We start from the raw sequence: 57,671 nt of genomic DNA, 5'->3' as shown, positions 1-57,671 counted from the left end.
GAACCATCGCTTTTTATTAGGCGCATGCAATATAACATTTAATATATAACATTGATTTATAATAATTATTTAATATAATCCATAGATAACAGATGATCATTTCAATTATAAACTGGATACTTATAGATCTCACATTTTCTAAATTTGCACGCTCTAAATCCGCATTTATGTTAGCATTCGCGAAGCCTTGATTTACCTGATTTAGAATCACATGTCCCCAAGCTCACAATACAAATTTTTACGTCAAGCACCTCGTGATGGCTTAAGTACAGCTGCACAGCCCTCTCGTTGGCAACAATTGCATATCGACCCTTGGCTTTGTTCTTTTTTGGTTTTAAATGCCTTACTTGGACTCACAGTATTATATAGTGCTTCTGCGCAAGATGTCGGACTAGTCAGTAAGCAAGCAATGAGCTTTGGGATTGGCTTTATTGTTATGTTTAGTTTGGCTCAAATCCCCCCAAAGGTATATCAGGCATTTTCACCTTATTTTTATGTGTTTGGTGTACTTTCCTTAGTGGCAGTCGTCATTTTTGGCGAAGTCCGTATGGGAGCACAACGTTGGATTGATATCCCTGGCTTCGGCAGTGTGCAACCCAGTGAATTTATGAAGATTGGTATGCCAATGATGATTGCTTGGTTTCTATCACGAAAAGCATTACCTCCGAGCCTTTCACAAGTTGTACTGTCATTGATGTTGATTGTCGTACCTTTTCTACTTATTGCAGAACAGCCTGACTTAGGTACATCACTACTGGTTCTGGCCAGTGGTATTTTCGTACTATTTTTAAGTGGTTTATCTTGGCGACTCATCGCTGCAGCAGCAGGTCTAGCCGCAATTATTATTCCAATTGCTTGGGAATTTTTACTACATGATTATCAACGTCAGCGTGTTCTTACATTATTAGATCCTGAAGCAGATGCTCTTGGCACAGGTTGGAACATTATTCAGTCTAAAACTGCGATTGGCTCAGGAGGATTCTCAGGTAAAGGGTTCTTAGAAGGCACCCAATCTCATCTACATTTCTTACCTGAAGGCCATACCGACTTTATTATTGCCGCTTATTCTGAAGAATTTGGCTTAATTGGCGTGACACTGCTTATTATTCTTTATTGTGCAATTATCTTTAGAACATTCCAAATTGGATTGCAGTGCTTCCATAACTATGGTCGCTTGGTCGCAGGCGCATTTGGTTTGTCATTTTTTGTTTATGTATTTGTAAATGCAGGTATGGTCAGTGGTATTTTACCCGTAGTTGGTGTGCCTTTACCCTTCATGAGTTATGGTGGGACGGCAATTATTACCCTGATGTCTACTTTTGGACTGGTTATGTCTATTCATACACATCGATAATGAGGAATTTTATAAACATATGTTTCTTCCTAATTTAAATAAAACTTTTAAATTGCTTGGTTTGAGTGCCAGTTTATTTGTCAGCAGTAATTGGGCTCAAGCAAATGAATTTTATACACATCCGAATTACTTTGCTTTTAAGCAGAAAGCAATGTCAACTTATAATTTAACGAGTGAACAAATTGATGCAGCCATGAGTGGCGCTAAGGATTTACCTAATATTCTCAATATCATGACTCGCCCAGGCGAAAGTAAACCTTGGTATGAATATCGTTCAATGTTTCTTGTTGATGGCACTATTCAACGCGGGGCAAACTTTAAAAATCAATATCAAGATGCGTTGAATCGTGCTGAACAGCAGTTTGGCGTACCTAAAACAGTCATTCTGGGCATTTTAGGTGTAGAAACAGGTTATGGTGCGAATAAGGGCTCTTTCGTCACTAGAGATGCGCTTGCGACACTCGCTTTCGGTTATCCTCGTCGAGCAGACTATTTTAGTGAAGAATTAGCCGCCTTGATCGCTTGGACGTACAAAGAAGGTTATCCAACAAATAGTATCGTGGGTTCATATGCAGGTGCTATTGGTTATCCGCAATTCATGCCAAGCAATATTCAAAAGTTGGGCGTAGATTATGATGGAAATGGTCACATTGATTTAAGAAATTCAGCAACAGATGCTATTGGCTCTATTGCTAACTATTTAGCTCAACATGGTTGGCAGCGCGATCGACCAATTGGGTTTCCAGCCCGTTACTTAGGCAACAACCCAGATAGTATTATTTCCAAGGATTTAACCCAACCTATTCCCTATGGAGAATTGAAAAGACTAGGGGTTTCCCCTGTTGACCCTTTGGTAAAAATTGATGATTTAGACTTGGTCAATGTCATTCAATTACAAGACCAATTTGGTCCAATTTACTATATTACTTATCCAAATTTCCAAGTGATTACGACTTATAATAAAAGTCGTATGTATGCAACAGCAGTATGGTTATTGGGCACCGAAGTAGCTAGTCGATAGACTAGCTTTTTTATAACATTCTGAAAAGTCAATAAAAAAATAAAGCAAAAAGATCACATATTCAGCAAAAAATATATTTTGTTACAAAATTGATTATTTTTTAACCACAAACTGTAAGTTTTTGCCCTTTTTGTAACTATTTATCGTTAAAGACTAGACACACTTTGTAAGCGATGAATATTATCCACTCAAGTAAAGTAATTGCAAAAGTGAATAATTAGACATGTGCACTATGTTTCAAAGTTGTTTTTGAAATAGAAAAGCATGTTCTCTAGGAGTTTATACAATGCAGTTTTCGCTAAAATATATTCTAGCGCTGACAGCAGGCTTAAGTTTAAGCCCGTTACATGCGGAAATGGTACAATCGACATCAATGAATAATGATGTGGATGGTTCTAATTTAGCTGCCCGCGTACTAAGCAAAGATTCTCAAAATTTTAATTCACGTTTTTCAAACGTTAATAGTCTTTCAATCACTGAGCGTTCAGGTGACCAAATCCGTCGCCAAACGATTGCTGCAAAAATCGATATTCCTGAAGACGAGCCTTCAGTGATTGAAAAACTGAATACTGTTGCTTCGAACACAGTTCGTAAATTCAGCCAAAGTGGCGTTGCATCTTGGTATGGACGTCAGTTTCATGGTCGTAAAACAGCAAGCGGTGAAACATTCGATATGAATGGATTAACTGCAGCTCACCGTAGCCTTCCTTTAAACTGTTATATCCGTGTAACAAATAAAGACAACGGCAAGAGTGTTGTAGTAAAAGTAAATGATCGTGGTCCATTCCATGGTAACCGAGTACTAGATTTATCTTATGGTGCTGCAAAGCAACTTGGTATGTCTGGTTCTGGTACTAGTAATGTGAGCATCGAACGAGTTGATGGGCCAAGTTCTTAATAACTTAGTTTTACACTCTCCAAAAAAAGCCACCTAGTGTGGCTTTTTTTATTATGAGACTAAAGAATTTAGAAATTACAGTTATTTTTTGGAGCAACATCATATCCGCGAATGATTTTGACCCTTTTTATTTAATTCGTTATATTGAGCAAATAAAAATGAATAGAGTAAAGGAATTAACATGAAGTCAATTGATACGTGGTTTGATGAGTATAGTGACAGCCATCAAAATCAAACCAATAAAAAAATTCATTGGGTTTGTGTCCCAGCTATTCTTTTTTCAATTATTGGTATTTTGGCTCATTTTAGCACCCTACTCACCGCTTTGCTTCTTGTACTCACTTTAGTATTTTATGCTCGCTTAGATATTGTTTTGGCTGTTGCAATGGCTGCACTGTTAGCCGTTATGGCATGGCTCATTATTATTTTACCTGTAGGCGTAGGATTCTATATTGGTGTCTTTGTGATTGCTTGGATTGGCCAATTTTATGGTCACAAAGTTGAAGGGAAAAAGCCTTCTTTCTTTAAAGACTTACAATTCCTCCTCATTGGCCCTGTATGGTGCATGGACGCTTATTTAGCTAAAGTCCTACCTAAATGGAAATCTCGTCAGAAATTAGCGCTTACAAGCTGATTGAGAACATGCAAATAGAATAAGTGATAAAGGGAAAATATCATTGATATATTTTCCCTTTATATTTTAACCATCCGTCAATATGTTTTCTTTGTGGATCATGATGGGTCCAATGAATCACACCGCCTTTTGGGTTATATTCATATTCACCAAAAAACTCAAGTTGATCACCTTTTTTAAGCTCGTCTATTCTTGGGGCTAAATCAATATTATGTGCAATCAAAACCGTTAAACCATTCTCAAGTTTAAGAATAATTTTCTGATGTTTTGAACCTTGATTGTCATCTGGTAAAACTGCTTTCACAATACCCTGCGCTTGAACTTGAATATTGCTTCTTTGCTGTTGATAAGCCTGCATGATCTTGTTTTGATCATCAACAGAAATATTAGTATCTGAAACTGAAGTTTGTGTGGTGCTGCTAGTAATTCTAGTATTTTGCTTTTCTTTAAAATCGAAACTCAAATAAGCTGCAAACAACAAAATGATTACTACAAGAATTAGATTATTTATTTTAGTTTTCATCGCAAATTTCCTAACCAAATCCAGATAACAAAATGCCAATCAAGTTGATTGGCATTTTGTTGCTTATCGAACTAAATCCATCGCCATTTAAAATAAACGATTCATACCATTCAAAGCTGCTACACGATATGCTTCTGCCATCGTTGGATAGTTGAATGTCGTTTCAACGAAGTACTTCAACGTATTGTTTGGACTATGCATCACCACTTGCCCAATGTGAATAATCTCTGCCGCATTATTACCAAAGCAGTGAATACCTAGTACTTCTAAAGTATCGCGATGGAACAAGATTTTTAATTCACCGACAGTATCACCCGTAATTTGGGCACGAGCTAGATGACGGAATGAAGCCTGACCTACTTCATAAGGTACTTTTTCTTCAGTTAATTGCTGCTCGTTCTTACCAATTGAAGAAATTTCTGGGATTGTATAAATACCTGTTGGTACATCTTTAATTGGCTTAACATTTTTCTCACCAACCATATTTGCACCTGCACAACGCCCTTGGTCATAAGCAGCCGATGCAAGTGATGGCCAACCAATCACATCCCCTGCAGCATAGATGTTATCAACTTCAGTTTGGTATTGATCATTGACCATCAGCTGACCACGGTTATTCGGTGTTAGACCGACATTTTCCAAACCAAGACCATCTGTATTACCAGAACGACCGTTGCACCATAAGATGGCATCAGCTTTGATTTTCTTGCCGCTCAGCAAATGTAAAACCACATGATCATCAAAGGTTTCTAAGCGGTCAATTTGCTCATTATGTCGAATCAATACGCCTTGCTCACGTAAGTGATATGACAATGCATCTGCGATTTCATCATCAAGGTAGCTTAAAAGCTTTTGTTGAGTATTGATCAAATCAACTTTATGGTCTAAACCAATGAAAATCGAGGCATATTCGCAACCGATCACACCAGCACCATAAATAATGATTTTTTGAATTGAATAATCCAAATCAAGAATTTTATCTGAATCAAATACACGCGGATGATTGAAATCTAAACCTTGTGGTTGATAAGGACGACTACCTGTTGCAATCACGATTTGCTTACAAATGATCGTATCTTTGATTCCGTCCTGACCAAAAATCAAAACCGTATTTTTATCTTGGATATAAGCACGTCCATGAAACACATCAATTTTGTTGCGATCATAGAAACGTGTATGCGTATCAACTTGCTGTTGAATTACCTTATGTGCATTACGTAGCACTTGTTTCATGGTGAATTGTTTCCACTCACCGACCTTTTGAAACATTGGGTCACGTTGATATCGAATAATACTTGATACTGTTTGACGTAATGCTTTACTCGGAATTGTTCCTACGTGAGCACAATTACCACCAAGTTGATCACGTATATCAACGATCGCTACACGTCTACCTGCTTTAGCTAGCTTCATTGCCGCGCCTTCACCAGCTGGGCCAGAACCGAGAATTACTGCATCAAATTTTACAACATTCCCACCTACGACCTCTTTCTTACGTGGCATTCAAAGCTCCTTTGTCTCTTCGCTATTTACTTCTATATATATGATAACTAATATGCTATGGCTTGATGTATTTCTCAACCATATATTTTTATATATTCACATTTTCAAAATGAATACCTAATTCATCCTATAAACCAATAAATTTGACTATAATAATCGAATATCTCAAGCAATAGGTTGTAGAAAATAATATGTCTGAACACCGTAAACCTGAACAGGGCATAAAACTTCGTGGCGCAGAAAAAGTCGCAAGAATTCCTGTAAAAGTTATACCTACGGTTGAAGTGCCTCGTAAACCAGACTGGATTCGCGTCAAAATGACTGCACCTGAAGAGGTTCAGCGTATAAAAACAACTCTACGTTCGCAAAAACTCCATACTGTTTGTGAAGAAGCTGCCTGCCCTAACCTCCCTGAGTGTTTTGGTGGTGGCACTGCTACTTTTATGATCATGGGTGATATTTGTACTCGCCGTTGCCCGTTTTGTGACGTGGCGCATGGTCGGCCAAATGCATTAGACCCTGATGAACCACGCCACATGGCTGAAACCATTTCTAACTTAGGTCTTAAGTATGCAGTGATTACTTCTGTAGACCGTGATGATCTATTAGATGGTGGTGCTCAACACTTTGTGGATTGTATTAAAGAAGCTCGCGCACTCAGTCCAAAAACTTTATTAGAAATTTTAGTTCCAGATTTCCGTGGGCGTATGGATATTGCCTTACGCATCATGACCGAATGTCCACCCGATGTTTTCAATCATAATATCGAGACTGTTCCTCGCTTATACAAAGCAATGCGTCCAGGTTCTGACTATCAACATTCTTTAAATCTTTTAAAAATGTTTAAAGAATACTGTCCTGACGTACCAACGAAATGTGGTTTGATGGTGGGGATTGGTGAAACAGAAGAGGAAGTGATTGCTTTACTCGATGATCTTCGTGCGCACGACGTAGATTACGTGACTATTGGTCAATATCTACAACCTTCTAAACAGCATGCACCGATTGATCGTTTTGTTACACCAGAAGAGTTTGAGCGTTATGCTGAACATGGTCGTAAATTAGGTTTTAGAAATATTTGGTCAGCGCCAATGGTTCGTTCGAGCTATTTCGCAGATCGTCAATATCACGGCGAACCTGTTCCAGCAGTACGACGTAAAGTCGATCCTGCAAAAAAAATCACAGTACAAACTGTCGAAGCGTAAGCAATAAATATATCGAAATCGAGAGAGTTTTAAAATTCTCTCGATTTTTTATTTTTGAGTTTTAAAGATTATATTTTTTTCATAACAATTACTTTAATAATTTAGAGTTTCTTAGCTGCCGTGAAGTTGGTGTGAATAATTACAACTCAAAACTCAAATACGAAAAAATCACTTAAAAACACTAGTTTACTTTCAAGCTTGCCCCACTTAATCTAACAAAAGTAAATATAAGATTTTTAAATTATTCATTTAAAAATAAAAGTCGAAATCTTTTTCTAAGGCTAGACCCCTCATTACAGCAATCCAATAACAAGAAGCTCAGAGTGAATAAATAACAGGGAATCCTTCTCAAAAGCTTCTTATAACCAAAATATGTATCAGGATAAACGACTATGAATAAACGAGCATTAACTTTGACCGCAGCAACTCTGGGTAGCCTAATATTATTGGGTTGTAATAATGATTCTAACAACGATACAGAAACTACAAATACTAATACAGGTGACACATTAATCTTAACAAACAACGGTATGATCAGTTCAATAGACCGAATGATGCCAAATAAAATCGTGTCAAATCTTAAAATTACAGGTCTACAAACAGATGATGAACTCGTTGGAATCGATTATCGCCCGAAAGATGGGAAACTTTATGCGGTGGGATTATTAGGTAATATCTACACTTTGAATCCTGCAACTGGTTCAGCCACTTTTATAAAAAAATTAATGGCTGACCCTACTGATACGACTGATGGAAATGCAGCATTTACTAAGATTTTAGGGGATGCGAATCTTATTACTGTGAACTTCAATCCAGTTGCAGATCGTTTGAGGGTTATAACAAATACGGGACAAAACCTTCGAATTAATGTTGATACTGGCGCAACGATTACTGATGGCGCTATCAATTTGACAGAAAGCAACCCTACCATTGTCGCTGGTGCATATACCAATGCATTTGCAGGAACTGGATCAACCAAACTCTATAGTATTGATCAAAATAGTGATCGAATTTATATCCAAAATGCGAATGCTGGAACATTGGGTGTTTCAGCTGCGTTGGGAGCAGATATAAACATTAATGGCGGTGGTGGATTTGACATCGATCCTGTGAGTAACGTCGGCTTCGCAGCGCTAAAACTCAATACTGGTGGTTATAAATTCTTTCAACTTAATCTAGCAAACGTAGGAACAAGCAATGATGCCATTTTTGCATCTGGTGACCTAAATAGTAACTTTAATAGCATGGGAATTCGCGGTATCGCATTAAAAAGAGCAAGTGATGCCACCGCTCAAGCTTATGGATTGACGGCCAATAATAAATTATTGAACTTTGCTTTGAATAATCCAAATGCGGTTATGGAAAAAACCATCACAGGTTTACTCGTTGATGAGAAATTTATTGGAATTGATTACAGACTCAGAACCACTACGACCAATTCTGGAAAACTTTATGGTCTTACCAATAAAGCAAACTTGTATACTATAAATACAGATACGGGAATGGCTAACCTGATTACCTCACTCAAACCTGCGACGGGTAGTAGTTTCACAACATTAGATGGAACAAGTTTTGCCGTTGACTTTAACCCTACTGCAGACAGACTAAGAGTCATCAGTGATTCTGGACAAAATCTAAGAATTAACGTCGATACTGGTGATACTACAAAAGATGGCGATATTAACGGAATTTCTGAGGCTAAAGTTACGGCAGCTGCATATACCAATAGTTTCGCAACACCTATTGCGATGTTAGCTACTGAACTATTTGATCTTGATCAAACAGGCAAAACTCTCACTAAACAGAATCCACCAAACGAAGGTACATTAAACCTGATCGGTAATTTAGGAATCAACTTAGGTATAGACAATGGCTTTGATATTGCTGGTGGTGACAATGGCTTAGCTTTAGCGACTGTGGCAGGTGAAACTGGACCATCTGTACTTTATCGAGTCGACTTAAATAGCGATACAACAATTACAACACCTAGAGCACGTTTAGCTATCAGTGTAGATGGAACACCAAATTTAGCAGCTTCAACTATTGGTGGTAACACCACTCCACAAGTCATCGACCTAGCGATCTTACTTAAATAAGCTGAAATCAAAAAAACCGCATCATTGATGCGGTTTTTTATTTTTGCCTATAAAATTTAAGCAATATGTTTTTGTACGATAATCGAACCAACCGAATATCCTGCGCCAAATGATGAAATTACAGCATATTCACCATTATTTACCTGCTCGCCTGTACGGTGCATTGCAATAATTACGCCCGCAGAAGAAGTGTTAGCAAACTCATCCAAAATAATTGGTGCACGATCTAAATCAGCATCCTTACCAACAACGAGTTTTAAAATTAACTCATTCATATTAGCATTCGCTTGATGCAACCAGAAGCGTTTAACTTGTTCAGGTGTTAATTGTAATTTTTCCAACTGTGCTGTAATGATTTTTGCGACAAGTGGACAAACTTCTTTAAACACTTTGCGCCCATCTTGACGGAACAATTTGTCATCAACAACCGCATCTTCACTACGGTTTAAGAAACCAAAGTTATTGCGGATGTTATTTGAAAATTGGGTAAACAAATGAATATCTAAGATTTCATAACCTGATTTGGTTTCAGTTTCTTCGATAATTGAAGCCGTTGCAACATCACCGAAAATGAAATGTGCATCACGGGTACGGTAGTCTAAATGACCTGAGGTAATTTCAACATTGAGTAATAATACACGGCGTGCGCCACATTTCACTGCATCATAGGCTTGCTTCAAACCAAATGTTGCAGCAGAACAAGCCACATTCATGTCATAAGCATAACCTTGGATACCCAAAGCTGACTGAATTTCAATTGCAACCGCTGGATAGGCACGTTGCATATTTGAACAAGCTAAGATCACAACATCGATGTCTTCTGCGGTAACACCTGCATTTTCCATCGCTTGTTTTGCAGCAATGACGCCCCACTCCGCTTGAAGTGAAAGTTCATCATTGCTACGCTCTTGTAAACGTGGACGTAAGCGTTTTGGGTCAAGAATACCAGATTTTTCGACCACATAACGGCGTTGGATACCAGAAGCTTTTTCAATAAATTCTGGGCTTGAACCACGCAATGCTTCGATCTCACCTGCTGCAATTTTGTCAGCATTTTCTTGATTAAATTGTTCTACATAAGCATTTAAACTTTCAACCAACTCTTGATTAGAAATAGATTCGGTTGGGTGAAATAACCCTGTACCTGTTATACGAATGCCCATGTAAAACTCCTGTAAAGAATGCTTCTAACTTTCATTATTGCTCAGTTTAACCGATTGCTAATCGATCCCATAGTTTTTGCAATCTAGTTGGTGAAATTGGCATCTTTGTTTTCATCGGTTGAGAAAACAAGGAAATTCTAAGTTCTTCCAACATCAAATACAATTCTTTGATTTTAGGATCATTTTTAAATTTAAATACTTTGTCCATCCATGGATCAACATCGTCAATTGCAGCGAGGTCACGTTGTAGATTATTTGGCAAACGATCCAAACGCAATAGCAATGCTTTTAAAAACCGTGGGTATTCCTGCCAAATCTCAACAGGTTTACTGTAGACAAAGTTCGCCAACGACATTAAATCAAGTTGGTCTTCTATGTCATCCACACTTCGACCAAAGATATCCTGATCTAAAACCAATAACTCGCGACGAATTTGCTGCCATTGAGTAAAAATATCAGTAATATCAATTAAAACTTTTTGACCATCTGCCAAGAATTGCTTTTTTACATCAGCAATTAGCTGATTAAATTCCGCTGTATCTTTAGGCAAGGTTTTTATTGAAACTTGTAAGGTTGCATAAACCAGCATTTGTTCCAACTTCGCCCGATCACCTAAAGGCGAATATGCCAAAGCTAATGGTTTGGAAATCTGTTTTTTCAATTGACGAATTAAATCCCCCAATTGCATGTGTAAAAGACGAATCACGCCTTCACGATGTTGCTTAATTGCTTCATCCTGATCATTAAAGGTTTGAATCACCACACCCGACTCATCTTTAACATCAAGTTCAGCAAAAACTTTACTTGGAACCAAAGCCTGATATTGCTTTACGACCACTCCCGTGACTTTTTGAGACGCTTCAAATACAAAATTTTCAGGAAAAGTCTGGAACTCACCCTTTTGCTGCTTCACAGGACGATGAGTTTCGACACGACAACGCGCTTTGAGTTCGTCTAAATCACGTCCTTGCGCAATGAGTTTGCCTTTTTCATCCACAACTTTAATAAAAGGCACGAGATATTGATCAATACGTTCAAAAGAAAAATCTTTTTCAGTAATTTGCTCACCGCGCAGAGCAAAAGCTAAGTAACTAAACAGATGTTCACGCAAATGTACTGCATCGACACCTTGCATCAGTTTTTTCGCAGTATCTGGAATCGGGACTAAATTACGACGTTTGTCTTTAGGCAACGCCTTGAGCAAAGCCTCAATTAAATCCTGACGCCACCCAGGAATCCCCCATGACCATTGTTTTTCATCTACTTGTGGCAAAGCCTGCATAGGAATTTTAACCGTTGCACCATCTTCATCATGGCTTGGATCAAAACGATAACTCGCAGCCAAACGCAATTGTCCATTATGTAAATAATCTGGGAATTGCTGTGTGGTTGGTCGATCATTCATCCATAACGCATCATCTTCTACAAAAAGATAACGCGGATGATCTGGCTCTACTGTTGCACGCCAATCTTCAAAACTACGGCGGCTAGCAATTTCCTCTGGCACTTTTTCAGCATAAAATTGATAAATAGTTTCTTCATCGACCACTAAATCACGACGACGCAGTTTATCTTCAACTCGCTCAACTTCTTCAAGTTTAAGTAAGTTGTGTTTTAAAAATGGCGGTGTAATACCCAAATTACCAGTCGTTAAGGCATCCCGTAAAAAGATTTCATGTGCCGCGGCTTGATCAACTTTCTCAAAATTCACCATACGTTTTGGTTCAATAATTAAACCAAACAATGAAATTTGCGCATAGGCATTCACAATGCCTGCTTTTTTCGACCAATGTGGTTCGAAATAGTGATATTTCAATAGCTCACGTGCAGCTAATAAAATCCATTCAGGATCAATTTTTGCTAAAGTTCGTAAATACACTTGAGAAGTTTCCACCATCTCAAATGCCATCACCCAAGCAGTATTGGTCTTATGCAGTGTACTGGCAGGAAATACTTTGGCTTTCTGCTGACGTACCGCCATAAAGGTATTACGTTCATCGGTTTTATTGGCGATAAATGACAGTAAACCTGTTAACAAAGCACGATGTAAATTTTCATAATTGGCTGCCTTTTCATTAAAGCTTAGCTTTAATCCTTCAGCCAACTCAACTAATTGTTGATGGGTTTGCTTCCATTCCCGTAAACGCAACCAACTTAAAAAATGTTGACGCGCAAATTGACGGCGCTTGTTTTCAGACTGCGTATCAGGACTGGTTTGCAACGTATTCCAAAGTTTTAAATAGAATAAAAAGTCTGAATCTGCTTCTTTGAATAAAGCATGCTTCTGATCAGCCTGCATTTGTTTATCAGCAGGTCGTTCTCGTGGATCTTGAATTGCCAAAGCACTGACAATAATCAATGTTTCTTTCAGCACACCAAAATGAGCGCCACCAATCAGCATACGAGCTAATCGTGGATCAATCGGCATGCGTGCCATCATTTGACCGACTTTAGTTAAATCATTCTTACGTTCGCTTAATGCACCTAACTCAATCAAGAGCTTGCGTCCATCATTCACCAAACGAAAATCAGGTGGCTCAATAAAGTCAAAATCTTCTAAACTACCTAAACCAAGACTTTGCATTTGTAAAATTACAGAAGCCAAGTTCGTCCGTTTGATCTCTGGTTCGGTAAACTCGGGACGACTTAAAAAATCTTCTTCACTGTATAGACGAATACACACACCCGCAGCAATACGACCACAACGACCTTTACGCTGATTGGCTGCTGCCTGTGAAATTGCTTCAATCGGTAAGCGTTGCACACGTGAACGGTAGTTATAACGTGAAATACGAGCAAAACCGCTATCAATCACATACCGAATATTAGGAACGGTTAATGCTGTTTCAGCAACGTTGGTTGCAATAATGATACGGCGACCTTTGCCGCTTGGACTGAAAATCTTTTGCTGCTCGGCGAGTGCCAAACGTGCATATAAAGGCAACACTTCAGTATGCCGAGGACCATATTTTTGCAGCGTTTCCTGTAATTCTCGGATTTCTTGCTCAGTGCTGGCAAAAATCAAGATATCAGCATGTTCTGGATGCCCTTTAGCCTCAGCATCGGCAAAACACTCTTCGACCGCTTGTACAACAGCACGTGGTAAGTTCTCTTCAAAATCATCAAACTCATCATCATCACTACCAATAATACTGAGTTCCGAAATTGGACGATAACGTACTTCAACAGGGAAGCTCCGCCCTTCTACTTCAAAAATCGGTGCATCATTGAAGTATTGGCTAAAACGATTTACATCTAAAGTCGCTGACGTCACGATTACTTTTAAATCAGGACGCTTTGGTAATAACTGTTTGAGATAACCCATGATGAAATCGATATTCAGTGAACGCTCATGGGCTTCATCGATAATGATTGTGTCGTATTTTGAAAGGAAGCGGTCGTTCGTCAGCTCAGCCAACAAAATACCATCCGTCATCAAACGCACGATAGAATCTTGCGATCCCTGCTCATTAAAACGGATTTTAAAGCCAATCGCCTCACCCAGTTTCTGCCCAACTTCTTCTGCAATACGTTGCGAGACACTACGAGCAGCTAAACGTCGCGGCTGAGTATGCCCAATCATCCCAGTGAGACCACGACCAGCAAGCATAGCAATTTGTGGTAACTGTGTGGTTTTACCCGAACCCGTTTCACCCGCCACAATAATCATTTGATGCTTTTGTATTGCGGCAATCAAACGATCTGCATACTGAGTAACAGGTAAATCTTGATTGAGTTTAATTTGGGGAATACGCGCTAAGCGTTGTTTGACTTTGTGGTTAGACTGTTCAAACAGTTTTTCGATTTCTGCTGTTTCTGTTTTTTTATCTTTGCGCAGTCGATTTAAACGGTGACGGTCACGTGCCATAACCCATTGATCTACATTTAAATGACTCTGCACTGAACAGCTTTCCTAGAAAATAAACTAATCAGCTATTTTACGCCTTAAAGCGTTGCTATGCAAAGCAACCACATTTAGTTCTTTTCAAAAACATGCACTATTCAATTGATACACAGGGGTACTTTTACATTTTCTTATTTTTAAACCAAGCAAAACATAGGTAAAAATCTAAGTGTATATCTTGGTTTTCTCTATATTTTTTAGATTTTTGCAATTTTACCCTTGAATTTTAATACTATCGACTGCATGTTGTTATGCAAGTTAGTTTTAGGTATTCGTCATATTTGCTTCATCTTATTGGAGTCAAATAGGCTTATATCTTAGGGTGAAAATCGTTTTATATTGATTCATTCAATTTTCCGATTTTAATCATGTAAAAATACTATTTCCCCAATAACTAAAAATTATTTATTCTTAACCTCGTAAACAAATAAGGCTTTAGCCTCTCAATAAAACCTCAATCATGGAGACAATGATGAGCTTAATTAATACTGAAGTTAAACCATTTAAAGCTGATGCATTCCGTAACGGTGAATTCATTCAAGTCACTGATGCTGATCTTAAAGGCAAATGGTCTGTTCTTATTTTTATGCCTGCTGCATTTACTTTCAACTGTCCTACTGAAGTTGAAGATGCTGCTGAAAACTACGAAGAATTCAAAAAAGCTGGTGCAGAAGTTTATATCGTAACAACTGATACTCATTTCTCTCACAAAGTATGGCACGAAACTTCTCCTGCTGTAGGTAAAGCTCAATTTCCATTAGTTGGCGATCCTACACATCAATTAACACGTGCTTTTGATGTGCATATCGAAGAAGCTGGTTTAGCTTTACGTGGTACGTTCATCATCAACCCAGAAGGCGTAATTAAAACTGCTGAAATTCATGACAATGCAATTGCACGTGATGTTTCAGAAACTTTACGTAAGCTTAAAGCTGCTCAATTCGTAGCAAGCCACCCAGGCGAAGTTTGCCCAGCTAAATGGAAAGAAGGTGAAGCGACTCTTGCTCCATCGATCGACCTCGTTGGTAAAATCTAATTTTTAGATTTAACAATGTTGAAAAGAAACCACTCTAAAAGAGTGGTTTCTTTTTATTTGTCAGTTGCTCACTTTTTGCGATACATCGATCTCAATTCAATAGTAAATTTTTTACAATTCTTATACTTATAAATTTATAACGAAATTCATTTATCAATTGTCAGCCTGCTTTACATGGAGTAATGTCAAATTATGAAACATAAAGAGTTTTTCGTATGTACTAAATGATCAAACTAAAATGGGGGCAAATATATGGAAAAAACTATTGTTGTAACCTTTTGGAAATATGATATTTCTTCACGCTACTTAAAAATTTTTTACAGCAATGGCACAGCCGAGCTTTATCACCCTGTTCCAGAATTTGTGTATGACAATTTGCTACGCACAACTGATAAGACTGCTTTTGTCCATAAATACCTTGAGTTTGATCTGCATTTTAAACGACTTTATCTTTTAGCCTCATAAATAAAAAAACCAGCCTATATTAAGGCTGGTTTTTTTATTTAAATTTATTAAGCAGCTTCGACTTCAACTTGTTCAGCATACTTCTCTAATATTTTTTCTTTTGCGTCTGGATGAATATTAATTTTCTCCATATTGCCTTTGTAATGCTCTACTACTCGATCATCCATAATTTTTGACCACCATGAAGGAATAAAGGCTGGTAAAATCATCGCTCCATAGCCCGCTGGTAACTGTGGTGCATTTTCAAAATGACGTAGAGTTTGGAAGCTACGTGTTGGATTTGCATGATGATCTGAGTGACGCTGTAATTGATACAAGAACAAGTTAGTCACTACATTGTTATTGTTCCAACTATGCTCAGGTAAAGTACGCTCATATTGACCATTGGCTTTCTTTTCACGTTTTAAACCATAATGCTCAATATAATTTACTGATTCAAACAAAGTAATCGCATAGGCAGCCTGTGTCACTTGGAACGGTACTGAACGCACTCCAAATTTGCTAAACATAGCAGCATGGTACACAGCAGACATCGCCCAACCATGAATCAATTCATTCTCTTTACAGAAGAATGGCAATTTTTTACGCTCTAAACGATTTTTCTCAATTTCGATCGCAGATTTGAAACTACCAATCACTGTACGAGGTAAAAATTTCCAGAAAGTTTCACCAAGTCGAGATGATGCTGGATCTTCTGGCGTTGCAACACGGCGGTGATGACCATATGGATGCTCAATACGGAAGTGATTATAGCCCGATGGAGCTAATGCCAAATGTGATAAATAATGTTCGAGACGACCACTTTTATGACTCAATTCATGCGCCGTATTGATGGCAATACCATTCACCATCCCCACCAACGTACCCAATAACGCTTGATCTGCAAGTGATGTACCTTTACGACTTGCCAAATAAGTGCCGTAAATATTGGTCGCATATTGCAATGGAATAAAAAGTTTAACAATTCGAGAATAATATGGATCAGCTTCTAAATCTGCAATCGCATCAAGTGGTGGATTTTCTGTGTCCTCACCAATTAACTTATCCAATGCAGGAATAACACCATGAATAAATAATGGGCCAAAAGAGGCAAATAATTTTTTGGTTTTTTCCGGTCCAAATTGATAACCTGCTAAACCACTCATTGCAATGGTCGGTACTGCCAAACCCAATAACCACAAATGACGTTTTTTATCTTTAAAAGTTGTTGTTGCTTGCTCTACATCCAGTTGAGTATGCATATTCATTAGAAACTCCTCAATCAAACACAAAATGTTTTGCTTGAATTGATTGTGTTCTTTTGCAGTCACTCTATATTATCATTTTAAGACTTGATATTATCATTTTAAGACTTTAGTGGTTTTTTATTGTGCAAAAACAGCAAATCCCTGTTATTCCGTCTCGTTATTACTTGCGGTTGATCGAAATTCTGATTGGTACTCATCAATATGATAATGAGGTATTAAACGCATTTCATAACGAACTCTCTAAAACTGAACTTTTATCAATTCAACAAATTGAACAATTTATTGCACTTGGCCTGAGCCTACCTAACACAGAAGATTTGGCTTTTGAACTCGGTAAAAATCTAAAACTCAGTTCGCATAGTTTGGTTGGATATGCATTAATGACCAGTCCAAATTTAGAACATGCATTGAGATTAATCGCACAATATTTTCGGCTAATTATGCCAAGCTTTAAGCTATCGATTCAATTTCCAACTAATCAACATAAAGTTGAGTTATTACTTGAACCAATCTTACAAATGAATAAGCAATGTTTAGCATTTCATATTGAAGCAATCGCGGTTGGCTTTTACTACAGCCTGCTGGAACTGGCTGGACAGCAACTACAACGTTATCAGGTTTATCTAAGCATTCCTGAACCTGTGTATCAGGAACGTTATCTACATTTAGTCAAAGCCAGCTTTTATTTTAACTATACGTGGATGTCTGGCATCCGTGTCGTGATTGATCAACAACAGTTGGCACTTTCCTTACCTTTGGCGGATGCTCATAGCCTAAAAGTGGTTGAACAACGTTGTCAGGAACAGATTCAAAAAATTTACCATCAGGGCGAAATTGTTGAATGGGTCAGCATGATGCTAAGACAAGCCAATCAAGTGCCGACCTTAACCGAATGCGCTAAAGTTCTAAATATTTCTACCAAAACCCTGCAACGCTATTTACAGCAACAAGGAGTTGAATTTCATGCCTTAAAACAGCAGATCAGCATTGAACGCGCTATCGACCTTCTACAAAATTCAACCTTTACCATCACCCATATTGCCTATGAATTGGGTTATTCCAACCCTGCAAACTTCACCCGCGCATTTAACAAAGTATTAGGTTGTAGTCCCCAGAGCTATCGCTCAAAACATCAAGATCAAACGCATCTACTTCAAGACAACCAGACATAAACCTGCACCTACAGGTAAAATAGTACTCATATAATTTTCGTCCGCTTTAATCAACTCAAGAAAATCTTTGACCTCAGCAGCATGCGAAATCACATTATCAACGATCAATGTATTACCCGAGAACTGCAATAGACGTTTTAAATCATTCCAGTAACTCACATAGCAGCCACGTTCCGCATCTAATAAAATTAGATCATAGGATTCAGTTGCTTGTGCCAAATAATCTGAGGCATCGCCGACCCAAAAATCAATAAAACGCTCTAATCCAAATTCTTCAGCATATTTCTTGGCTTGAGCACTTCGGAAAGCATTGATCTCTAGGGTTTGAACTTTACCTCCGACCGATTTTGCAGCCTCAGCCAACCATAAGGTTGAATATCCCGTCGATGTTCCAATTTCTAAAATCTGCTTTGATTGCTGAGTACGTACTAACATCCCAAGTAACTTAGCAGATTCTGCTTCAATATTTCGGTAACGTTTTAAACGATCAGACTGCCGAGCATCATGTTGCTTAAGTTCATCATATAAATCAGCAATACGTTGTAAAAAAACGGCGCTCGTCATGTCTTGTCTCCGTAATGCTCAAAAGCAAAAGTTCAAATTTAAGTCGCTTGTATTAATTTAAAACGTGGAATAACTTGCCCATCTTCAAGTTCAACTGTTTCAACAAACATCGATAATGGACGCACCCACATTGAATAATCACCATATAAACATTGATATACAACAAGTTGTTCCTCAGTTTCACTATGTCTAGCAACATTAAATACCTGATAAATTTGACCCTTGTAGTGTTGATAAATACCACGTTGTAATACCATTTGCTGCTTCCTTATATACGTCATGAAATAATTGCAGTTATATAACAAGTTTGAATATATTCAAATTTTTAGGTATAAAAATCTTCAAAATGTTTATTTTATCTTAAATTCAAAAATCCGATCAAACCCATAAAAACATACTGTTTTACCTATTTATTAGTTTTGCGTACTATAGCTTCATCGAATGAATTTAGCTGATTTGAACTGCTTAGAATTTGGAGAAATACATGTTAGATCAAAATATTAAAACTCAATTAAAAGCTTACTTAGAACGTTTAGAAAGTCCAATCGAGTTAGTTGCGGCTTTAGATGAATCAGACAAAGCTGCAAAAATCAAAGAACTCGTGACTGAAATTGCAGAACTTTCTGACCAAGTTACGGCGCGTTTTGACGGTTCAAACGCTCGCCGTCCGAGTTTCGGTGTAGCTAAAGCAGGTGAACAACCACGTGTGTTCTTTGCTGGTTTACCGATGGGACATGAGTTTACCTCTTTGATCTTGGCTTTATTACAAGTATCAGGTTACGCACCTAAAGTATCTGATGAAGTCTTGAACCAGATCAAAGGCTTAAATTTAAAAGCAAACTTTGATGTGTTTGTTTCATTGAGCTGCCATAACTGTCCAGATGTGGTTCAAGCACTCAACTTGATTGCAATCTATAACCCGAATACAACGGCGACCATGATTGATGGTGGTTTCTTCCAAGAAGAAGTTGAAGAACGCAAAATCTTAGCTGTACCGATGGTGTTTCAAGACAATGAACATATTGGACAAGGTCGTATGACTTTGGAAGAAATCGTGGCGAAGTTAGATACCAACTCAGCTGAAAAAGATGCCGCAGCACTTAATGCCAAAGATGCTTTTGATGTATTGGTGATTGGTGGTGGTCCTGCAGGTGGTACAGCAGCGATTTATGCAGCACGTAAGGGTATCAAAACAGGTATCGTGGCTGAACGCTTTGGTGGTCAGGTCATGGATACTATGGACATTGAGAACTTCACCACGGTTCAAAAAACTGTAGGTCCAAAGTTTGCTCAAGATATGGAAGCCCATGTACGTGAGTACGGTGTGGATATCATGAATTTACAACGTGTCAGCAAGATCACAGGTGCAGATCAGATAGCCAATGGTCTGGTTGAAGTTGAATTGGAAAATGGGGCTAAGCTTGAATCGAAAACCATTATTCTTTCAACAGGCGCACGTTGGAGAGAAATGAATGTACCGGGTGAAGCGGAATACCGTACCCGTGGTGTTGCGTACTGCCCACACTGTGATGGCCCATTATTCAAAGGCAAACGTGTTGCGGTGATTGGTGGTGGTAACTCTGGTCTAGAAGCAGCGATTGACCTTGCAGGGATTGTGGAACATGTGACGTTGGTTGAGTTTGATACCAAGCTTCGTGCAGATCAAGTGTTGCAAGACAAGTTAAACAGCTTGCCCAATATCACTGTGATTTTGAATGCGCTCAGTACTGAAGTTGTGGGAGATGGTTCACAAGTCACTGCATTGAAATATAAAGATCGTGCGACTGATGTTGAGCATACAGTTGAGCTTGCAGGAATCTTTGTGCAGATTGGTTTATTGCCAAACACAGATTTCTTGAAGAACAGTGCGGTTGAACTCAGCAATCGTGGTGAGATTGTGATCAATGATCGAAATGAAACCAATGTCAAAGGTGTATTTGCTGCGGGTGACTGTACCACCGTGCCTTATAAGCAAATCATCATCGCGACTGGTGAAGGTGCCAAAGCGTCTCTATCCGCTTTTGATTATATGATCCGCTCTGGTGTTTAAAATAATCTAAAAACATGTACACGCATTTACATTTAAAAAATGTAAGTGCGTGTTTTTACAAGTTATCAACAAATTTTCAACTTTATTATTCATACAATTTATGTTTATATTTTCGCTATCCATACCTATTGGATGCCACAAAGAAAAGGAAACATGAAAATGAATAAATTACTTGTTGCATTAGGTCTCGCTGCTACTGTTGCGCTTGTAGGCTGTAATAAAGATAAAGCGCCTGAAACTGGGGCAACTACTGGCGAACATTTAGAAAACGCTGCTGAACAAGCTGGCGCTGATGTGAAAAATGCTGCTGATTCTGCAGCGAGCAATGTTGCTACTGCGGTAGATACTGCTGCTGATCAAATCGACGCTGCTGCTGATCATACTGCTCATGCAACTGCTGAAGCTGCTGCAAAAACTGAAGCCGCTGCACGTGATGCAACTGCTAAAGTTGCTGGTGCAGTTGAAAACGGCGCTGCTGATGTAAAACAAAAAGCTCAACAATAATTTGATCATAAAAAAGCCTCTATCATAGAGGCTTTTTTTAATGCAAAGAAAACTAACCGAGTAATCCTTCATCACGCATTGCAATTTGTACCGACTGACGTTCAGCCACTTTATTACGCAAAGCGATAATATGAGTATATGGTGTTAAATCGTGTTCAATATGATTTGACCAATTTGTAAGTACAAATAAATACGCATCTGCTGGACCAAAATTATCATCCACTAAATAATCATATTCTGATTCAGCTAAATAATTGTCGATATATTTCAGTAAACGATCTACTTCAGCATACGCTTTGGTTTTTTCATCATCCGTTAACTTACCACTAAAGAAAACTGCATAAGCATCATGCAACTCAGAATTTAAATAACCTAACCATTCAAGGACTTTGGCACGCCCCATGCCCGATGGTGGGATTAAATCCTGTTTAGGATCGTGTTGTGCCAGAAACGGTAAAATTGCAACGTTCTCAGTTAAGATTAAACCAGGATTAATCTCTAAAGCTGGAACATAACCTTTCGGGTTAATTTCATAATAATCTACCCCTTTCGAGGTTTTATGTGTTTTTAGATCAACGCGTTCTAAATCAAAATCTACATTTATTTCATTTAAAATAATATGTGCTGCCAATGAGCAAGCACCAGGTGAGTAATACAACTTCATAATTGATCCTTGTTATCTAACTCTTATGTTCTAAAATGCTTTACCATAATTTGCAAAATGTGTTTCCACAAATTTGTCAAAAAAAGTAAAAAATACTGAATGATCTGACTATTAGTGAAATTACATGATTTTGCAAGTAGTCTTATGTCAACTTTTTATTATCATCGTATATATCCTGCTCAAATAGATCATTTTTTTGAGGAGAATAGATTACTTCTATCCTCCTCTTTTTGCATAGATCACACTTTATCTTTTCTTGAGCGCTTGGAAAAACTTGCAAGACCCAAAAGACCTAAGATCGATAACCATCCAAAACTCCCCGATGAAGTATTTGACGGTGAAGGTTTATTCTCGGCATCACTCATATCAAGATCAACAATTACAGGATCATGATCTGAAGAGCGATATGCATCTTCTGAGAAAAATAATGCTTTTTGTGCATCGGTTTTATATTCTTCGTTGTAATCTAAGACTGTTGGTTCATCTGCATTGATATGCCAAGTAAATGCTTTTTTTACTTTACTATATAAATTTGCATCTGCAATTGCGTGATCTAAATTGCCTGCGCCGCCATAGCCTTCCGCATTACTTGATACACCAAATACATAGCTATAAGCCTGCTCACCTTGCCCTACAACTTTGTCATTTAATAGAACTTTGTAATTTGCCTTTTCAAACACCTGAATCGGATCTTCTTTAGCATAACTATTCATATCCCCTAAAACTAAGATGTTTGGCTTTTCTACCTGAGTTGGATTTTTTGCCATCCATTGAACGAGTTGTTCAACAGCTTTCACACGTGTCGGGTTCCAACAACCTTGCCCATCTTTTTGATCAGCGTCTGTTGTATTCGTATCAACACCTGTACATCCTTTAGATTTCAAGTGATTAGGAATAATCGTGAACATTTGCTTTCCAGAAATCGGTTGGAAAGTTTGCGCAATCGTTGATCTATTCTTATCACCTAAATCAAGTACAACTGGCTTGTTCACAGGTTTTACACGTTTGCTGTTATAAATAATAGCAACAGCAATCACATCTGTTCCTAAACGATCCTGATTTTCAGGAACTACATATTTCCAATCAGCGCCTAAAGCTTGGGTTAAATATGCAATTGCACTATTTTTATCATAGCCATTGTTTGTAATTTCCATCAAACCGTATACATCGGCATCAATTGCTTTTAAAGCTTTAATAATTTTCAGATGCTGTTTATCAAATTCAGATTGACTAGATGCACCACGCTCAGTAGGAAATCCTGTTTTGCCATTGTCATAATTTAAGACATTAAAAGCTGCTGCACGAATCAACTGCGTATCTTTAGTGGAGACATTTGGTCTTGAAGGTGTTTTAGTGACCAATTCTGGGAGATTACGCCCCTGAATAGGTTGAATGCGCCAACCATTAAAACGATATTCTAAAATCCCTTCAATGTTCTTAAGTTGATCACCAGAGCGCAAACTATTTGTTGCACTGAAGCTCTGCGGCAACCAAGGCGTTCTGTTTTGATTGTTATAACCATCATCTAAAATAATCTTCGATAATAAGTTTTTCTGTGCTAATGCTTTTGCCTCAGCAGATAAAGGTGGATATAAATTTGTTGGAATAAATAATCGCTCCTTACTCAGTGACAGCTCACCAAAGCGACCATAATTATAATTTTCACTGATGGTTAAAGTTTGTGGTAGTTTTACCAACATCCCTTGATAAAGTTGCGGTGAATTTGCAGTTAATTCAGTCAAACTATTAAACGGTAAATCAACACTTTTTGGCTGTACCTGACTTGTCATATTGCTATTACAGGTCAAAATATTTTGCTGTAACTGATCAATCTGTAATTGGTTTTGATACGCAGTCAAACGTCCTCGTAAGATCACTTCATCCCCAACTTGCCCGCCTTTAACAGAGCTACTTGCTGGAATATAAACAAAAATCGCATTACTCACGTTTGGTTTAGCTTTGCTATCAACAGTTTGAATATAGAAACCAGAGAAACCATTTTCATAACGATAATCAGCAGTGATCACACCACGGAGCGTATAGTTTTGCCCTTGAGTTGCTTTATTATTTAAATCTGCAATCGCGGTGTCCGTACTTGAGCAACTGACTATTTCAGTAATAGGAGGTGTTGTTGAGCCTGTTAGATTTGAAAAATCATTCCGATCCTTCCATGCACGCCAAGAATTATCAAGATCAAATATAGTTTTAGGATCAACCTCAGCTACAGGATTTACCGTTTGCAAGCGAGTAAAACTATTCGCTTTACTAATTGTTGTTGTGCCCCAGCCACCAGAAGCTGGTTGCTCACCCAATCTTCCAAAACGATCTACCACTTTGCCTTTATAAACCAATAAAATGGCATCATCGCCATTAAACGAAAGTGCAGCGACTTGATTGACCTTATCCCCTAACTCAGTTTGTAAGGCAGTATGTCCAACTAAAAAGCGCCCCTTACTCGCAAGATTTCCGACTAAAGGATAGACAAATGGCTTAGATGTACCACCATTATTAAACTGTTGAATCTCATAATCAGCTAAATTAACGGCTGTTTGATCTGGATTATAAATTTCTAATCCTTTTTTATTATTACTACCATCAATATATTGGCTAAACATCAACTGGGCATGTGCCACAGAAAATACCGAAGAAGCCCCCAATAAGCCTAAACAAATTGCAATCGAATGGAATTTAAAATTTTTCATAAATTTTTACTTAATGTTTAAATCGACATTAGGCTATTCAATCTCTGTGACAAAAACATGAAGATTTTTTTACAAGTTTTTGATCGTTTGGAAAAACAAATGATCAAATAAAATCATTTAAAGATTTGACTTGACCTGATGAACCCTTAAAATACGGCATTTCTATATTTATATCTCCAGAATCATGTCAAACGATCAGTTAGAAACGCAAATTACGGAACTCGACAATTTGTCTGAGCACCGTGAAATTGTGACGTTTATGCGTCGTTCAGCTCCGCTTAATACATCACAACGGACTGCTTTAGAAGATTATCGTGATTTAATTTTGGAATACCCTGTTGGTGATTTACGTCAACACTTTGAACACCCTGAACGACCTTTAACTGTTGAAATTGGCTTTGGTATGGGGCGTTCTTTGGTACTCATGGCAAAAGCCAATCCAGAACGTAATTTTGTCGGAATCGAAGTACATGTACCAGGAATTGCACAATGCGTGTATGAAGCTGGTATGGCTGGCTTGAAGAATTTATTTGTACTTGATGCAGATGCGATTCAAGTATTACGTGAAATGCCTGACAACAGCATTAACTGTGTGCAACTGTACTTCCCAGATCCATGGCAGAAGAAGCGCCACTTTAAACGCCGCTTTGTGATTCATGAACGTATGCAACTGGTTGAACAGAAGTTAGAGCTTGGAGGTACCTTCCATGCTGCTACTGATTGGGAGCCATACGCAGAATGGATGCTTGATATTTTAGATGATCGTCCAGACATGGAAAATTTAGCAGGTAAAGGTAATAGCTACCCTCGCCCTGAATGGCGTCCAGTAACCAAATTTGAGCGTCGCGGACTCGAATCTGGTCACAAGATCAATGACTTTATTTTTAAAAAAATTAAGTAATGACTCTTAAAATTTCAAATACAAATAGCATTAAATATGATTTATTTAATGCTATTTATCTCTTATTGGCTTACTCATATTCATTTTTTAAAATCTTAAAAGAACAAAAAACTGAATGCTCTCTGATGTCCATAGACGATAAAAACTATATCTCTCAAACCGTTATTATCGAACTGACTTTATAGAATCAAACCTGATCAAACCTAAGTTGTTCTATTTACATGATCTATAAATATTTTTTACTCATATTTAGCTAAAATAAGAAACAGATAATTTTTACATCCCTTTAAGAAGTTATCGTTTCATAAACAATGAGTGCTATTCACTGTAATGATTTAACTCAATGATGAAGATAGGTTGGTTTTATGGAAAAAATACTGCAATGCCCCAAATGTGGTTCTACAGAAATCGAAGTACGTGATCATAACAAATTACTAAAAACAACAGGCGGAGTTCTAATGACGGCGGCGGGAACTACGGCTGGAACAGTGGGTGGAGCTGCAACAGGTGCATCAGTTGGTGCCACGATTGGTACTGTAGCAGGTCCATTAGGCGTCATTGTGGGTGGGACTATTGGAACATTTGTAGGTGCAATTAGTGTCGGAATTACTGGAGGAATCGCGGGTAATATTTTTGGGAAAAAAGCAGGTGTGGCGATCGACAAAAATATTTTCCAAGACTATCTTTGTCTCAAATGTAAACATCGTTTTAAACAGAAAAATTGATTAAGCTTGAGGCACATTTACATTCTTTTTTTAAGCTGATATTTAACAAATTATATAAGCTCAATGTATTTAGAGATAATCGCTCGATTTTCTAATATACAAATACATGATGTTCTAACATCTCTTGATATTAAAAATCATTCAAATTTTGTCCATCACAAATAAAATGAAATGGTTTCCCTATCATTATTTTCCGTGTAAATGTCGTTTCATAATACCTTCACTTAAAAGTTTATAAACATCCACAAGATCGCTTCCTGAATTCTTTTCTAATAACTGTTGATGCATTTTTAGAATATTTTCATCACCACGCATTGCAGGACCTGTTTGCATTTCTTTAGGATTATTGATCGTTGCTTTTTGAGCAGTTTCTAAAATCAATGGATAAAGTAAAGAAAAATCAACCTGTTGCTCATCAACAATTTGTTTAGAAAGATCATAACAGTAATTGCTAAAATTACATGCAAAAACAGCAGCCATGTGTAATGTCTGACGTTGTTGAGAACTATATTGATAAACCTTCGGAGTCAGACTATGTGCTAATGAAGCGAGCAACTCCAAGTCGTTGTGCCGAACTGCCTCGACAAACATAGGTGTTTCTGCCCAATCAATCGCACGCTCATGACTAAAAGTTTGTAAGGGATAAAATACGCCAGATCTCTCATGTACTGTTGAAAGCACCTCTAAACTGGTACTTCCTGAGGTATGAACAATTAATGCTTGCTGTAAATAATGATTAATTTTCTGAATAACATCAGCTATGGATTGATCTGATATGGCAATAATAACGAGATCAGTATTGGGATTTAATTGATCAAAATGATTAATCCCAGTAGCTTCCACTAAAGATGCTAAACGATTTGCTTTTTCTAAATCACGACTAAAAACTTGTACAATCTGGTGATCAGGATGTAATACTTTTGCTAAATGATAAGCAACACGTCCTGCACCAATAAATGTAATTCTCATTTTTATTCGACCTATATACAAGCAAAGCTATCCATTATTAAATTATTTACGGAAAATTTCTAATAATGAATTAAATCACTAAAAAGTTAAGCAGAATAAGTCACAAAACCTATTCTGCTCAGAAACAAAGTTTAGATGAATGTCTGTACCGCTTTACCTTTCAAGGTCTGGCCTAGCAAAGGTGTATTTTTACCTTGAGATAAAATTGTCTCTTTTGATACTACCCACTCTAGTTCTGGATCAACCAACACCCAACCTGCTTCTTGCTTCCAACGTTCAGTCATATTTGCAACCTGCGCTGGAATTGAAGTCACTTTTTCAACCCATTCTAATGGTTCAAACAGACTTTCTTGAATCAGTTGTACACCCAAAGCCACATAAGTATCAAAAGCCGTTATTCCTGGTTGTGTTTCTGCAAAAGGCGCCATTTTTGCTGAGCTACTTAATGGTTCATGATGAGTACAAATTGCATCTATCACGCCTTCTTTCACACCTTGACGTAACAATGCTTTATCTTGCTCAGAACGTAATGGTGGGCGAACATGCGCAAGTGAGTTAAAACCATCAGTGAGTTGTTCAGTCAAATGTAATTGGTGCATCGCAACATCCGCAGTGACTGGCAAACCTTTAGCTTTAGCTGCGCGAATCAAATCAACTGACGCACCACAAGACAATAAACCAAAATGTGCTTTCACGCCTGTTGCTTCAATCATCAAAAGGTATTTAGCAATTGCAACTGTTTCCGCGATCGCTGGAATCATTGGTAAGCCTTGACGAGAAGCGATAAAACCTTCGTGCGCGCAACCATCTTTTGCAAGCTGTGGCTCTTCGGCATAGAAGACAACGGTCAAATCCAAACCAGCAGCATACTCAAGAGTACGAATCACAACATCATCATTTTCAAATGCTGCATTGGCATTAGAAACAGCAGTACAACCACCTTTCTTTAAACTTGCCATATTAGCCGGCTGTTTTCCATTTAGTCCTTGCGTCTGTGCGCCAATGATCTGTAAATAGATACCGCCATCGAGTTGTGCCTTTTCAATCAGACCATGAATAAGTGCGCCATTATCTTGTACGATAGGTTTTGAGTCTGGTGGAGTAATGACATGCAGAATCCCATTGGCACGGGCTGCCCTGCCTTCTGACTTCAGGGTGCCATGCTGCTGCTGACCTGGCTCACGTAAGCGTGCACACAAGTCAACCATGGTTGGCATTAACCATTTACCTTGACCGTCAATCGTTTTATCAATTTGATCTGCGCTATCAACCAATTTACCATTATTAATATAAACCGTTTGAACTTGATCAGTTTTTTGAATTGGATCGAGCACACGGACATTTTCAATTTTTACAATACTCATGTGATCTATCCTTTAAAGTGCAATCGCTTCAATTAAACCTTGTTCTTGTAACTGCCCTTGCATCGCAAGTGCCAGTACCGCCATTCGTACTGCAATACCGTTGGTTACTTGTTTCAAAATAACCGATTGATCTCCATCCGCAATACTTGAATCAATTTCAACACCACGGTTCATCGGCCCTGGGTGCATCACGATGCAATCAGGTTTAGCGAGCGCCAAGCGTTCTTTATTAAGTCCATACATTTTGTAAAATTCAGATTGTGAAGATAATGCAGGTGAATCAATACGCTCATTTTGAATTCGTAATGCAATAATCACATCACAGTCTGTTACGCCTGCATCCATTTTATTAAACAGGCGTACATTTTCGCCATATTCATTAAAACCAACTGGTAACAGCGTATTTGGTGCAATCACGCGAATATCTTTGCAACCTAGTGTTTGTAAAGCAGCCACATTGGAACGTGCTACACGCGAATGTTTAATATCACCAATAATCGCCACAGTTAAGTCTTCAAATGGCTTCTTGGTTTCACGGCGAATGGTCAGCATATCTAGCATCGCTTGCGTTGGGTGCGCATGACGACCATCACCTGCATTGATAATTGCCACTTTAGGACAAACATCTTTAGCAATAAAATGTGCTGCCCCAGAAGATGAATGACGAACTACGAAAATATCCGCAGCCATCGCTTCCAAATTCCAAAGCGTATCCCGCAGCGTTTCACCTTTAGAGGTACTTGAACGTGCAATATCGATATTCAGAACATTTGCAGACAAACGTTTTGCTGCAGCCTCAAATGTAGTGCGAGTTCGAGTAGAGTTTTCAAAAAAAAGATTCATTACCGTCAGCCCTTCTAATAACGGACGGTTAATCAAATTATTATTGTCGTCTAAAAAACTTTGTGCGGTATCTAAAATCTTGGTCAGGCTTTCTTTAGAAAGACCCTCAATGGTTAAGAAGTGCTTTAAATTTCCTTGTTGATTCAATTGAACCTGACTTGGTTGATGCAGGGCTGCAATATGCATAAAAGATTCCTATAGGTCGAATCACCAAAACTTGCATAGTGTAGCCCAATTTCTCTACTTTCGCAGAACAACTTTTCACCATTATGTTGCATTAAATGAGAGAGTTGCAACAGATTCGGCTAGCGGAGCGCACCAATATAGTGATGCGATACTTGTGCCCGATAGATTTCCTCTTCAGTGACTTCGGCAAAGTAAAGTTCTTCATCATTTGTTTGCTTTGGTTCTGCTACAAATAGTGCTGGTTCAGGCTCAGGATATAAATCAAGCAAATGACTTAAACGTTCAACATAATGCGCTAATTCGGCATCGCGCGTTTCCAGTGCAATTTGCATAATATATCGAGCATAAGCTTGATCATGCACCAAATACATCACATCAATCACACGACTACAGACTCGTCTTAAACGCACATACATTTGGGTTGCGATTGCAAAAGCTTCAGCATTTAAAATAACTTCTTGATTCATATTGGCTTTCATAACGTCCTCACATCGTTGGGAGAAGTATTTCTTGATAATTCAGCTTTAGAAAGCAAAATATGTACCAACCATTCAAAACAAATAAAAATTATTTTATGACATGGTGAACTTATCTGATAAGTAAAAAACATATGCTGAAAATTTAAAGCAAAGAAGTGATTCAATCTAAATAAGTAATACCGTATTACTAATCCAAAGAGCTTCACAATATGCCTTGGATCATGATCTAGATTCAATCTACAGCACATGGAAAGGCTAAACACAAAAAGAAAACCCGCTTTTCCTAACTAAAATCAGTTAAAATAGCCGATTGCTAAAACCGCTTTGGAACATTGAATGAACGCTAAACCACGTCTAACAGAATATTGGGTGACTTGTGCGGATGGACTGGAAACCTTATTACAACAAGAACTGGAAAGCTTTGGTATTCAGGACATTCAACGTTTTGCAGGGCGTTTAATTTTTAAAGGCACACTGGAACAGGCCTATCGCGTTTGTATGTGGTCACGTCTTGCCTCACGAGTGGTTTTGCCAATTCATAGACATGAGTTGGAACATTCGCATGATGCCCGTGATGTGGCGGAAGAACTCTATGAGGGTGCGATCAGTTTTGACTGGTCTTTAATTTTTGCACCACAAAGCACCTTTGCAGTGCGCCTGCATGTTGAACGTGAAATTAAGGTCAATAGCCAATTTGCCACCCTACGAGTTAAAGATGGTGTGGTGGATTCCTTTATGGAGGCGGTAGGCAAACGTCCAAGTATTGATATCAAGCAGCCTGAAATTACGCTTTATGTGTTGGCAGGTAAAACTGAACACACCTACTGTCTGGATTTATCTGGTGATTCTCTGCATAAGCGTGGCTATCGCCGTTTTATGACCGATGCGCCAATTAAAGAAAATCTGGCAGCGGCAATTCTACAAAAAGCTCAATTAGCACAATATCAGCCTGACATTATTCTTGACCCAATGTGTGGTTCAGGCACATTCATTATTGAAGCCCTCATGATTTTAACGGATCGTGCGCCAGGTTTAATCAGACGTTTTGGTTTTAATGGCTGGCATGGGCATGACCGTGATCTCTGGTTATCGCTTAAGGCGGAAGCAGCAGAACGCCATCAGAAAGCATTGGAACAGGCTTTACCTAAATTTTATGCCTATGATGCAGACTGGGAAGCAGTCAAGGCCACTCGTCAAAATATCATTGCTGCGGGTTTTGAAAAACTGCTTGACCAGATTCAGATTGAAGAACGTACTTTAGCGGACTGGGATGACTTCCAGGCCGAGGGCAAGAAAGCCTTTATTGTGACCAATCCTCCTTATGGGGAACGTTTGGGAGATAAAGCCTCAAACCGTTCTTTATATCTGGGTTTATCGGCTTTATTACAGAAGAATTTTCCAAACCAGCGTGCTGCAATTATTGCCGCACAGGTTGAACAGGCAGATGTACTGGCGTTTAATGACCCACAAACCTTACGTTTAATGAATGGTAAATTACCAATCTACGTGCGTTTCGGCACAGTAAAACCTGCAGCCGTAGTTCAACCATTCTTAGCGACGTGGCAACCTCAGCAATTTGAAAAAATCGAAGGTGCGGAAGACTTTACCAACCGTTTGCAAAAAAATATGCAGGCCTTGAAGAAATGGGCTGTGAAAGAAAATATATTTTGCTTACGTTTGTATGATGCCGATCTACCTGATTTTAACATTGCTGTCGATTTATATGGCGATAGACTGCATGTTCAGGAATATGCACCACCTAAAACCATTGATCCAGAAAAAGCCAAAAAACGTTTTAACCTTGCCCTTGCTGCAATCCGTGCTGTGACTGGCTTAAATCGTGACGCAATTTTTATCAAAACCCGTGCAAAGCAAACGGGAACCAATCAATATGAGAAACAAAGCACTGCGTCTAAACGTTTTATTGTACAGGAAGGCAAAGCTAAAATTCTCGTCAATTTAACAGACTATTTAGATACTGGTTTATTCTTAGATCATCGTCAAATTCGTCTAAGAATTGCCAAAGAAGCACGTGGCAAACACTTTCTTAATCTTTATAGCTATACCTCAACTGCTAGCTTACATGCAGCACTTGGCGGTGCAGCAAGTACCACGAGTGTCGACCTATCAAATACTTATTTGAATTGGTCAAAAGAAAATTTTGTATTGAATGGTTTAACGGTAGATCATGCTGATGAACAACATATGTTCTTTTCGAGTGATTGCTTTGAATGGTTAAAAGAAGGTCATGAACAATATGATCTCATCTTCATTGATCCTCCAACTTTCTCTAACTCAAAAAAGTTTTATGGTACATTTGATGTACAGCGCGATCATGTTTCCCTGCTCAAACGTGCAATGAATCGTTTAACCAGTGATGGTACTTTGTACTTCTCCAATAACTATCGTGGGTTTGAGTTAGATGAAGAAATCGAAGCAATCTATCATGTCGAAGAAATTACTTCTGAAACGATAGGCTTAGACTTTAAACGTAATCAAAAAATTCATCGTGCTTGGAAAATCCAACATAATCAAATTTAAGGAATGATTTTTCTCATTATTTAAATGTGAATTTGGTTCTTTTCAAATTAGGAGAATCAAACTCATAAATCATGAAGTTATCTGGAGCCTCATCATGGGGCTTCATACTTGCTTTCTTCTTTTCCCGCACATCCATTACAGACGTTTTCTTTTGTTCTTCATAAGGTGATAAAGCACCTTCAGCAAGCATACTAACTTATTTCACGTAAATTACGATCGCTTAAAACACGTTGCGTACGCCAACGCTCCTCTTCTGGCTGCATCGCATCTCGCTGTGCTTTCTCAATAATATTAGGCAGCGCCTTGGTCAACATACCTGTTTGTAAGGCTAAAGTTCCCTCTGTCATCGGTTGTACAGCCCAACCTACGATCGGAAATGCTGTTATGAACACAATTACACCAATATAAGTGTAATAATGCTGCTTATTCTCCATTTTAATTCATCCTGAATTTTTTTCTTATTTATTCCGAAACTAGCAAGCTTTTCATAAAATCGCAATGTCATTGGTAATATTCCTTAAGAAATCAGATAAATTGCACTGATATAAAAAAAGATGGCGATTTTCATCGCCATCTTTTTAGCCAATCATTCAAATTAGATTTAGCTAAGTTTCATTTTATCAAACACAAGCTGACCACTATCACCTTTAATCAGAATATTATCTCCGGGCTGGAATTCACCAGATAAAATTTTCTGAGCCAAGTTATTTTCAACTTGTTGCTGTATTGCACGTTTTAGTGGTCGTGCGCCATAGATTGGATCAAAACCAGCATCAATCAATAGATCAAATGCACTATCATCAACAGTTAAAGCCATATCTCGTTCGCTCAGACGTGAACGTAAACGATCCAATTGAATATCCGCGATACCACGAATTTGAGCTTTCTTCAACGAATGGAAAATGACTAATTCATCAATACGGTTAATGAACTCTGGACGGAAATGCTGAGTTACAGCACTCATTACCACTGTTCGAACTTCTTCATCAGTTGCACCTTCACCTAATTCACGTACATCTTGTGAGCCCAGGTTAGATGTCATCACAATGACCGTATTTTTAAAATCGATAACACGACCTTGAGAATCAGTTAAGCGACCATCATCCAATACCTGTAACAGGATATTGAATACATCTGGATGAGCTTTTTCCACTTCGTCAAATAACACCACACTATATGGCTTACGACGAACAGCTTCTGTTAAAACTCCGCCTTCTTCATAACCCACATATCCCGGAGGAGCACCCACTAAACGGCTGACCGAATGCTTTTCCATAAATTCAGACATATCAATACGAATCATGGCATCATCACTATCAAACAAGAAGTTTGCTAATGCTTTAGTTAACTCAGTTTTACCCACACCTGTCGGTCCAAGGAATAAGAATGATCCACTCGGACGATTCGGATCAGATAAACCTGCACGTGAACGGCGGACTGCATTGGAAACTGCAACCACAGCTTCATGTTGCCCGACTACACGGTTATGTAAAAACTCTTCCATATTCAGTAGTTTTTCACGTTCACCTTGTAGCATTTTCGCCACAGGAATGCCTGTTGCCGCACTCACTACTTCAGCAATTTCATTTTCAGTCACTTTGGTACGAATTAGCTTCGGTTCTTCATTTTCCTCAGCGACTTCCGCTTGTTCCAAGCGTTTTTGCAACTCAGGAATCACGCCATATTGTAAGCGTGCTGCTTCAGCCAAATCACCTTCACGTTTTGCTTTTTCTAAAGCAACACGGGCTTGATCCAATTCAACTTGAGCTTTCTTATCACCTTCAACGAGCGTCTTCTCGGCTTTCCAAATTTCCTCTAGATCATTATATTCTTTTTGCTTTTCAGCAATTTGCTGTTCAAGATGATTCACTTCAGCTTTACTGCCAGCATCTGCATCTTTCTTCACTGCTTCTAATTGCATTTTCAATTGGATTAAACGGCGATCAAGTTTATCTAAAGCTTCGGGTTTAGAATCGATCTCCATTTTGATACGTGAAGCAGCTTCATCAATTAAATCAATGGCTTTATCAGGCAATTGACGATCCGTGATATAACGATGCGACATTTTTGCAGCTGCAATAATTGCTGAGTCTAAAATTTGCACGCCATGATGCGTTGCATATTTTTCTTTTAGACCACGTAAAATCGCAATGGTATCTTCCACACTTGGTTCATCAACGAGTACTTTTTGGAAACGACGCTCTAGGGCAGCATCTTTCTCAATATATTGACGATATTCATCTAAAGTTGTTGCTCCAACACAACGCAACTCACCACGTGCTAAAGCAGGTTTCAACATATTACCTGCATCCATTGCACCATCGCCTTTTCCTGCACCTACAAGCGTGTGTAATTCATCAATAAATAGAATGACTTCACCTTCTTGTTTTGCAAGATCATTCAGAACGGCTTTCAAACGTTCCTCGAACTCACCGCGATATTTAGCACCTGCAAGCAACGAACCTAGATCCAAAGACAATACCCGTTTACTTTTTAGACTTTCAGGAACTTCACCATTAATAATTCGTTGCGCTAGACCTTCAACAATCGCAGTTTTACCCACGCCAGGTTCACCAATCAAGACTGGGTTATTTTTAGTTCGGCGTGATAAAACCTGTATCGTGCGACGTATTTCATCATCACGACCAATTACTGGATCAAGCTTACCAGCCAAAGCACGTTCTGTTAAATCAATGGTATATTTATTCAATGAATCGCGTTGATCTTCATGATTATTGCTCATGACTTTGTCATTTCCTCGAATATTTTCAATTACTTTGCGTAAACTATCTGGTGTTACCCCAACGCTGTTTAATATCGTTTTGGTTTCACCCGTTTCCGCTAAACTTAATAACACCCAATCTGTTGATAAGAATTCATCACCTGCTTTTTGCGCATAACGATCAGCTAAATTTAAGATCTTTACCGCTTCAGGATTAAGATTAATATCTCCAGTTGGATTTGATAAAGTCGGTGCATTTCTTATTGCTTGTTCTAACTTTTGTTTTAACTCTGGCAAGCGTGCACCTGATTGCTGCAACAAACTTAAATTGGCAGGCTCTTCTAGTAAAGTCGATAAAATATGAATACCCGCAATAGAAGTATGGTCTTTACCCATTGCCAATGATTGTGCATCTGAAAGAGCTTGCTGTAGACGGTTGGTAAATTTTTCAAAACGCATTCTTGTTATTCCTCACAACAAATTTTTAACTTATCACTAAGATGGGAACACTTTTTAAAATTTCAAATAAAATTTATATATTTTTCAATATTTTGTTTAAATTAAACTTTATAAAACTCAGTAATAATATGGGTATATAAACAATCTATTTCAAGTATATTTTGTATAATTTTCTATCTATTCTGATTTAAACTATATCCATATTGTTATTTTAGGGTGAAACTTTTACCTTAAGTCTTTACTTCATTTAAAAATGATCGTTATGCATTTAAGAAGAATTGTAATAGCTAGTATTTGCTTTTCCCTATTCAGATGGCTATCGCTTAATTACCACAGAATTCACGACATGCAGGCGGTATAGCCGTTATTCCAATTCCATCAACGATTACCCAAGTTTTCTATGAGAAAAAACCGATTCTAATTACACAAGAAGGCACTCAACGATACGCTATTTTTGGAATTCCTCTTTCTACCCCATTGGGAACGTTAAGCCTAGCAACCAATACTATGCCCATACAGATTGAAATACTGCCATATCAATATGCTGAACAACACCTCAATGTAAAAAAACAAGACTATGTTAATCCGAATCAAAATCAACTTGATCGATATGCTTCGGAAGCAAAAGAACAAAATGAGATTTATAATTCTTTCAGTCAAAGCTATTGGACTGAATTTCCAAGTTTTATTCCACCAACAGCAGGCAAATTTAGTAACTCATTTGGACGCAAACGTTTGTTTAATAATGAAGAACGCGCCCCACATTCAGGTCTAGACATTCCAGCACCAATTCGCCAAAAAGTTTTAGCGCCAGCAGATGGCATTGTCGTTCAAACTGGTGATTATTTTTTCAATGCTAAGACTGTTTTGATTGATCACGGTCAAGGTTTAATCAGTATGTTGTGCCATCTCAGTAAAATTGAGGTTTCAAAGGGACAACATATTACTCAAGTTAAACTTTTAGGTTTAGTGGGAAATACAGGTCGAGTCACTGGTCCACACCTGCACTGGGGAATGAGTTTAAATGATGCACGGGTAGACCCACAATTATTACTGAAATAAAAACTATGTCGATAAAAAAGTGATCTAAACAAATAGATCACTTTTTAGTTAAACTTAATAATTAAGTCTTAATCAGCTTCTATAATTTCAAAGTCATGTGTGATTTCTACACCACCATCAGACAACATTTTGCTCGCAGAACAATATTTTTCTGCTGAAAGCTCAACTGCTTTTTCAACTTGCTTTGCTTTAACCGCTTTACCTGTTACTAGGAAATGTAAGTGAATTTTTGTAAACACCGCAGGAATAGAATCAGCTCTCTCCGCTTTTAACTGGCATACAACATCGGTCACATCTTGGCGTGATTTCTTTAAAATAGTCACAATATCAAACGAAGCACACCCACCAAGTCCCATTAAAATCAACTCCATAGGACGTGGCCCACGGTTTTCACCACCATACTCAGCAGAACCATCCATCACTACACTGTGACCACTTTCTGATTTCGCTTCAAAAGCAACATTCTCTAACCAATGTACACTTGTTTGCATTGCAACTACCCGAAAAACGTTATAAATTTACTTCAGTTCTTGTACACTAACATAAAATGAGTTGATAAGGAATTTCATCTCTTCTGTGTAGAAAAGGCTCCATGGAGCCTGTGCGATCGGTTTTATCCAAATTCGGAAATTTTAAGCATGACTTCAAATTTTTCACATCTTAGCACTGATGCTTTGTCTCCAGGTCAATTACCTGAGTCAGTTAAAGCATTGCTAAAACGTGCTCATATTAATAGATACCCTAAACGCACCACGATTGTTGACGCTGGAACGGAATCAAAATCACTGTATTTAATATTAAAAGGTTCAGTGTCAATCATATTACGTGAAGATGATGAGCGTGAAATTGTTGTTGCATATCTCAATCCAGGTGATTTCTTTGGTGAAATGGGGCTGTTTGAAAATAACCCTCAACGTACCGCAGAAGTACGTACTCGAGATGTTTGCGAAATTGCAGAAATCTCATATGAAAATTTCCACGAACTCAGCAAACAATACCCTGATCTGAGCTATGCTGTATTTGCTCAGCTTGTTCGCCGTCTGAAGAATACAACGCGTAAAGTCACTGACTTAGCATTTATCGATGTATCTGGTCGTATTGCTCGTTGTTTAATTGACTTATCTGCGCAGCCTGAGGCAATGATTCTACCGAATGGTCGTCAGATTCGTATTACACGTCAAGAAATTGGTCGTATTGTGGGTTGTTCACGTGAAATGGTTGGTCGTGTTTTAAAAACACTTGAAGATCAAGGCATGATTCAAACTGATGGTAAAGCAATTTTAATTTTTGATACTTCTTTAGATGATAACGCATTTTCTGAAGATGAATTTGATGATGAGGATTAATCCCCTCTAGCTTTAAGCTAATTTCAAAGCCAGTGCAAACCACTGGCTTTAATTTTATCCAGATGAAGCTGAGCTATTTAGCTTTTCATCAATTTTGCTTACATAATTACTATGATTATAGAGATAATCAGAATATAAAGCCTTGCAAACTTTTTTTATAATTCTTGTTAATCATGGGTATATTTATAAGATACTGATTTGGAGCAAATAAGTATGAAAAAATTAGCTTTAAGCCTTTGTGCAATGACTGTAATAACGATTTCAGGTTGTGCATCATTTGCAGATATGGCAGGTGCTGACAGTGCCACATTAAATGCTCAGTCGGCTCAAAGCTTTGCAAAGATGACACAGGAAGCTCGTGCCAAGAATCAATTGGATATGAGCTCAAATACTTATCAACGTATTAATTCAGTATTTTTGCGCTTAAAACCGTATGCTGACCAAATGAACCAAACCAGTCAGCGTTTTGATTGGCAGTTAGCAGTACTAAAATCAGATACTGTAAATGCCTATGTAGCGCCAGGTGGGAAAGTCGTTTTCTATACGGGTATTGTGAACAAGCTGAATTTGACCAATGATGAAATCGCAGCAATTATGGGACACGAAATGACCCATGCCTTAGAAGAACATGCCAAAAGTAAAATTGGTGCACAAGCACTTACAAACTTAGCGATTGGGATTGGTACGACTTATGCGGGTGCGAATATTGGTGAAGCAGGTAATGCGGCAATTGCTTTAGGTAGTCAAATTGGTATTGGTTTACCCTATTCTCGTAATTTAGAAAGTCGCGCTGATTTTGGTGGGTTAATGCTGATGGCAAAAGCAGGATATAATCCAAATGCAGCAATTAGTCTTTGGGAAAAAATGGATCGTCTAGATGGTGCTGGTGGTGCATCATTCTTATCAACTCACCCATCAAATAGTCAACGTATTGGTGATATGCGTAAAAATTTACCTGCTGCTCTGGCAGTTTATAATAAACGTCGTTAATTTAGCCAAAGCCATTAGATCTCATTTTAGAGATTTAATGGCTTATCCTTTAGCTGTCTTATATACAAAAACTCTAATTTATCTCAGCAATTTTTGAATCCGTTTCAACAGTCTGATTAATCTCTATCAGCTTTTGAATTTTCCCCGTTTGTGGAGCAATCACAGGGACCTCCATTTTCATTGCTTCCATAATTGCAATTGTCTCACCTTGGTTTACATGATCATTTTCTTGAACTTTCCACACGGTGATTACAGCACTCATCGGTGCTAAGACACTATTACTACTTAGGTTCTGATCAGAATCATTTTGTTTCTGATTGGGTGGGGGTGTCCCGACTAAACTAAAAAATCCATTTGGTAAGCCAATCTGATGCAACTTTCCATCTATTTCAATTGGATAACGTTGTAATTCAACTTGATTGCTCAGTTTACTACGTGAATAGTGAGAATAATCATGGCGACTATCTTGTTCAATCCAACGTGTATGTACTTTAAATTCATCCATAAAGTCAGCATCTGACAGGATTGCACGATGGAATGGTAATACTGAAGCAATGCCCTCTATTTCAAAATGGGCAAGCGCTCTTTTGGCCCGTTGAATTGCAATCTCGCGGGTTGCACCAGTCACAATTAATTTCGCAATTAAAGAATCAAAATGACTTGAAACAACACTTCCAGTCATCACCCCCGTATCAAGACGAATACCAATTCCTGATGGTGGGTGAAAACGAGTAAGCTGTCCAAATGCTGGGATAAAACCACGTGCTGGATCTTCCGCATTAATTCGGAATTCAATTGCATGTCCTATTGGTTTTGGCATTTCTTGAATCGAAAGTGGTTGACCTAAAGCAATTCGAATTTGTTCTACAACTAAGTCTAAGCCCGTAGTTTGCTCAGTAACTGTGTGCTCAACTTGTAGGCGTGTATTAACCTCTAAGAACGAAAGTTGACCATTTTGACTAAGTAAATACTCGACGGTACCTGCCCCGACGTAATCTGCAGCGCGGCAAATTGCAATAGCAGATTGCACTAACTGAGCTTCAATATGCTCATTAATAAATGGTGCAGGTGCTTCCTCGACTAGCTTTTGATTACGGCGTTGTAAAGAACAATCTCTCGTTCCTACAACGACAATATGTCCCTGTTGATCAGCAATAACTTGTGCTTCCAAATGCCGAGGCTTATTTAAATATTGTTCAACAAAACATTCTCCTCGATCAAAAGCAGCGAATGCTTCTCGCACAGCCGATTCATATAAATCGGCAACTTCATTCAATTGCCAAGCAACTTTTAAACCACGTCCACCACCACCATACGCAGCTTTTATCGCAATCGGCAGACCATACTGTTTCGCAAAATATACGGCTTCTTGAGCTGATTGAAGTGGTTGTTCAGTACCATGAACCAAAGGTGCATTTACCGACTGTGCAATTTTACGCGCTTGTATTTTGTCACCAAGTTTATGGATAGTTTCAGGAGATGGTCCAATCCAAATCAGCCCCGCATCCATCACAGCTTGGGCAAATTCGGCACGTTCTGATAAAAAAACCATAACCAGGATGAATCATGGTCACTTGGGCTTTATATGCAATATCAATAATTTTATTGATATCTAAATAAGTGTGCTGTGCTGTTTGTCCTGATAATGCCCAAGCTTCATCTGCAAGTTGAACATGCAAACTGGCAATATCATCATCTGCATAAATCGCCACTGATGTAATATCCATATCTTTACATGCGTGAATAATGCGTACAGCAATTTCTCCGCGATTCGCAATCAGCAGCTTATGTTTTTTATGCATCTTTTTTGACATCCATGAAATCATAAATTTTACGAAATTGAATATGGCAACCAGCTGGAATCTGTGCAATTAAGTCCAAATGATAGGATGCGACCGCCGCAATCACAGGATAACCCCCTGTAATAGGATGATCATTCATAAATAATACAGGCTGACCATTTGGAGGAATTTGCAAAGCACCTGTACAACAACCTTCGCTCGGTAATTCTTGCTCGAATTGTCGCGTTAAAGGCTGATCACCCACTAATCTCAATCCAATTCGATTACTCTCTGTGCTCACTAACCAAGTTTGTTTAAACAATAAATCAAGGCTTTCTTCGGCAAACCAATCTGTACGCGGCCCTAACACGAGATCTATTTCAATAATCTCATCTCGTTTAGGTAATTTAATCGGTATTAGATTTAAGCTGACAGGCTGCGTTTTTAATTGGGCAAAATGAATCTCATCACCCACTTGAATTGGTTTTGTACCCAATTCAGCCAAAGAATCATAACTGGCACTTTCTAGTACTTGCTCAACAGCGATACCGCCTCGTAGCGCAATATAATTACGAATCCCTGCACTCGGTGCTGAAATATAAATTTCATCACCATAATCTAAAGCAATCGGCTGATACAAAGCCACTTTAACTTTATCCGCGCCAATATAAGTAATCCAGACTTCCGTTTCCGCACCTGTCACAGCAATAACTGTTGCTTCTAAAACCTGTAATCGCAATCCACCATTTAAAACTTCCATGACGGCTGCATTCTGTGGATTGCCAACAATTAAGTTTGCCTGACGAAATGCCTTTTGATCCATAGCACCTGCCCGCCCCACGCCTAGCTCAGCTAAATTTTTACGTCCTTCATCTTGGATCAATACTTGTAAGCCAACATTTTTAACGCGTAACACAGCAGGTTTTTTAATCGATTTTCTTTGAGAAAATCTCTGAGCAGGCACACAAATTTGGGTTGGATTATGACTATCATCCTTAAAGATGACATGATCACTCGGCAGTAATAAAGCAGGCTGTTGTCGATGAATATCCCACAATATCTCATCAGTCTGTCCAATCAACTGCCATCCTCCCGGACTATCTTGAGGATAAATACCGCTATATTCGCCTGCTAAACCTACTGCCCCTGCACTAACTTTTTTACGTGGTGATGCTAAGCGTGGAATACTCCTAAATACTTGCTCAGGATTGGTTAGATAAGCAAAGCCGGGAGCAAAGCCAATAAATGCAACTTGCCAATAAGAGTTGGTATGTTTCTGAATGACTTGTTCAGTACTTATTCCTAAATATTCAGCAACATTATTTAAATCAATACCGTTATAGCGCACACCGATAACGATTTCCTTCCCTTGACGCAAAGTATCCTGACTGATTTTTTGGCTTGAAATCCATCGAATCAGTGTATGCATCTCGACCAATAACGAATCAAAATAAATCAGTATGCTACGTGCCGCAGGAATAAGTTCTTTTATATGAGGATGCTGTGCTTGTTTTAAGCAGTAATGAACCGCCATTGTTTCTTCTAAACTTTCAAGCTCAATCAAAAAACAATCTAAATTAACGGATAGAAATCGCATAAAATAGCTCTTTTAAAATGTTTAAAACTCATTCAAAGACTAAAAGCACGAACTTCAATTTGATTTTCTAACAATACTTGGCGAATCTTTTCTGCCATTTGTACCGCCCCAAAGGTATCACCATGCAAACAAATGGTATCTGCCTGAATTGTAGTGAAATCCCCTTCAATCGACTCAATACCTCCATTCTGAATCATGCTCAGTACACGTTGAGCTACGACTTCTGCATCATGTAAAACAGCACCTTCTAAACGGCGTGAAACTAGTTCACCATTACGATGATAAGCACGATCAGCAAATGCTTCAGAAATAACGCCAACTCCCTGCTTACGAGCAAAATTAATTAAAGGCGAACCCGCCAATGCAACTAACACTAAATTTTTATCTGAATGCTGTATTGCATCAATCACTGCTTGAGCTTGAGTTAAATTGGTGGCAATAGTGTTATATAAAGCACCATGTGGTTTGACGTAAGTCACTTTTGTTCCAGCGATTTGAGCCAACCCTTGCAGCGCTGAGATTTGATAAAGGACATCTGCGTATAATTCATCATAAGATACATCCATATTACGGCGACCAAAACCAACCCGATCTGGATACGAAACATGCGCTCCCACACTAACATTTTGAGCAGCCGCTTGTTTTAAGGTATTTAACATATTGACAGGATCGCCTGCATGAAAACCGCATGCAATATTGGCGCTACTCACAATCGCAAGAATTTGCTCATCATTTCCCATTTTCCAAGCACCATAGCTTTCGCCTAAGTCGCTGTTTAAATCAATATGCATATAAAAACCTAATGCTGATTTTATGATCCGATAATTGAGTAATATATTCGAAGTGATTACAAAATCACATATTTTATCGACTTTAACAGCTTATAGCTCTCGATTAACGAATGGCTATACTTGAATAAATGATCTTAAATTACATATTTTTTTTACGAAGTTCTCTTGGTGTCATGCCAAACAGCAGTTTGAACTGATCTGTAAATCGAGACTGAGATTGATAACCACATTGTTCAGCAATATTACCAATATGTAATTGCCTGGTTTGTAATCAGTGCAAACCATATCCTAGTCGTACTTGATTTCGAATATCTTGAATATTATTTCCTTCACTTTTAAGCCTACGCCTTAAAACGGTAATTCAAAGTCTAGCTGTGACTAAGGTTACGGTTTCTTGTGCCTGTAAATATCTAAGTGTTAGCACTTCGGGATACTATGCTTGGCGAAAGCGACAGATGTATGTCCATCAGAAATATACTGATTTAAAAGCTATTTATTGGCAGCACCATGCTCGCTTAGGAGCACCTTCATTGACGCATAACATGCATGATTTAGGTTACTGCATAAGTGAACATACAGTTGGAAGAATGAGCATTTTAGTTGCCGCCTGTTGGATTCTATTTGTAACACAACCATTTAAAAACGAGCTAGATGCAGAACAGATCAAAATTGGATATTTCATCTATACACCCCCTATTGAGTGAATGAATGATTTGCAAAATTGTACAAAAACCAGCAGAAATGACTAAAACTCAAAGCTAGTTTATGAATAAACCATATCAACACAAAAACAGTTGTAAATTTTCATTCACAACTGTTTTATAAATAAATCTATAAATGGTTTAAATAAATTTATTTCGCAGCCATACGAATACCGCCATCTAAGCGGATCACTTCACCATTTAAATATGAATTTTCAGCAATATGTGCAACCAAACGACCAAACTCTTCAGGACGTCCCAAACGTGATGGATAAGGCACCATTTGCCCTAAGGCATCTTGTACATTTTGCGGTAAGCCTTTCAGCATTGGAGTTTCCATAATCCCTGGTGCAATGGTTAAAACACGAATTTGATGACGTGCTAACTCGCGCGCAATCGGAAGCGTCATCGCAACTACAGCACCTTTTGATGCAGAATAAGCCGCTTGTCCAATTTGCCCATCAAAAGCAGCAACTGAAGCTGTATTTACAATCACCCCACGATCTTCATCGCCTTCAGCAACAATATTTTTACTCATTGCATCTGCTGCGAAACGCAACATGTTAAATGTACCCGTTACGTTGATATGTAAGGTTTTTGAGAACATAGCTAAATCATGTACAGATTCTTTGCCCACAACTTTTGCTGAGGGTCCAATCCCTGCACAGTTGACTAGTCCATATACCGCACCATATTTTGCAACAACATCTTTAAAGAATTGCTCTGCAGCTTGTTCATCAGTTACATCTAATTTTACAAATTCAGCTTGTGCACCTAATGCTTGTGCCTGTTGTTCACCCGCTTCAATATTCATATCGACTAAGGTAACCGTCGCACCTTGTTTAATGAGAACCTCTGCTGTTGCAGCACCTAAACCAGAGCCACCACCAGTAATAACAAAATGTTTTCCTTGAATTTTCATCTAAATTTCCTCGTAAATTAAAAATATAAATTTTTATAAGCGAGAGTAAAGCCAAGTTTTTTCCGATACAATTCCTAAAAGTAGCAAAAGTGATGCGACTTTTGAGCATTCAACCTATTTACTCTTCTATATTTCATTTTTATATGAACAAAAGCGCCGATATCGATCTTAATTCTGCTAAAGATACAATTTCAATTGCTTTAATTCGTGAAGCATTGAGTGTTGCCGCAAGTCGAGGTTTAGATATTCTTCATATTGCTAATCAAGCAGGCGTTTCAGTCGAACTGCTCAGTTCAACCAAAGCCCGTGTTCAAGTGATGCAATGTGCACGATTGTGGATTGAGCTAGCAGAACATATGAATGATGAGTTTCTAGGAATGGATCGCCATCCAATGCGTCGAGGAAGCTATAGCTTATTGGCAAAGTTGGCATTCAGTGCAGAAACATTAGAACAAGCTATTCAAGAAATCTTAAAGTTTCTGAGTTTAGTGTTGGATGACATTCAAGGTGAATTGATTCAACAAGGTGCAAAAGCATACTTAATTTTGCATGACCGTGAACATCCTAAACGAATGTTTACTTATTCGACCTATTTGATGTTAGTCCATAGTTTAATGTGTTGGCTAAGTGACCAGCGCATCCCTTTTCAGAAAATGACCTTTAAATGTCATCAACCTGTCGAAATACAGGATTATCGTGTTCGTTTTTGCGAAGATATTCAATTTAATGCTGATCAAAATCTCATTGAATTTGATGCAAACTACCTCAAACACAAAATCAAAAAAGATAAACAGGCTTTAAATGACTTTCTCAGACAAACGCCTTACAACCTAATAGTTCGCTTTAAAAATGAAAATTCTTTAAGCTTGCAAATACGTCGTCAACTGCTTTTACAACCACCCTCAGAGTGGGATGAACTCAAAGAAATTGCCCAACAACTGAATATGTCAACGGCAACCATTCAACGCCGTTTAAAACAAGAAGGTGTCAGTTATCAGCAGCTAAAAAATGATATTCGCTGCGATATTGCAATTGAACGGCTCAGTAAAAGCAATGATTCAATTCAGAACATCAGTGATGATTTGCATTTCCATGATCCAAGTGCATTTCATCGCGCTTTTAAAAAATGGACAGGCGTTAGTCCCGGTGCTTATCGTGCGAAAACACTATTTAGTAAAATAGAAGCTTAAATAGTTTTTTGTCCTAGACTGACACGGTCATTGCCACCATAATCCTTGATAGTCTGAATCTGCTTAAAACCTTGTTGTTCAAAAATATCTCGTACCGCTTGCCCTTGATCATAACCATGCTCAAGGACAATCCAACCATTGGGTTTAAGCCAATCTTTGCCTTGGGTAATAATGGTTTCAATATCTGCGATACCCTGCTTATCAGCAACCAATGCTCGCTCAGGTTCAGACTTGAGCTTTTGCATATGTACATCATCAGGATCAATATACGGCGGATTGGAGACAATCAAATCAAACTGTTGCTGCTCTAAAGCCTCGAACCAAGCCCCACAAGCGAACTTCACTTGCAACAGCCCGTGTCGAACTGCATTGTCCTGCGCCACGTCTAAAGTTGGTGCGTATATATCAGTTGCAGTGACTTGCCATTGCGGACGCTCACTTGCGAGCGCCAAAGCAATTGCGCCTGTTCCTGTGCCTAGGTCAACAATATTCGCATGTTGATCGAGTGGCAGTTTGAGCACCGTTTCTACCAAAATTTCAGTATCTGGGCGTGGAACTAAAGTGTCATGGGTGACCTTTAAATCCAACGTCCAAAAAGGTTGTGAACCTGTGACATAAGCCAAAGGCTCACCCTGTTCGATACGTGCAAGCCCTTCTAAAAAAGCCTGTTCCTGTATTTCAGTCAACTCTTGCTCAAGTCTTAATTTGAGTTCTAAAGCATTGATACCTAGTAGGTGTTCAAGTAGCCATGCCGCCTCTTGACGTTCATAGCTATCAATTTCACCTTTGATTTCTAAGGCTTGAGCAATATTCATTAGCCGCCATTTTCCTGCGCAAGCATCGCCAACTGATCCGCCTGATATTCACGATGTAAGCTATCCAGCAATTCCGTTAAATCACCTTCCATAATTGCATCCAACTTATATAAAGTCAGGTTAATACGGTGATCAGTCATACGACCTTGAGGGTAGTTATAGGTACGAATACGTTCAGAACGATCACCTGAACCGACGAGGTCACGGCGCATTTCTGAAGTTGCTGCATCAGCGGCTGCACGTTTAGCATTTTCTAAACGTGAGACTAACAATGCCATCGCTTTGGCTTTATTCTTATGTTGCGAACGCTCTTCCTGACATTCCACTACCACACCCGATGGAATATGGGTAATACGCACCGCAGAATCGGTTTTGTTAATATGCTGACCACCTGCACCTGATGCACGATAGGTATCAATGCGCAGATCGGCGGGATTGATTTCAACTGTGGTATCTACATCCACTTCTGGCAGAATCGCAACAGTACACGCTGAAGTGTGTACACGACCTTGAGATTCAGTCGCAGGTACACGTTGAACACGGTGTGCACCACTCTCAAATTTCAAACGACCATAGACGCCTTCGCCATCAATACGGCAAATGATTTCTTTATAACCGCCATGCTCACCTTCATTTTCCGAAAGTACTTCAATACGCCAACTTTGTGTTTCAGCATATTTGCTATACATACGGAATAAATCACCCGAGAAGATCGCAGCTTCATCACCACCTGTACCCGCACGCACCTCAAGATAGGCTGCATTCGCATCATTTGGATCTTTCGGAATCATTAGAACATTTAATTGTTCTTCGAGATTAACGAGAAGCGCTTTATTTTCTTTAATTTCTTCTTCAGCCATATCTTTGAAATCGGGATCTGATTTCATTATTTCAGCCGTTTCAATATCTTCTTCAGCTTGACGATATTTGCTCCAAACCTCAGTGATTTCTGTTAAATCATTATGTTCGCGAGACAATTTACGAAAACGTTTATTGTCCGAAATTACTTCTACATCAGCGAGCAATGCAGTCAGCTCTTCGTGACGATCACAAAGTTGATCCAGTCTTAAACGGAGTGATGCTTTCATGGGCGGAATATCTCAAAACTAAAGACTCAGTGCCGATCAAAATAATGAAGCACGAGCAAAATCAAAAAATTGCGCGTAGTTTACAGATTCTAAGGCTTAAAAGACATAGAGAAACTAGGTAACTTACCAATCCCCTATTATTTCATCACAAATTCTGCGTTTTTTTAGTATGTATAGGTTGTTCTCTTACCTGTGCTTCGATATAAATAATCAAAGATAAATTAGAATGATAAAACAATAGGATAAACCATGAGTAATTTAATAAACCGCCCTACACTCGCCTTCACAGCCGCAAGCTGGCTTGCGGTTCTTATTGGTGTTGTTGGTTTTATGATTGGATTGTGGAATGCAGAAATGCCTCTGCATGAAAAAGGCTATTATTTGATCATTCTATTATATGGACTGTTCTCCACGATCTCACTACAAAAAACATTACGGGATCAATTAGAAGAAATACTTGTGACTATGATTTATGTTGCACTTTGTTGGGCATCAGTTGGTATTTGCATTGGATTATTACTATTTAGTTTAACTAACGCTACGCTCACTTTAAGTGAAAAAGGGTACTACATTATGTCTTTCTTACTCAGTTTGTTTGGCGTCACAGCGACCCAAAAGAACATTCGTGATCTCGATCATTTACGTCATCAACAAGAAATAAATTCTCATCAACCCAAATTAGAAGAAGAGTCGAGTAAGAAAGTTCCATTAGATTAATTACAATCCATTAAAGAGTGCTTGTCGTTTAAGCCTCTTTTTGTGAATTAAATCAGTATTTGATTGATTACAAATATTTATTTCACATTATTCAGGATTGTTATTAACAAAACACTATATTCTCCTTACTAAGTAGTAATAATTTCTGTCGGTATCTCCATATTTTCTTTCTCAAACTTTGTTACATTTGCAGTCATTAAAAAGATGTCCCATTACTGGGAACATGGAGTCAAAATGAAAGCGAATATTTTGTTATTGAGCGCAATTTTAGCAAGCTCAACTCTAGCAACCAGCGTGTATGCTGATAATGCCACACGTGTTGCAGCAACTTCTGCTTTAGGTAGTGTTGTTGGTACAGCAATTGGTAAAGAAATTGGTGGTAATAATGGTGCGATGATTGGCTCTGCTGTCGGTGGTGCTGGCGGTGCGGCGGCTGCAAGTAGCAAACGTACTCGTACTGAAGCTGCGATTGGAGGTGGTCTAGGTGGTGTTGGTGGCTACACTGTAGGTAAAAATGTAGGTGGAACCACAGGTGGATATATCGGAGCGGCAGCCGGTGCAGCGGGCGGTGCAGCATTAGGTCGTCAAGTTGGTCAAGATCGTGATTATGACAATCGCCAAGATAACAAACGCCATTGGAAAAAGAAAAAACATCGTCATCATTAATCATTCTAAAAAGTACCTTAGGCACTGCTGTCCCATAGTTAGAGTTAAATAAAAAAACCTGAGTCCAAAGTAGTTAAAATATAAGTGCGAACAAACACTTCAACTACAAGGATTCAGGTTTTTTCACATCAGAATACGGTATTTCATCAATTACTCAAGCCCATTTTGAGACAAGATTTTGAACGTCTTGCAAAACAATACCATCAAGGACAAAAATTAAGATCAGCAACACGATGGGATCAATTTATTGCAATATTAATGTCCCAACTATCATGCCGTCAAAGCTTGAGGGATATTGAATCTAATCTCGAATCACAACAGGAAAAGCTTTATCACCTTAAATTGAAATCGTTTCTAGGCCGTAGCCGCAATGCGATACAAACACAAATATGGATTGCACTAATCGCGTATTTACTGGTGAGTTTTGCGAAACATATGGCACAAGAACGATGGAGTATTCAAAGATTATTAAGAATTATTCAGGTGAATTTATTTGAAAGGAAACCATTGAAGGCTTTGTTTTTACCTGACAAAAAATGGAATAAACAAGAAGAACCTCAGTTGAGGTTCTTCTTGTGATATTTGTGAGACAGCAGTACCCTAAGGTGCTTTTTTCACTAGAAGCTCGTTGCGATCAAAACTAGGAAACTAAACAACAACGTACCTATAGATCGTTTACAATGTACATGAACTTCTTGCTCAAGCCCTTGAGTCAATTGCTCTAAGTTTTCCATAACTTTGCGCTCATTTAATGTACGGCAATTGTTAATTTGCCTAAATAATCCACCAGTTAAAATTAGCAAAAAGTCTAATAATCTGCTAGAGCAATTTTTTAACCAATAGGTTAAATTGTGACAAAAATAGGTATATTATAAGAAATAATAATGATTAAAATTTATAGATACTATCCGAAAATTAAAAAAGCTCACTATTGTGAGCTTTTTTAATTTAGATGTTTAGTTTTGAGCAATTACTGTAATACCAGTTGCTTGAGGTCCTTTTTTACCATCAGCAATAGTGAATGAAACACGTTGTCCTTCATGTAAAACCTTAAAACCGTTACTTTGGATTTCACTAAAATGAGCAAATACATCTTGCCCAGAATCCGCATGAATAAAGCCAAAACCTTTAGTTTCATTGAACCATTTAACTGTACCAGTCACAGTGTTAGACATATATTTAACCTATTAGAAATATTTGGAATGCTTAGCAGCAAGTAACTTGGAATCATAAACTCTGAGATTAAATCTGATAACACGAAAGGTTTATCTAAACTACGAGATGAAAGATTTTCTGAATCAACAGTGTTATTCTTCTAGTTATTATTTAATATACACCACTTTACTTTTTCGGCACAAACATTATCTAACTGTACATGAAAAATTGGGGGCGAATAGTTGTATTACTAAAAAATCCTATTAAAAAACAATCGCTTTTAGCATTTCAAAAATTGTAAAATTTCATTTATCTCAATCAAATAATTATATTTAAAAATTATTTTATGCTTTTCTCGCACATAAAAAACATCAAAAAAGCCCACATATGTGAGCTTTTTTTTACTGGTCTAAAAATTAGATAACAGTGATGAGCGTTGCTTGTGGTCCTTTCTTACCTTGACCAAGTACGAAAGAAACGCGTTGGCCTTCTTGTAATACTTTAAAACCTTTGCTTTGGATTTCGCTGAAGTGAGCAAAAACATCTTGACCAGAATCAGCTTGAATGAAACCAAAACCTTTAGTTTCGTTAAACCACTTAACAGTACCAGTAACTGTATCAGACATACTTTTAAACCTTTTAAAATTTGTTCATTTATAAATTAAATCAAAATTTTCATCCTGACTTAACTTAATCTATCTTTATTTGACAGATACTGCAAGCATAGCAAATTTTAAGTCATACGAGATAGTGCATGTATGAAAGTATTGAAAGTTTTATCTCTTGAATGAAAGAGGTTGAGCTTTAATAAACCAAATCATGTAAAAATAACATTCTTTTCTAAATCAAAAAATTAGCTTTGATAGTGTAGTTACACAACTTATAAAACTTAAGATTTACTGACAAGAGATCATAAAAAATATTTTATCTTTCTCATTTAAGATTTTCTTATATACAAATTTACTGATTGCTTTCTTATACAAAATTCGGCTTTTAGGCAGAAGATCAACCTCTATAAAGCTTAGAATCTCATGCATAGCACAACTAGAAATCAAAAGATAGTTTTTGGATATAACAAAAAGCCCACATAAAGTGAGCTTTTTTTTCAAGCAATCTTATTAGATAACTTTAATTGTAGTTGCTTGTGGTCCTTTTTTACCTTGACCAAGTACAAACGAAACGCGTTGGCCTTCGTTTAATACTTTGAAACCATTGCTTTGGATTTCACTGAAGTGAGCAAAAACATCTTGGCCAGAATCAGCTTGAATGAAACCAAAACCTTTAGTTTCGTTAAACCACTTAACAGTACCAGTAACTGTATCAGACATACTTTTAAACCTTTAAACTTTGTTCATTTATGAATTAAATCAAATTATGAATATTGATTTAACCCAATCTATCTTTAACCAATAGATACTTCAAGTGCGTAAATTATCTATATTAATCGATAAAGCTGATTAACATCGGTATAGAAGCTTTTCCCATCTAGATTAAAATCGACTTCTCGACCCGACTCTAGCTGGATTTTCTTTCCAACCTCTACCCATTTGAAACCATCCAACGTATTTTGTTGACGTTTCAGCGGGATAATTTGCACACAAATTTCATTGCCATTGCTGGCTTTGGCTACACGCCATTCATTAATAATTTTCAACACAAAATCACTCATTTCTGAGCTCAAGTGATCGATTTGGATTTACTATAACGCTAGATATATGGAGAGAGGTAAACTACAATTCTAGAATCTAATAATTTTTAGCTTTCTTTAGGGTTATTTCAGCTAACTTAATTGCTGTCTAATCTTTCAGATAACAACAATTCAATAATCACAGAGCTAATATTCAATTAACTTTAAAGTGGTAGCGGGAGCTGGATTTGAACCAACGACCTTCGGGTTATGAGCCCGACGAGCTACCAGACTGCTCCATCCCGCATCAACATCTTGATCAACATGTTTGATCAATGAGATGCTTTATACGCCCATCTCCCCCACAATGCAAATTTTTTTTAGAAAAAGCACATAATTTACTGCCTAACGCTCAAATTAAACACAAGTTGACTAAAAACCAACCAAAATAAGTCTTACTAGTTGATCTGTTCGAAAGAGACCAAATTTTGGAATATGCACTCAATAAAACCAACTCTGTTTAATAAATCCACTATTTTCTTATAATTCAAAATCCTACAAAAATATTATGTATCAAGAAGCCTGCTATGTAACAATATCAACAATCTTTCATTTTTATAGTTCGACATGTCATTAATTATTGGTATTGATCCTGGTTCACGCTTAACAGGTTATGGAATTATCGAAAAAGATGGCAATAAACTACGTTTTGTCGATGCAGGAACCATTCGTACTGAAACTCAAGCAATGCCTGAACGACTAAAACGTATTTTTGCAGGTGTTGAACGTATTGTTAAATTTCACGGTCCTACTGAGGCTGCCGTTGAACAAGTTTTCATGGCGCAGAACCCTGATTCTGCTTTAAAACTTGGACAAGCCCGTGGTGCGGCAATTGCGGCATTGGTCAATTTAGACCTACAAGTCGCGGAATATACTGCTCGTCAAATCAAACAGTCAGTGGTAGGTTACGGCGCTGCTGAAAAAGAGCAAGTTCAAATGATGGTGATGCGTTTATTGAACTTAAGCATTCAACCACAGGCTGATGCAGCCGATGCGTTAGCTGCTGCAATCTGTCATGCCCATGCTTCAGGCAGTATGAGCAAAATGGCGGTGTTAAATGCGCTCGGTGGTATGGCTCGTGGACGGAGTCGTTCAAGTAGTAGAAGGCGTTAGTTTTCTTGATTTACCACTGTGTAAATCATTTTGCCCATTTCGTGTGCTTGTAAACCACGCATTCCATGTTCAGCCAGTAAATTCCCTGCCTGTGCATGCAAACTCACAATTTCATGCAATGCGACTTGCTCATGAAATTGTGCTTTTAAACTGGCAATCATACCTGCGAGCACATCCCCCATTCCTCCTGTACCCATTCCTGCATTGCCTTGGGTACAGATAAATAATTCAGCTTCTAAGACCAAGCTACCTGCCCCTTTAAGCACCCATTGTCCTGCATATTTTTGCTCTAGCTGATAAATTGCTGCAATACGATCTTGCTCAATGTCCGCAGCCGTACAACCCAATAAAGTTGCTGCTTCACCAGGATGTGGGGTTGCGTAAACATGAGTATTTAATTTTTGAGGATGTTTTGCCAAAAACCAAAGCCCATCTGCATCCAATACCACTTCTAAATGCGAATTTTGGTTGAGTAAATCGAACCATTGCTGATAAATCTGCTCTGCCCATTCATCCCGTCCCAAACCCATACCAAAACAGACTGCATCCACATGGTTTAATAAGGTTTGGATTGCATCTTGATCCAACGAATTAATATCTCGCACCATAATGTTTGGTGAACGCGACAGAATGGCCTGATAGTGTTTGGCATGACAGACCACACTAACTTTTCCAGCACCTGCATGAAAAGCAGCTTCAGCAGACATAATCACGGCTCCGCCCATATCCGCATGACCACCAACAACAAGTACATGCCCATAACTTCCTTTATGTCCAAAAGCTTGGCGTTTCGGTAATACAATTTTTTCAGGTGATAGATATGCAAGTGGTTTTAATTCTGCATCAATTGGGATCAAGCTGACTAAATGTAGTTTTCCCACATATTCCTTACCTTGCCCAGTAAACAGCCCTGCCTTATATCCTAAAATGGTAAAGGTATGATCGGCTTGTATTACACATGGTAAAGCTTGACCTGTATTGGCATGTAGCCCACTCGGAATATCGATAGCAATCTTTAAACCAATCTGTGAGTTAAACAACTGGATGATCGACTGCCATTTTTGATCTAGCATTCGATTGAGACCTATGCCAAACAGAGCATCAATATGACAATCAAAAGTTGGAATTTCTTGGTGATTCGTATTTTCCGACAATAAATAATCGATACTTTTAATATCAACTCGATTTAACAGTGCATATTGTACAGCTTGTTTTAAATCTAAAGATTGACCGAGTTCAGCTGCATAAACCGTGATGTGAAATCCATGTTGCTTTAGAAAAGCAGCGATATAGTAACCGTCACCTGCGTTATTACCTTGTCCACACCAAATTGCGATCTTTTGAATTTTATTTTTATTAAATGGTTCAATTAACTGCTGTGAGATTGTCCAAGCTGCTTGTTGCATCAGTCCTAAAGATGAATTTTGCTGTGCAAACCAACGCTGCTCCCATGCTTGAATGCTTTGGCTATGGTAAACTGAACGTTGCATGTTATCCCCTAATTATTGGTTTATGGCTTCAACCACATCCTCTGGAAAATCACTTGATAAAATTGAGCTTCAGCAGCTTGATCCTCAAGAGCTTAAAGACTGGATCAAAGCTCAGGCTTTGGCTTTGGGTTTTTCTGATTGTGTCATTGCCAAGCCTGATGCTCAAGATCAAATGCCACGTTTTAAAGAATATTTAAAACGGGGTTACCATGCAGATATGCACTATTTAGAGGAAAACCTAGAAAAACGTGCTGATCCAACATTGCTTGTACCTGGAACTAAAAGCATTATTTGTGTGCGAATGAACTATCTTGTGGCATCACCCAAGCCCCGTTATGTACCATTTGAACCAAATTCAGCCATTATTGCGCGTTATGCACGTGGGCGTGATTATCATAAAATCATGCGTGGACGACTTAAAACCTTAGCCACCCAAATCAGGGAAAAAGTGGGCGATTTTGAATCACGTCCTTTTGCCGACTCGGCTCCTATTTTTGAGAAATCTCTAGCCGAAAGTGCGGGTATGGGTTGGACAGGCAAACATACCCTACTCATCCATAAAAAATCAGGTTCCTTTTTTGTTTTGGGTGAACTATTTACCTCACTTGAATTGCCTTTTGATCAGCCTGCGACTGCACATTGCGGTTCATGTACTGCCTGTATCGACATTTGCCCAACCCAAGCGATTGTTGAACCTTATATGCTGGATGCCAGAAAATGTATTGCTTACTTAACCATTGAATATAAAGGCATCATTCCAGAAGAATTACGTTCAGGCATAGGCAACCGTATTTTTGGTTGTGATGACTGTCAGTTGATTTGCCCGTGGAATAGCTTTGCCAAAACTGCATCCATTCCAGATTTTAATCCCCGTCATGGTCTAGATCACATCAGTCTACTGGATATCTGGCAATGGGATGAGGCGACTTTTCTTACCAACACTGAAGGCAGTCCAATACGCCGTACAGGCTACCAATCCTTTAAACGGAATATTGCAATCGGCTTGGGAAATGCTCCATACTCGGCTGAAATCGTGAGCCAATTGAAAGAAGCAAAAGCTCTACACGATGAGATTGTCAATGTACATATTGAGTGGGCAATTCAACAACAATTGCAGCAAATAAACGTACCTGAATAGAAAAATGATGTTTTTTGCCCTTTGGCTTTGGCACGATTTCTGTATGATTAATCTCAATGTTTGTAATCGATCATCATGGATATAACAATGACTTTACGTAATGACTGGACTCGTGATGAAATCCAAGCTTTATATGACCAACCTTTTTTAGACTTAGTATTTGAGGCACAAGGCGTTCATCGTCAGCATTTTCAGGCAAATACCATTCAGGTCAGCACCCTGCTTTCAATCAAGACAGGTAAATGTCCAGAAGACTGTAAATATTGCTCACAATCGGCCCATTACGATTCAAAACTAGAAGCAGAAAAACGGATTGCGGTGGATAAGGTCATTCGTGAAGCACAGGCAGCAAAAGAGTCTGGCTCTTCCCGTTTCTGCATGGGCGCTGCTTGGCGCAATCCACACGAACGTGACATGCCTTATGTGCTGGAAATGGTTCGTGAAGTGAAAGCGTTAGGCATGGAAACCTGTATGACTTTGGGGATGTTGAATCAGTCTCAGGCAGAGCGTTTAAAAGATGCAGGTTTAGATTATTACAATCACAATCTCGACACTTCCCGTGAATACTATTCACATATTATTAGTACGCGTACTTTTGATGATCGTTTAGATACTTTAGATCATGTACGTCAAGCGGGTATGAAAGTATGTAGTGGTGGTATCGTTGGCTTAGGTGAAAGTCGTAATGACCGTATTGGTTTACTGCATGAGCTTGCAACCATGCCTGTACATCCTGAATCTGTGCCAATCAACATGCTGGTTCCGATTGAAGGCACACCACTTGCCGATGTTGAAAAACTGGATGTGACCGAATGGATTCGTACCATTGCGGTTGCGCGTATCATTATGCCTCATAGTTATATTCGATTATCGGCAGGACGCGAATCACTGAGTGATTCAGATCAAGCGCTTGCATTCATGGCAGGTGCAAACTCGCTTTTTTCTGGTGATAAGTTATTGACTACGCCTAATGCTGGAGAAGGTAAAGACCAAATCCTATTTGCTAAATTAGGTTTAACAGCAGAAAAACCGAAACCAACTGTTGCTGAACTCTCCGTAGATGCTATGAGTGCATAAACAAAAAAAGCCTTGTTATTTGACAAGGCTTTTTCCGATCATATTAAATTGATGTCACTAAAATACCGTATTTGGAATTTAAAAACATTCCTACACGAATAATATCCACACCTGCTGCATGTGTGACTGACAACTCTTGAGTATGTACATCAAAATGGAAAGAATCAAAAATATCCTGATGCTGCATCAACCATAGAATGGTATCAGTCGTACTTTCATCTACCTTATAAGTTTCTGACTTAAAATCTTTATCCATACTATTCAAATATCTTTGCTTGATCTATTTATCATAAACAATCAATAGTTTTTATGCAGCTTGTAAAAAAAACACTTAGCCAAAGGAGATTAATAGCAGAACTTTGATAATTTTGATGTGTGCTGAATTAGCAGGAGACTTTCACTTGGGAGATTCTAGGCAGCTAACCGATAAAAGTCTTCTGCCATTTGATTT

At 38.3% G+C, this 57,671-nt stretch carries 48 protein-coding genes, 1 tRNA gene and 6 pseudogenes; 25 read left to right on the top strand and 30 right to left on the bottom strand.

Annotated elements, in window-relative coordinates; all coding sequences use genetic code 11:
* The first annotated feature begins 211 nt into the window (after positions 1-211).
* The 4 genes from rodA (at position 212) to M5121_RS10820 (ending at position 3,907) form a co-directional block, all read left to right on the top strand.
* On the top strand, positions 212-1,354 hold the full coding sequence (gene rodA, locus M5121_RS10835; RefSeq protein WP_178882797.1) for a rod shape-determining protein RodA: 1,143 nt from the start codon (positions 212-214) through the stop codon (positions 1,352-1,354).
* Positions 1,355-1,373: 19 nt separating this feature from the next.
* Positions 1,374-2,375 carry a lytic murein transglycosylase B gene (gene mltB, locus M5121_RS10830; RefSeq protein ID WP_249571182.1) on the top strand — a complete coding sequence of 334 codons (1,002 nt, stop codon included), beginning with the start codon at positions 1,374-1,376 and terminating at the stop codon, positions 2,373-2,375.
* Positions 2,376-2,661: 286 nt separating this feature from the next.
* Complete coding sequence (locus tag M5121_RS10825) at positions 2,662-3,273, top strand: septal ring lytic transglycosylase RlpA family protein (protein ID WP_005159659.1); 612 nt, start codon at positions 2,662-2,664, stop codon at positions 3,271-3,273.
* A gap of 181 nt (positions 3,274-3,454) precedes the next feature.
* Positions 3,455-3,907 carry an Mpo1 family 2-hydroxy fatty acid dioxygenase gene (locus tag M5121_RS10820; RefSeq protein WP_004662548.1) on the top strand — a complete coding sequence of 151 codons (453 nt, stop codon included), beginning with the start codon at positions 3,455-3,457 and terminating at the stop codon, positions 3,905-3,907.
* Between the two features lie 40 nt (positions 3,908-3,947).
* Here the strand turns inward: M5121_RS10820 and M5121_RS10815 are convergent, their stop codons facing one another.
* On the bottom strand, positions 3,948-4,430 hold the full coding sequence (locus tag M5121_RS10815) for a DUF3465 domain-containing protein (RefSeq protein ID WP_249571181.1): 483 nt from the start codon (positions 4,428-4,430) through the stop codon (positions 3,948-3,950).
* Positions 4,431-4,517: 87 nt separating this feature from the next.
* Positions 4,518-5,933, bottom strand: coding sequence for a Si-specific NAD(P)(+) transhydrogenase (sthA, locus tag M5121_RS10810; protein ID WP_005159656.1), 1,416 nt, complete (start codon positions 5,931-5,933; stop codon positions 4,518-4,520).
* A gap of 191 nt (positions 5,934-6,124) precedes the next feature.
* Here sthA and lipA point away from each other — a divergent pair, with 191 nt between their 5' ends.
* Both lipA and M5121_RS10800 read left to right on the top strand, forming a co-directional pair.
* Complete coding sequence (gene lipA, locus M5121_RS10805) at positions 6,125-7,138, top strand: lipoyl synthase (RefSeq protein ID WP_004662555.1); 1,014 nt, start codon at positions 6,125-6,127, stop codon at positions 7,136-7,138.
* Between the two features lie 392 nt (positions 7,139-7,530).
* On the top strand, positions 7,531-9,234 hold the full coding sequence (locus M5121_RS10800; protein ID WP_249571180.1) for a DUF4394 domain-containing protein: 1,704 nt from the start codon (positions 7,531-7,533) through the stop codon (positions 9,232-9,234).
* A gap of 56 nt (positions 9,235-9,290) precedes the next feature.
* Here M5121_RS10800 and M5121_RS10795 read toward each other — a convergent pair whose 3' ends face one another.
* Both M5121_RS10795 and hrpA read right to left on the bottom strand, forming a co-directional pair.
* Positions 9,291-10,397 (bottom strand): beta-ketoacyl-ACP synthase III, encoded by a 1,107-nt coding sequence (locus tag M5121_RS10795; protein WP_249571179.1) that lies wholly within the window; start codon positions 10,395-10,397, stop codon positions 9,291-9,293.
* Positions 10,398-10,443: 46 nt separating this feature from the next.
* Positions 10,444-14,298, bottom strand: coding sequence for an ATP-dependent RNA helicase HrpA (gene hrpA / locus M5121_RS10790; protein WP_249571178.1), 3,855 nt, complete (start codon positions 14,296-14,298; stop codon positions 10,444-10,446).
* Positions 14,299-14,773: 475 nt separating this feature from the next.
* Here hrpA and ahpC point away from each other — a divergent pair, with 475 nt between their 5' ends.
* Positions 14,774-15,337 (top strand): alkyl hydroperoxide reductase subunit C, encoded by a 564-nt coding sequence (gene ahpC, locus M5121_RS10785; protein ID WP_004662563.1) that lies wholly within the window; start codon positions 14,774-14,776, stop codon positions 15,335-15,337.
* A 252-nt stretch (positions 15,338-15,589) separates the two neighbouring features.
* Positions 15,590-15,802, top strand: coding sequence for a KTSC domain-containing protein (locus tag M5121_RS10780; protein ID WP_249571177.1), 213 nt, complete (start codon positions 15,590-15,592; stop codon positions 15,800-15,802).
* A gap of 47 nt (positions 15,803-15,849) precedes the next feature.
* Here the strand turns inward: M5121_RS10780 and M5121_RS10775 are convergent, their stop codons facing one another.
* Entirely contained in the window at positions 15,850-17,049 is a 1,200-nt protein-coding gene (locus M5121_RS10775) for an alkane 1-monooxygenase (protein ID WP_249571176.1), read from the bottom strand.
* 122 nt (positions 17,050-17,171) lie between these two features.
* Here M5121_RS10775 and M5121_RS10770 point away from each other — a divergent pair, with 122 nt between their 5' ends.
* The gene (locus M5121_RS10770; RefSeq protein WP_249571175.1) at positions 17,172-18,221 is read left to right on the top strand and encodes a helix-turn-helix domain-containing protein; all 1,050 of its coding nucleotides are present in this window, start codon (positions 17,172-17,174) and stop codon (positions 18,219-18,221) included.
* On the opposite strand, the gene M5121_RS10765 is transcribed toward M5121_RS10770, so the two are convergent.
* Entirely contained in the window at positions 18,198-18,785 is a 588-nt protein-coding gene (locus tag M5121_RS10765; protein WP_249571174.1) for an O-methyltransferase, read from the bottom strand. The genes M5121_RS10770 and M5121_RS10765 overlap by 24 nt on opposite strands.
* 38 nt (positions 18,786-18,823) lie before the next feature.
* On the bottom strand, positions 18,824-19,042 hold the full coding sequence (locus M5121_RS10760) for a DUF1653 domain-containing protein (RefSeq protein ID WP_004662574.1): 219 nt from the start codon (positions 19,040-19,042) through the stop codon (positions 18,824-18,826).
* A 227-nt stretch (positions 19,043-19,269) separates the two neighbouring features.
* On the opposite strand from M5121_RS10760, the gene ahpF reads away from it, so the two are divergent.
* Together ahpF and M5121_RS10750 are read left to right on the top strand one after the other, a co-directional pair.
* On the top strand, positions 19,270-20,835 hold the full coding sequence (gene ahpF / locus M5121_RS10755; RefSeq protein ID WP_249571173.1) for an alkyl hydroperoxide reductase subunit F: 1,566 nt from the start codon (positions 19,270-19,272) through the stop codon (positions 20,833-20,835).
* A 159-nt stretch (positions 20,836-20,994) separates the two neighbouring features.
* Positions 20,995-21,339: a hypothetical protein gene (locus tag M5121_RS10750; protein ID WP_087547500.1), complete on the top strand. Its 345-nt coding sequence runs from the start codon at positions 20,995-20,997 to the stop codon at positions 21,337-21,339.
* A 52-nt stretch (positions 21,340-21,391) separates the two neighbouring features.
* On the opposite strand, the gene M5121_RS10745 is transcribed toward M5121_RS10750, so the two are convergent.
* Positions 21,392-22,003, bottom strand: coding sequence for a glutathione binding-like protein (locus M5121_RS10745; RefSeq protein ID WP_249571172.1), 612 nt, complete (start codon positions 22,001-22,003; stop codon positions 21,392-21,394).
* Positions 22,004-22,242: 239 nt separating this feature from the next.
* Complete coding sequence (locus M5121_RS10740; protein ID WP_249571171.1) at positions 22,243-24,705, bottom strand: ExeM/NucH family extracellular endonuclease; 2,463 nt, start codon at positions 24,703-24,705, stop codon at positions 22,243-22,245.
* A 184-nt stretch (positions 24,706-24,889) separates the two neighbouring features.
* Here M5121_RS10740 and trmB point away from each other — a divergent pair, with 184 nt between their 5' ends.
* Complete coding sequence (gene trmB, locus M5121_RS10735) at positions 24,890-25,606, top strand: tRNA (guanosine(46)-N7)-methyltransferase TrmB (protein WP_249571170.1); 717 nt, start codon at positions 24,890-24,892, stop codon at positions 25,604-25,606.
* Between the two features lie 365 nt (positions 25,607-25,971).
* Positions 25,972-26,331, top strand: coding sequence for a hypothetical protein (locus M5121_RS10730; protein WP_087545230.1), 360 nt, complete (start codon positions 25,972-25,974; stop codon positions 26,329-26,331).
* Positions 26,332-26,517: 186 nt separating this feature from the next.
* Here M5121_RS10730 and M5121_RS10725 read toward each other — a convergent pair whose 3' ends face one another.
* The 4 genes from M5121_RS10725 to M5121_RS10710 all read right to left on the bottom strand — a co-directional run bounded on the left by M5121_RS10725 (position 26,518) and on the right by M5121_RS10710 (position 30,172).
* Positions 26,518-27,300 carry a Rossmann-like and DUF2520 domain-containing protein gene (locus tag M5121_RS10725; RefSeq protein WP_249571169.1) on the bottom strand — a complete coding sequence of 261 codons (783 nt, stop codon included), beginning with the start codon at positions 27,298-27,300 and terminating at the stop codon, positions 26,518-26,520.
* Between the two features lie 131 nt (positions 27,301-27,431).
* Positions 27,432-28,664 (bottom strand): dihydroorotase, encoded by a 1,233-nt coding sequence (locus M5121_RS10720; protein ID WP_249571168.1) that lies wholly within the window; start codon positions 28,662-28,664, stop codon positions 27,432-27,434.
* Positions 28,665-28,676: 12 nt separating this feature from the next.
* Positions 28,677-29,693 (bottom strand): aspartate carbamoyltransferase catalytic subunit, encoded by a 1,017-nt coding sequence (locus M5121_RS10715; RefSeq protein WP_005159617.1) that lies wholly within the window; start codon positions 29,691-29,693, stop codon positions 28,677-28,679.
* A gap of 119 nt (positions 29,694-29,812) precedes the next feature.
* On the bottom strand, positions 29,813-30,172 hold the full coding sequence (locus M5121_RS10710; RefSeq protein WP_249571167.1) for a hypothetical protein: 360 nt from the start codon (positions 30,170-30,172) through the stop codon (positions 29,813-29,815).
* Between the two features lie 336 nt (positions 30,173-30,508).
* On the opposite strand from M5121_RS10710, the gene rlmKL reads away from it, so the two are divergent.
* Positions 30,509-32,713: a bifunctional 23S rRNA (guanine(2069)-N(7))-methyltransferase RlmK/23S rRNA (guanine(2445)-N(2))-methyltransferase RlmL gene (rlmKL, locus tag M5121_RS10705; RefSeq protein ID WP_249571166.1), complete on the top strand. Its 2,205-nt coding sequence runs from the start codon at positions 30,509-30,511 to the stop codon at positions 32,711-32,713.
* 16 nt (positions 32,714-32,729) lie between these two features.
* Here rlmKL and M5121_RS10700 read toward each other — a convergent pair.
* Positions 32,730-33,147, bottom strand: a pseudogene (locus M5121_RS10700) (hypothetical protein).
* A 167-nt stretch (positions 33,148-33,314) separates the two neighbouring features.
* On the bottom strand, positions 33,315-35,894 hold the full coding sequence (gene clpB, locus M5121_RS10695) for an ATP-dependent chaperone ClpB (protein ID WP_249571165.1): 2,580 nt from the start codon (positions 35,892-35,894) through the stop codon (positions 33,315-33,317).
* Between the two features lie 262 nt (positions 35,895-36,156).
* Here clpB and M5121_RS10690 point away from each other — a divergent pair.
* Positions 36,157-36,956: pseudogene (locus tag M5121_RS10690) on the top strand (peptidoglycan DD-metalloendopeptidase family protein).
* Positions 36,957-37,024: 68 nt separating this feature from the next.
* Here M5121_RS10690 and M5121_RS10685 read toward each other — a convergent pair.
* The gene (locus M5121_RS10685) at positions 37,025-37,447 is read right to left on the bottom strand and encodes an OsmC family protein (RefSeq protein ID WP_249571164.1); all 423 of its coding nucleotides are present in this window, start codon (positions 37,445-37,447) and stop codon (positions 37,025-37,027) included.
* Between the two features lie 147 nt (positions 37,448-37,594).
* On the opposite strand from M5121_RS10685, the gene crp reads away from it, so the two are divergent.
* Positions 37,595-38,302, top strand: coding sequence for a cAMP-activated global transcriptional regulator CRP (crp, locus tag M5121_RS10680; protein WP_004662603.1), 708 nt, complete (start codon positions 37,595-37,597; stop codon positions 38,300-38,302).
* Positions 38,303-38,515: 213 nt separating this feature from the next.
* A complete protein-coding gene (locus M5121_RS10675; RefSeq protein ID WP_249571163.1) occupies positions 38,516-39,292 on the top strand; it encodes a M48 family metallopeptidase in 777 nt (258 codons plus the stop codon).
* A gap of 73 nt (positions 39,293-39,365) precedes the next feature.
* On the opposite strand, the pseudogene M5121_RS10670 reads toward M5121_RS10675, so the two are convergent.
* The 4 genes and pseudogenes from M5121_RS10670 to M5121_RS16000 all read right to left on the bottom strand — a co-directional run.
* Positions 39,366-41,094 (bottom strand): annotated as a pseudogene (locus tag M5121_RS10670) (acetyl/propionyl/methylcrotonyl-CoA carboxylase subunit alpha).
* Positions 41,087-42,670: a 5-oxoprolinase subunit B/C family protein gene (locus M5121_RS10665; RefSeq protein WP_249571162.1), complete on the bottom strand. Its 1,584-nt coding sequence runs from the start codon at positions 42,668-42,670 to the stop codon at positions 41,087-41,089. Before M5121_RS10665 ends, M5121_RS10670 begins: the two are co-directional and overlap by 8 nt.
* Before the next feature lie 32 nt (positions 42,671-42,702).
* The gene (locus M5121_RS10660) at positions 42,703-43,461 is read right to left on the bottom strand and encodes a LamB/YcsF family protein (protein WP_249571161.1); all 759 of its coding nucleotides are present in this window, start codon (positions 43,459-43,461) and stop codon (positions 42,703-42,705) included.
* A gap of 139 nt (positions 43,462-43,600) precedes the next feature.
* Positions 43,601-43,819: pseudogene (locus M5121_RS16000) on the bottom strand (helix-turn-helix domain-containing protein); the annotation flags it as partial.
* On the opposite strand from M5121_RS16000, the pseudogene M5121_RS10650 reads away from it, so the two are divergent.
* Positions 43,815-44,051: pseudogene (locus M5121_RS10650) on the top strand (IS3 family transposase); the annotation flags it as partial. The pseudogenes M5121_RS16000 and M5121_RS10650 overlap by 5 nt on opposite strands.
* Before the next feature lie 262 nt (positions 44,052-44,313).
* On the opposite strand, the gene M5121_RS10645 reads toward M5121_RS10650, so the two are convergent.
* A complete protein-coding gene (locus M5121_RS10645; protein WP_249571160.1) occupies positions 44,314-45,084 on the bottom strand; it encodes an SDR family NAD(P)-dependent oxidoreductase in 771 nt (256 codons plus the stop codon).
* Between the two features lie 143 nt (positions 45,085-45,227).
* Here M5121_RS10645 and M5121_RS10640 point away from each other — a divergent pair, with 143 nt between their 5' ends.
* Positions 45,228-46,274 (top strand): AraC family transcriptional regulator, encoded by a 1,047-nt coding sequence (locus M5121_RS10640; protein WP_249571159.1) that lies wholly within the window; start codon positions 45,228-45,230, stop codon positions 46,272-46,274.
* Here the strand turns inward: M5121_RS10640 and prmC are convergent.
* Positions 46,271-47,089 carry a peptide chain release factor N(5)-glutamine methyltransferase gene (prmC, locus tag M5121_RS10635; RefSeq protein ID WP_249571158.1) on the bottom strand — a complete coding sequence of 273 codons (819 nt, stop codon included), beginning with the start codon at positions 47,087-47,089 and terminating at the stop codon, positions 46,271-46,273. The two genes, M5121_RS10640 and prmC, sit on opposite strands and share 4 nt — an antisense overlap.
* Positions 47,089-48,177, bottom strand: a complete 1,089-nt coding sequence (gene prfA / locus M5121_RS10630) for a peptide chain release factor 1 (RefSeq protein WP_005159595.1) — start codon at positions 48,175-48,177, stop codon at positions 47,089-47,091. The genes prmC and prfA overlap by 1 nt, the downstream gene beginning before the upstream one ends.
* A gap of 249 nt (positions 48,178-48,426) precedes the next feature.
* On the opposite strand from prfA, the gene yiaA reads away from it, so the two are divergent.
* The 3 genes and pseudogenes from yiaA to M5121_RS10615 form a co-directional block, all read left to right on the top strand.
* A complete protein-coding gene (gene yiaA, locus M5121_RS10625) occupies positions 48,427-48,894 on the top strand; it encodes an inner membrane protein YiaA (RefSeq protein ID WP_249571157.1) in 468 nt (155 codons plus the stop codon).
* A gap of 234 nt (positions 48,895-49,128) precedes the next feature.
* On the top strand, positions 49,129-49,560 hold the full coding sequence (locus M5121_RS10620; protein WP_005159589.1) for a YMGG-like glycine zipper-containing protein: 432 nt from the start codon (positions 49,129-49,131) through the stop codon (positions 49,558-49,560).
* A 111-nt stretch (positions 49,561-49,671) separates the two neighbouring features.
* A pseudogene (locus M5121_RS10615) lies at positions 49,672-49,977 on the top strand (DUF4372 domain-containing protein); the annotation flags it as partial.
* Between the two features lie 539 nt (positions 49,978-50,516).
* Here M5121_RS10615 and M5121_RS10610 read toward each other — a convergent pair.
* From M5121_RS10610 to M5121_RS10590, 5 genes are all read right to left on the bottom strand, one after another.
* The gene (locus M5121_RS10610) at positions 50,517-50,735 is read right to left on the bottom strand and encodes a cold-shock protein (RefSeq protein ID WP_004661818.1); all 219 of its coding nucleotides are present in this window, start codon (positions 50,733-50,735) and stop codon (positions 50,517-50,519) included.
* 396 nt (positions 50,736-51,131) lie between these two features.
* Positions 51,132-51,341 (bottom strand): cold-shock protein, encoded by a 210-nt coding sequence (locus tag M5121_RS10605; RefSeq protein ID WP_004661817.1) that lies wholly within the window; start codon positions 51,339-51,341, stop codon positions 51,132-51,134.
* A 492-nt stretch (positions 51,342-51,833) separates the two neighbouring features.
* The gene (locus tag M5121_RS10600) at positions 51,834-52,043 is read right to left on the bottom strand and encodes a cold-shock protein (RefSeq protein WP_004661816.1); all 210 of its coding nucleotides are present in this window, start codon (positions 52,041-52,043) and stop codon (positions 51,834-51,836) included.
* Between the two features lie 107 nt (positions 52,044-52,150).
* The gene (locus M5121_RS10595; RefSeq protein WP_005159582.1) at positions 52,151-52,384 is read right to left on the bottom strand and encodes a hypothetical protein; all 234 of its coding nucleotides are present in this window, start codon (positions 52,382-52,384) and stop codon (positions 52,151-52,153) included.
* A 188-nt stretch (positions 52,385-52,572) separates the two neighbouring features.
* Positions 52,573-52,649 (bottom strand) — tRNA-Met (locus M5121_RS10590).
* A 320-nt stretch (positions 52,650-52,969) separates the two neighbouring features.
* Between M5121_RS10590 and ruvC the strand changes: the two genes are divergently transcribed.
* Positions 52,970-53,515, top strand: coding sequence for a crossover junction endodeoxyribonuclease RuvC (gene ruvC / locus M5121_RS10585; RefSeq protein ID WP_005159580.1), 546 nt, complete (start codon positions 52,970-52,972; stop codon positions 53,513-53,515).
* Here the strand turns inward: ruvC and M5121_RS10580 are convergent.
* Positions 53,512-55,005, bottom strand: coding sequence for an NAD(P)H-hydrate dehydratase (locus M5121_RS10580; protein ID WP_249571156.1), 1,494 nt, complete (start codon positions 55,003-55,005; stop codon positions 53,512-53,514). The two genes, ruvC and M5121_RS10580, sit on opposite strands and share 4 nt — an antisense overlap.
* 22 nt (positions 55,006-55,027) lie before the next feature.
* Here M5121_RS10580 and queG point away from each other — a divergent pair, with 22 nt between their 5' ends.
* Together queG and bioB are read left to right on the top strand one after the other, a co-directional pair.
* Positions 55,028-56,143 (top strand): tRNA epoxyqueuosine(34) reductase QueG, encoded by a 1,116-nt coding sequence (gene queG, locus M5121_RS10575; RefSeq protein ID WP_249571190.1) that lies wholly within the window; start codon positions 55,028-55,030, stop codon positions 56,141-56,143.
* An 87-nt stretch (positions 56,144-56,230) separates the two neighbouring features.
* Positions 56,231-57,220 carry a biotin synthase BioB gene (gene bioB / locus M5121_RS10570; RefSeq protein ID WP_249571155.1) on the top strand — a complete coding sequence of 330 codons (990 nt, stop codon included), beginning with the start codon at positions 56,231-56,233 and terminating at the stop codon, positions 57,218-57,220.
* 43 nt (positions 57,221-57,263) lie between these two features.
* Here the strand turns inward: bioB and M5121_RS10565 are convergent, their stop codons facing one another.
* On the bottom strand, positions 57,264-57,476 hold the full coding sequence (locus tag M5121_RS10565; RefSeq protein WP_249571154.1) for a hypothetical protein: 213 nt from the start codon (positions 57,474-57,476) through the stop codon (positions 57,264-57,266).
* Between the last annotated feature and the right edge of the window lie 195 nt (positions 57,477-57,671).

The sequence above is a fragment of the Acinetobacter sp. ANC5681 genome (assembly GCF_023488045.1).
Taxonomy (GTDB): Bacteria; Pseudomonadota; Gammaproteobacteria; order Pseudomonadales; family Moraxellaceae; genus Acinetobacter.
This window is presented reverse-complemented; position numbering and strand designations above follow the sequence as displayed.

Coding starts and splice junctions, on each gene's coding strand:
- rodA (WP_178882797.1), top strand. CDS start 212: ATGTCCCCAAGCTCACAATACAAATTTTTACGTCAAGCACCTCGTGAT.
- mltB (WP_249571182.1), top strand. CDS start 1,374: ATGTTTCTTCCTAATTTAAATAAAACTTTTAAATTGCTTGGTTTGAGT.
- M5121_RS10825 (WP_005159659.1), top strand. CDS start 2,662: ATGCAGTTTTCGCTAAAATATATTCTAGCGCTGACAGCAGGCTTAAGT.
- M5121_RS10820 (WP_004662548.1), top strand. CDS start 3,455: ATGAAGTCAATTGATACGTGGTTTGATGAGTATAGTGACAGCCATCAA.
- M5121_RS10815 (WP_249571181.1), bottom strand. CDS start 4,430: ATGAAAACTAAAATAAATAATCTAATTCTTGTAGTAATCATTTTGTTG.
- sthA (WP_005159656.1), bottom strand. CDS start 5,933: ATGCCACGTAAGAAAGAGGTCGTAGGTGGGAATGTTGTAAAATTTGAT.
- lipA (WP_004662555.1), top strand. CDS start 6,125: ATGTCTGAACACCGTAAACCTGAACAGGGCATAAAACTTCGTGGCGCA.
- M5121_RS10800 (WP_249571180.1), top strand. CDS start 7,531: ATGAATAAACGAGCATTAACTTTGACCGCAGCAACTCTGGGTAGCCTA.
- M5121_RS10795 (WP_249571179.1), bottom strand. CDS start 10,397: ATGGGCATTCGTATAACAGGTACAGGGTTATTTCACCCAACCGAATCT.
- ahpC (WP_004662563.1), top strand. CDS start 14,774: ATGAGCTTAATTAATACTGAAGTTAAACCATTTAAAGCTGATGCATTC.
- M5121_RS10780 (WP_249571177.1), top strand. CDS start 15,590: ATGGAAAAAACTATTGTTGTAACCTTTTGGAAATATGATATTTCTTCA.
- M5121_RS10775 (WP_249571176.1), bottom strand. CDS start 17,049: ATGAATATGCATACTCAACTGGATGTAGAGCAAGCAACAACAACTTTT.
- M5121_RS10765 (WP_249571174.1), bottom strand. CDS start 18,785: ATGACGAGCGCCGTTTTTTTACAACGTATTGCTGATTTATATGATGAA.
- M5121_RS10760 (WP_004662574.1), bottom strand. CDS start 19,042: ATGGTATTACAACGTGGTATTTATCAACACTACAAGGGTCAAATTTAT.
- ahpF (WP_249571173.1), top strand. CDS start 19,270: ATGTTAGATCAAAATATTAAAACTCAATTAAAAGCTTACTTAGAACGT.
- M5121_RS10750 (WP_087547500.1), top strand. CDS start 20,995: ATGAATAAATTACTTGTTGCATTAGGTCTCGCTGCTACTGTTGCGCTT.
- M5121_RS10745 (WP_249571172.1), bottom strand. CDS start 22,003: ATGAAGTTGTATTACTCACCTGGTGCTTGCTCATTGGCAGCACATATT.
- M5121_RS10740 (WP_249571171.1), bottom strand. CDS start 24,705: ATGAAAAATTTTAAATTCCATTCGATTGCAATTTGTTTAGGCTTATTG.
- trmB (WP_249571170.1), top strand. CDS start 24,890: ATGTCAAACGATCAGTTAGAAACGCAAATTACGGAACTCGACAATTTG.
- M5121_RS10730 (WP_087545230.1), top strand. CDS start 25,972: ATGGAAAAAATACTGCAATGCCCCAAATGTGGTTCTACAGAAATCGAA.
- M5121_RS10725 (WP_249571169.1), bottom strand. CDS start 27,300: ATGAGAATTACATTTATTGGTGCAGGACGTGTTGCTTATCATTTAGCA.
- M5121_RS10720 (WP_249571168.1), bottom strand. CDS start 28,664: ATGAGTATTGTAAAAATTGAAAATGTCCGTGTGCTCGATCCAATTCAA.
- M5121_RS10715 (WP_005159617.1), bottom strand. CDS start 29,693: ATGCATATTGCAGCCCTGCATCAACCAAGTCAGGTTCAATTGAATCAA.
- M5121_RS10710 (WP_249571167.1), bottom strand. CDS start 30,172: ATGAAAGCCAATATGAATCAAGAAGTTATTTTAAATGCTGAAGCTTTT.
- rlmKL (WP_249571166.1), top strand. CDS start 30,509: ATGAACGCTAAACCACGTCTAACAGAATATTGGGTGACTTGTGCGGAT.
- clpB (WP_249571165.1), bottom strand. CDS start 35,894: ATGCGTTTTGAAAAATTTACCAACCGTCTACAGCAAGCTCTTTCAGAT.
- M5121_RS10685 (WP_249571164.1), bottom strand. CDS start 37,447: ATGCAAACAAGTGTACATTGGTTAGAGAATGTTGCTTTTGAAGCGAAA.
- crp (WP_004662603.1), top strand. CDS start 37,595: ATGACTTCAAATTTTTCACATCTTAGCACTGATGCTTTGTCTCCAGGT.
- M5121_RS10675 (WP_249571163.1), top strand. CDS start 38,516: ATGAAAAAATTAGCTTTAAGCCTTTGTGCAATGACTGTAATAACGATT.
- M5121_RS10665 (WP_249571162.1), bottom strand. CDS start 42,670: ATGCGATTTCTATCCGTTAATTTAGATTGTTTTTTGATTGAGCTTGAA.
- M5121_RS10660 (WP_249571161.1), bottom strand. CDS start 43,461: ATGCATATTGATTTAAACAGCGACTTAGGCGAAAGCTATGGTGCTTGG.
- M5121_RS10645 (WP_249571160.1), bottom strand. CDS start 45,084: ATGAAAATTCAAGGAAAACATTTTGTTATTACTGGTGGTGGCTCTGGT.
- M5121_RS10640 (WP_249571159.1), top strand. CDS start 45,228: ATGAACAAAAGCGCCGATATCGATCTTAATTCTGCTAAAGATACAATT.
- prmC (WP_249571158.1), bottom strand. CDS start 47,089: ATGAATATTGCTCAAGCCTTAGAAATCAAAGGTGAAATTGATAGCTAT.
- prfA (WP_005159595.1), bottom strand. CDS start 48,177: ATGAAAGCATCACTCCGTTTAAGACTGGATCAACTTTGTGATCGTCAC.
- yiaA (WP_249571157.1), top strand. CDS start 48,427: ATGAGTAATTTAATAAACCGCCCTACACTCGCCTTCACAGCCGCAAGC.
- M5121_RS10620 (WP_005159589.1), top strand. CDS start 49,129: ATGAAAGCGAATATTTTGTTATTGAGCGCAATTTTAGCAAGCTCAACT.
- M5121_RS10610 (WP_004661818.1), bottom strand. CDS start 50,735: ATGTCTAACACTGTGACTGGTACAGTTAAATGGTTCAATGAAACTAAA.
- M5121_RS10605 (WP_004661817.1), bottom strand. CDS start 51,341: ATGTCTGATACAGTTACTGGTACTGTTAAGTGGTTTAACGAAACTAAA.
- M5121_RS10600 (WP_004661816.1), bottom strand. CDS start 52,043: ATGTCTGATACAGTTACTGGTACTGTTAAGTGGTTTAACGAAACTAAA.
- M5121_RS10595 (WP_005159582.1), bottom strand. CDS start 52,384: ATGAGTGATTTTGTGTTGAAAATTATTAATGAATGGCGTGTAGCCAAA.
- ruvC (WP_005159580.1), top strand. CDS start 52,970: ATGTCATTAATTATTGGTATTGATCCTGGTTCACGCTTAACAGGTTAT.
- M5121_RS10580 (WP_249571156.1), bottom strand. CDS start 55,005: ATGCAACGTTCAGTTTACCATAGCCAAAGCATTCAAGCATGGGAGCAG.
- queG (WP_249571190.1), top strand. CDS start 55,028: ATGGCTTCAACCACATCCTCTGGAAAATCACTTGATAAAATTGAGCTT.
- bioB (WP_249571155.1), top strand. CDS start 56,231: ATGACTTTACGTAATGACTGGACTCGTGATGAAATCCAAGCTTTATAT.
- M5121_RS10565 (WP_249571154.1), bottom strand. CDS start 57,476: ATGGATAAAGATTTTAAGTCAGAAACTTATAAGGTAGATGAAAGTACG.